This window comes from Erysipelatoclostridium sp. An173, assembly GCF_002160495.1.
Lineage (GTDB): Bacteria > Bacillota_I > Bacilli_A > Erysipelotrichales > Coprobacillaceae > Thomasclavelia > Thomasclavelia merdavium.
This window is the reverse complement of record NZ_NFKR01000016.1, coordinates 1-57671: the sequence shown is the minus strand read 5'-3', so window position 1 is coordinate 57671 and position 57671 is coordinate 1. Positions and strand designations below refer to the sequence as shown.

Below are 57671 nucleotides of genomic sequence, written 5' to 3'. Positions count from 1 at the left end.
GCCGGTAAAAGTGTTAAACTGTATTTAGTTCGTGGCAGTGATCATGGTGGGGCAGTTTTTTGGAAAGAAGAAGTAATTGATTTGTATGATGATTTTATAAAATCGTGTCTTTAAAACAGTAAGTAAAAACGATTCAATTAAATGAATCGTTTTTACTTGTTTGTTTCAATGTAATTTTCAACATTCTTTTCAACAATTGTAAATGGAGCACAACCACTAGTTAATAAAGCTTCGTGAAATTCAATATCATTAAATTTATTTCCTAGCTCTTCTTTAGCAGTAGTTTCTAAATTACTAAATTGAAGATAACCATAATAATAAGGAACAAAGATTGTCGGATTGTCTTTTAACTGATTGTATTGTAATTCTAGCGAATCATCATCATTAATGACAAAACCTAAATCTGCTAAGTTATCTTTAAATTCATCTAAATCCCAGCCCTCATAGTGAATACCAATATCACATAAAATCATTGCATAATAAGAATAAATGTTATTATATTTCATTAATTCTAAAATATCTGAATTAACTTGTTGAGATAAATATTTGTTACAATAATATTGCACATAAACAGCCCAGCCTTCTTGATATGATGGATTTGATGCTAAAACTTTACGATAATTATTATCAAGGTTTAAATAACTGTAATTAACCTGATACATATGACCAGGTAAACCTTCATGAGCAATAGTTTGAAAAGTATCAACAGCACTTATATCAATTTCATTATTATCAGAATTAACACGAATTTGATTTGCTGCTTTGCTATCTAATGCTGGTAAATTATAATAAGCAGCAACACTGTTATTAGCTAAAGAAGGATCAATTTGAGCTATTTGATAATCAATAGTTCCAATGTCTGGAAAATCTTCTTGTATTTCAGTTGCTAAATCTTGCATCATTTCTTCATAACTGTTGTAATTGGTTTTAATGGAACCAAAGTTATTTTGAACAACAGATGAGATACTTGGATTGGAAATTATTAAAGATTGCATTTCTTTTAAACAATCATCCATCGCATCTTCAAATTCTGATTGAATTTCTGTAACTGTTTTAGAACTTGCAGTAGCATTTTGTAATAATAACTGATAATATTCTTTACCATTTTCGATATTCGCTAGACCACCATCATTTATTTTATTTTTATCAAGTCCATTTACGGTATCAATGATATTTTGATAAGCTGTAATAAATGAATCATTAAAGGTAGTAGAAAGCTGTTGTTTATAAGTATTTTTTTGATTTTCATCAAGATTCAAAGCATCAATTTTTTCATTCAAGGCTTGTAAGATAGGACTATTATCTTTAGCATCAATTATCCCTTGGCAATATTCAACAACATCATTAACATTGATAGAAAGGGTATCTTTTTCTTCTTGAACCTTTAAATAATCTAATAGACTTTGAATATATCGATCAGTATCATCAACTAATGTAATTAAATCCTTAACATCCTGTTCATTTCTTACTGTCCAATCGGTTAACATTGTTGGAATTTGACAATAAGCACCAGTTGCAGTTTCAAAAGCTGGGGCGATATAATCATATTTATCATCATTTGACTCTAGTGCTAATTCTAATGTGTTTTGATAAATATCGTAAGTTTCCTGTTGTTTAGCAGTTAATAGATCTCGGTCAAATTCAGCAAATCTTTCAGCAGTTTCTTCGGTTGTTTTTTTAGCTTCTTCAAGTTCTTCTTCGCTATAACCAGAACCAAAGCCGATTTCAACATTATTTAAGTCAATTCCAAAATTTTCAGGATTTTCAATAAATGAATGTAATGATGTATAATCACTTTCCATTGTATCAATAAATTCCTGTTCAATAAATTGATCAAATTCGGTTTGCATTTTATCAGCATCACCAGAATTTTGATTGTTGCAGCCGCTAATAGAAATCGTCAAAATTAGGGCTAATAAAATAGTGGTCAATTGTTTTATTTTATTCATAAAAAACTCCTTCCAATACAATATATTATAGCCATTTTAGAGTTATTAAACAATTTGTTCGTTAAAAGAAAGTTAGCAATATTTATTCAAACAATATTAACTATGACCTATAGGTTTAAATTTATAGTCTAAATCTGCATATATTAATATTTTGTATGTTTTAGTATTAACTAATAGGTGATACTATGTGAACTTTTTAAGAATTCTCAACTAGTGTTTTACTAGGTAAAATATAGCTGTAAATAGAAGGGAGAATGATTATGAAAAAAGAACAAGTATTAAAATATTCGTTATTGTCAGCATCTTTATTAGTTGGTAGTGCACCAGCAATCAATGCTAATATTCCAGCTATGGCAAGAGCTTTTGATACAATTCCATTAGCAATGATTGAAATGTTGACAACTGTACCATCATTATTTTTAATGATTTCAGTATTAATTAGTAGTTTTATCGCGAAAAAGATTGGTTATAAACAAACAGCTTCATTAGGGTTGTTAATTGTCGCTGTTTCAGGGATACTGCCAGTATTTGTTTCTAATTTTTATTTAATTTTAATTAGTCGAGCAATGCTTGGATTTGGGATTGGTTTATTCAATTCTTTAACAGTAGCTTTAGTAAATAGTTTTTATCAAGGGAAAGATCGAGCTAAAATGTATGGATTACAAAGTACTTTTGAAGGTGCAGGTGGTATCTTTATAACATTTATTGCTGGTCAATTGTTGAAAATTGGTTGGCAGGCACCATTTTTAGCCTATGCTATAGCAATTCCGGTATGTATTGTTTTTATCAAGTTTATTCCTAAGGTAGCTACAGCAAATGATATTTCGGTTGATAAAAATGTAATTGTAAAAGAAAATGGGTTTAAAAAAGATAATATAATGTTAATTAGTTTTATCGCATTGTTATTTGTAGCAGCATCTTTATATATGACAATGGGTATTAAAGTATCAACATTAATTACAACGGCTGGATATGGAAATGCTAGTGATGCTAGTTTAGTAATTATATTATTATCACTAGGAGCAATTACAGCTGGAACATTATTTAGTAAGATAATTAAAATCTTTAAGCAGCTAACACCAATTATTGGTTTGTTGATTTTAGCATTAGCAATGTTTTTAATAGGAATTTCTAATTCAATGATAATTACATTTGCTGGTAGTTTTTTAACCGGATTTGGATTTAAAATTTTTATGCCATACTTAATCGATCGTATTAATAATTCACAAATAAAAAATACACCACTAGCAACTTCATTATTATTAGTAGGTTTTAATTTAGGTGCTTTTATTTCACCATATAGTAGTATTTTTATGCAAAATATCGCATTAAGTGATAGTCTTAATAGTTTATTTATGGTTTTAAGTGGAGGTTTTATTTGTTTAGCAGTTGTAATGTTAGTATTAAATAATATTTTTACTAATAAAGAAGTTAATTATGTTTCAATGGAGTTAGCTGATAATTAATATTTTAAATCTTAACTAGACAAAATTTTGTAGACAAGATAAAATTTAGATGACAAAATATGTCTAGAAAGGAAGTAAGATATAATGGCTAAAAAATTAGGTTTTGGATTAATGAGACTACCTTCTTTAGACCCTGATGATCCTTCAAAAATTGATCTTGAGGAAACTAAAAAAATGGTAGATACTTTTTTAGAAAGAGGATTTACGTATTTTGATACAGCTTGGATGTATTGTGGATTTAATAGTGAAAATGCAACTAAGGCAGCACTAGTAGATCGTCATCCTCGTGATAGCTTTACTTTAACAACTAAATTACATTCTAATTTTATTAAAACAAAAGAAGATCGTGATAAAGTCTTCAATGAACAATTAAAGAAAACTGGTGTAAGTTATTTTGATTATTATTTATTACATGATATCAATACTCATAGTATTGAAGTTTATAATAAATTAGATTGCTTTAATTGGATTATTGAAAAGAAAAAACAAGGTTTAGTTAAACATATTGGTTTTTCTTTCCATGATGGTCCTGAATTATTAGATCAAGTATTAACAGAACATCCAGAATTTGAATTAGTTCAATTACAAATCAATTATTTAGATTGGGATAGTGCTGGAGTCCAATCAAGAAAATGTTATGAAGTAGCAACTAAACATAATAAACCAGTTATTGTAATGGAACCTGTTAAAGGTGGGACATTAGCTCAAGTACCAGAAAAAGTGGAAACAATGTTTAAAGAATATCATCCTGATATGTCAGTTCCATCTTGGGCAATAAGATTTGCAGCTAGTTTAGATAATGTCATGATGGTTTTAAGTGGTATGTCAAACATGGAACAATTACTTGATAATACTAGCTATATGATGGATTTCAAACCATTAAATGAAGAAGAATATCAATTAATTGATAAAGCAGTTGATGCAATTAATGCCAATATTGCAATTCCTTGTACTGGTTGTGCTTATTGTGTAGATGGTTGTCCAATGAAGATTGCAATTCCTAAGTATTTTTCATTGTATAATGCTGATTTACAAGAAGTTGAAGAAAAAGGCTGGACACCACAAGGTGAATATTACGACAACTTAACTAAAACATTTGGTAAAGCTAGTGATTGTATTGCTTGTGGTCAATGTGAACAAGTATGTCCACAACATTTATCAATTATTGAGTATTTACAAGATGTAGCTAAACATTTTGAATAAAATTATGAGGTTAAAGGATATTTAATGATATACTTTAACCTTTTATATTTTAATGTAAAAAGTACTAAAATACTAAATGATACTCAATTATTGAGTATCATCATAGTTTTATAGAAGATTAAATACGATGTTTCCAATATTCAAATACTGAAATTTCTGGAGCATCTTTATCCCAAGGCATTTCATGTCTTTCAAAATACCCAATAACTTCTCCTTGTTTGTTTCTTACAGGAACAAAGAATTCACGTTCACCAGTTTTCTTATTATAAGTTTCAAACATTTCGTCTTCACCATTATCAGCTCTTTTTAAAAATTCTTCAATTTTATGCTTAGAATTTTCATTGTGACAGTTAAATAAACTATTACCGATGACAACACGATTACCATATCGTTGTTTTGCGGTCTTATTCATATACTGAACGATATGATTACGATCAACAAAAACAATTTCATAAGCATAAGCATCCAAAATACTCTCTAATATTTCTTTTGTAATGTCCATATTTATATTACCTCACTATTCATTTTATATTCTATCAAATTATTAGAAAATCGTAAATTATGAGACAGTATTATAATTAAAAAGTATTAGCAAAAAAGTAATTTTTTTGAAATAGAAATGATAGAAGTTTTACTAGAATGTTAGTAAATACAAAATAAACTTATTTTAAGCAAGTAAATATATACATATAATTAATTGTTTTTGTAGTAAAATTAAGATATCTAAATTACAATAATAGTAAGTGAATGTTAGTGGAGGGATTTCGATGAGTGTTATTGAAATAAATGGCTTAACGAAAGATTATGGTAATCAAAAAGGATTATTTGATGTTAGTTTTACAATCGAAAAGGGAGAAATATTAGGTTTTTTGGGTCCTAATGGCAGTGGAAAAACAACGTTAATTAGACATCTAATGGGTTTTATTAAACCAGATCAGGGAAGTGTATCAGTTATGAATCTAGATTGCTTTGCTCAAAGTCCAAAGATACAAGAAATGGTAGCTTATTTACCTGGTGAAATTGCGTTTATGGATGAGATGCGAGGAATTGATTTTATTAAATTTATTGCTGAAATGAAAAAAATCAAAGATTTAACACGGGCTAAAGAGTTGATAGATTTTTTAGAATTGGATCCAACTAATAAAATTAAACGGATGTCTAAAGGGATGAAGCAAAAAATAGGATTAGTGATAGCTTTTATGCAAGATTGTCCAATTTTAATATTAGATGAACCGACTAGTGGTTTAGATCCGTTAATGCAAAATAAATTTGTTGAATTAATAAAACGTGCTAAGGCTGAAGGGAAAACAGTTTTAATGTCATCGCACATATTTGAAGAAATTGAAAATACTTGTGATCGAGTAGTTATGATAAAAGATGGTAAGATTGTTGCCAGTAAAGAAATGGCGCTGTTAAAAAAAGATCGGCATAAATGTTATGAAATTAGTTTTAATAACTTAGAAGATGCGATTTCTTTTAATCAGCTTTTTCCAAATGGAAAGTTAAAAGACAAAACAGTTACTTTGATCATGCAAGGGCAAATCAATGATATTTTAAAAAGTTTAACACAGTATTCAATTGATGATATTAGTATTCGAGCGCAGTCTTTAGAAGAATTATTTTTACATTATTATGGTGGGGGTAATTAACAATGATACTACCTTTATTTAAAAAAGAAATAAAAGCTAATTATAAAATATTTATTATTTTTATTTTGATTATTAGTTTATATGCTGGAATAATTGTAGCTATGTATGATCCTGAATTAGGAAAAAGTTTGGAAATGATGGCTGAAAGTATGCCAGAGTTATTTGCGGCTTTTTCAATGACCAATGCTGGTTCGTCGTTGATAGAATTTGTTACTAACTATTTATTTGGATTTATTATGATTATTATTCCTTTTGTTTTTATGTTGATAATGATTAGTCGTTTAATTTGCAGATATATTGATAAAGGGTCTTTTGCTTATTTATTGGCAACCCCACGAAATCGAAGCCAAATAATATTGACACAGTTATTAACAGTGTTATTAGGGGTTTTATTATTAATTGTTTATGAAACGGTACTAGTAATTGTTTGTGGTAAAGTTATGTTTAATGAGTTAGTACCAATTAAGGAATTCTTAGTTTTAAATTGTGGTCTTTTTGGATTGCATTGTTTTTTTAGCACTTTAGTATATTTAACAGCTTGTAGTTTTAATGAAACCAAATGGTCAATGGGACTAGGTGGTGGATTAGGAATGATTTTTATTTTAATACAAATGTTATCTCAAGTTAGTGATAAGTTTGATTTTTTAAAGTATTTAACACCATTAACTTTATTTGATACTAATGGATTGATTGAATTGGATTTACAGGCAATCATGTTTGCTGGGGTGTTATATTTATTAGCATTTGTTTTTATTATTGTAGCAGTAAATATATTTAAAAAACGTGATCTATCTTTATAATTTTAGACAGGAGATAAAAAAATATTGCTCTATGAACAAATTGTTGAAATATTTATGTTTTTTCTAATATTTTATTGACCTTAGAGCTAGTCTAAAGCTTATATTGGATTTAGAAAGAGAGGTATTTACCATGTTAGTTAAAGAAGTTCAAGAGCAATTGCATATAAGTAGTCATACATTACGTTATTATGAAAAAATGGGTTTAATAAAACCTGAGCGTAATCAAAATGGTTATCGTAATTATGATGATAATGATATCCGGAAAATTAAAAAAATCATCTACTTAAGGGAGTTAGAAATACCAATTGAGGAAATAAAAGCTATCTTAAATAATGAAAAAGATTTTCAAAATGTCTTAGAAAGTCATTTGAAAAAATTAGATTACCAGATAAAATCATTAAAATATATTCAGGAAGTATGCAACGATTTAAAAGAAAAAGATCTTCCTTTATTAGATGTAATAACTAATGAAAATACATTAATTAATGAAAATATTAATCAAACAGAATTAAAAACAGATATAAAAAAAATATTTGATTATTTTAAACCAATTAAAACAGTAGTATTAGGATACCGGGTTGATCCAAATAATTTTTTCTCAGCTTTTCCTTTGGTTTTATTTGCTTCATTTTTAGCTAGTTTAGGAATTGCAGTTGGATTGCCTAAGGCAATTGATTACTTAAATCAACAATTGGTAGCTAGTAATTTAGATCCATTACCAAATTTTGAAACTACGGTCATGACGGTTGCAGTTATAATGATTATTTCTTTAATAATATTTTCAATCTTGATTACGTTTCATTGTGGTAAACAAAAATATATTGAATTAACAGATAATCAATTGTCAATTTGTTCTTTGCAAACTCAAAGTCGGTTATCGATTTTAAAAGGAATGATACTTAAAGATTCAAAGCGATATAATCGCAATTATCAATATAGTGATCTTGATTATGTAAAGATAAATTTGATTTTTTCAACGACATCAGCTGGTCGTACTGGAATTTGGCGAACATATATTTTACAATTTGTTTTTCATTTTCAGGATGATTTTGAATTTATAACTGATTCTGGTCAATATTTCGGTGAGGATTTGAAATTGGCATATCAAATATTAAAACAAAAAGATGTAAAAATTATTAGTGATGATATTGTTGTTGAAGCTTTGAAACAAGATGGTAAACTGTTTGATTTTTTTGAAGATCATTTTCATTTGAATTCTAAGAAGTGATATTGGTAAATCCAGTATCATTTTTTTTAATTTATAAATCATTGATTTAAATATTATCAAATGAAAAGTGATAGTTCATTACAAACTATCACTTAACTATTTTTATTATTTACCTAAGCTTTTTAATAATTTTTCATCATCTTCAATATTACCTGTAATTTGGAAAGACTCATCAGTATATTGCATCATTTCAATACGATTTCCATCAGGGTCATGGATCCACATTTGCCAAGTATGAGAATTTCCGATTTTAGGTTCGATATCAATGTCAATACCCGCTGCAATTAATTCATCACGTGCTTTGAAAATATCATCAACAGTTAATGAAAAATGACTATATCCTAAATGCTGGTTATATTCAGGATGCTCTTTTTGACCATCAGCTTTTGGAAATAATTCGATAAATTGCCCATTTGCAATTTCAATATAAATTAAACAGATATCTAATGGTCTTTCTTTAGCAACTTTAGCCCATGGATGTCCTTCTTTATCTTTATAAGCTTCATAACGGACAATCATCTTAGCTTTTAAACCAAGTTTATTTTCATAAAAATCGCGCATTGCATCCATTTGATCAGTAAAGAAAGAAACGTGCATTATATTATTAAATTTCATAATAATAGCCTCCTATTTAATACTTTTTCTTATTTTTTCAATTGTTTCAATTAAATATTTTGAATCATTTAATGAATGAATCTCATTTTCATTTTTATTATTTTTAACATCATCAATTAGTGCTTGGATTTCCATTGTCATATCATCACCAGTGATAGGATAATGGCGATTAATTGTTGAATCATTAGTTTTAATAGTATAATCAATTATTCGATTATAATTTGGAATATAGATTTCACCATTAGTTCCTTTAATTAAAGCATAACGCTCTTTATTATAATCAATAGAACCTTCACCAATACCAATAATCCCATTTTTAAAATAAAGATGTGTTTTAAATTCTAATTCAATTTCATTTTCAATTTTCATCTTTGTTTCAATTTTATCAATTGAACTATTAACAAGACCTAAAATAAAACCAATTACATAACTTCCAACATCATTTAAAGCCCCGCCTTGTTTAGGATCAAAGAGATAAGAATCCTTTCTGCCATTCATTGCATCAAAACAAAAATTAGCTTCAATTGATTTGATTTCACCGATTAGTGATAAATCCTTTTTTAATGCTTGAAAACCATCATTAAATTTAGTTTTAAAGGCTTCTAGACAGTATCCATTATTACAATATACAGCATCTTTGATTTGATCGATATCTTGACTGTTTAAAACAATTGGTTTTTCAGATAGGACAGCTTTATGATTATTTAAAGCCTTGATAATCCATTCTAAATGATAATAATGTGGTAAAGCAATATAGACAGCATCAATATTTTCATCACTTAATAACATATCATAGTCATGATAAACTTTAACTTCGGGATGTTTTATTAAATACTCATCATCATTATTAATACTAAAAGAGCCAATAGCATAAATCGAACCGTCACTGGTATTTTCAATACTTTTAACAAATTTTCTAGCAATATTACCAAAACCAATAATACCAAATCTCATATTTAATCCTCCAATTAATAATAAAACCTAATTTAATTATAGTTCTATTTGATAAAAAAACAAAGTTATGATTTGTTAAAACAGGATAAATGCAAGATATTTAGTTATCTTGCATTTATAAACTATTACTCACTTGCTAGCTGGGCTTGTTGTTTTTCGTAAATTTTAACAAATGGTAGATATACTAAAGCAGATAATATTATTCCTAGTAATTGACAAACTGGTCCCATAATATTACCGCCTGAACCTAAGAAAGTAATGATTAATGGTGGCATGGTCCATGGTAAATCAACATAGATTATTGGACAAATATGAAGCATAGTTAGAACATAACCAAAAATTACAGTCACTAATGGTGCGATAATAAATGGTATTACAAGGGTAGGATTAAGGACGATCGGAACACCAAACATACTAACTTCACCAATATTAAATAATTCAGGAACTAATGCTAATTTCGCGATAGATTGATTTTCAGGACGTTTACAAATAAGTAACATTGCAATTGTAAGACCTAACATACATCCAGTACCACCAGTAGCAAAAAATGCTCGGTGGAAAGTGTTATTAACAATATTTGTTGGTTCTAGTCCAGCTTGGACTGCTTCAAGATTTTGAACTCCTAATGTTGTAAGAATTGGATTAAAAACACCACCGATCATATTATCACCATGAAGACCAATAGCCCAAAAAACTAAACTAATGAACATTAGAGTTAAAACTCCAGGTAAAGAGCCACCAATATGTAATAATGGCTGTTGAACTATATTAAAGATTAAATCATTTAAATAAGCACCAGTCCATATATTAATAGCTAAACCAATTAAAGATATGATTAAAATTGTAATAAAAGCAGGAATTAAATATTCAAATGATTTTGCAATTTGAGGTGGTACTTGTTCTGGTAATTTGATTTTTAAACGATCAAATTTAAATAAGACAAAGAATAATTCAACAGTAATAATTCCAACAACCATTCCAGTAAATAATCCTTGACTTCCTAATGAAGTACTAAAAATCCCGCTGACTGATTCTACTAATTTGCCATCTTTAAAAATATCCATTGATGATTGAGTCACTGTCAATAATGCTACTACAGCTAATAAACCAATAAACATAATATTATCATTTTCTTTGGCACCAAGTTCAGCACCAATTAAAAAAGTAATAGAAATTGTGATACAACCTATTGTAGCAAAGTTAAGGGCGTTAAAAGCTGGATTTAAAAATGATAAATTCATAATGCCTGGAACTATAGCCCCTAAACCAGTTTGATCATTACAAATAACATTAGACCATAAAACGCCAACAGCGCCAATAATAATAAATGGCATAAAAGTTTGAAAAGCGTTTTTAATAGATGATAGGTATTTATTTTCCCCTGCAATAATACCAATTTTCATTAAAACATTTTGAAAAGTTTCCATTTTATTTTCCTCCATTTAATTTTTCAAAGAATAAGTGTAACCCCTTTCTTTGGTGGCTTCATTTTAACAAAATAATTGTTTTAATTGCTTTTTTGATAGGATTGTGGAATAAAAGTTCAAATTATTGTTGATAATCATAAATTTTTTTGAATTTTTGGTGCTTTTTTATTAGCAGACGAAATAGTGGAATAATATTAGGTGTTATACTGTGAGGTACTAAGGAAGTGTTAAAATGAGTATAATGAAGCAATTTGAACAAATTGAAAAATTCACAAAAACTGAATTAGAAATTATAAATTATATTAAAGATAATTCTAGTGCATTAGTTTATATGTCAATTGGAGAGTTGGCTAAAGAAACATATTCATCTAATGCAAGTATTATTAGAATATGTAAAAAACTAGGTTATAAAGGATTTCGTGACTTTAAGATGGATTATTTAAGAGAAATGGAGTCATTAAAATATGTAAATAATGACATTGATTTTTCTTTTCCTTTTAATAGTGATGAACCTACATGGCAGATAATTAATAGTTTATCTAGTATGTATAAAGAAAGTATTGATTTAATAAATGGAGAATTGGATATTGATGAATTAGAAAAAATTGTTAATTTGCTGGATAGAAGTAATCGGGTTTTTGTTTATGCAAGCGGTGATTCACGAATTTCAGCCATGGGTTTTACAGATAAGTTAATAAAAATTGGAAAGTTTTTTTATATTGTAACTGATAATAGGGAAGAGGCAGCTTTTTCAATGGGGGCAACTGAAAATGATGTTGCATTGTTTATTGCTTATTCTAAGCATTATCTTTATAAAGATTGTTTACGAATTTTATTACATAATCATTGTCCAATTATTACAATTACATCATTATCTACCGGTATTTTATATAAATATAGTAATTATCATATTTTAGTTTCTCAAAAAGAGAGTAATGAAAAAATTGCTACATTTTATTCACAGTTATCTTTTCAATATGTTTTAAGTATTATTTATTCGTTGTTATACAAAAAATATCAGAATCGATTATTAAAAAAATAGGGTATTATGATAAAATATTAAAGATAATAGAAATAGGAGTGTAATAATGGAAGATATTAAATTAATATTAGTAGATATTGATGGTACTTTATTAAATGACGATGGAATAATAACCCCAAAAACAAAAGAAGCTATTGCTAGAATAAAGGAAAAAAATATTATGTTTGGAATAGCGACTGGTAGAACTCCTTATGCTGTTAAACATTTGATCAAAGATTGGCAAATTGATAAATATGTAGATTTGATCATGGGATTTAATGGTGGTTGTTATTTGGATTTGAAAAATAATCGGACAAAATCGCATTATTTATTAGATGGAAAGCTTATACCAGAGATATTGAATGAGTTTAATAGATTTAATTTTAATGTGGGAATTTATGATAAAGAATCTTTACATGTTTTAGAAGATGAAAAAATTGCTAAAGCTATTGCAAAACGTAATAAATTGCCATTGATTATTGATGATTTGAGACAATACTATAATCGTCAGATTGAAAAAATATTATTTATGGCTGATACTGAAGAACTTGATAAAATAGATCAATATTATCAAACTTTAGTTGATCGAGATTATCGGCTTGTTCGTTCAACACCAATAATTATCGAATGCTTAAATCCACAATTATCTAAATCTTTGGGAATTAGAAAAATGTGTGAAGATATCAAAATTGATACAGCCAATATTATTGTATTTGGGGATGAATTAAATGATTATGAAATGATTAGAGATTATATTGGTGTAGCTATGGAAAACGCAAATCCAGCTATCAAAGAAATTGCAAATTATATTACTAAAAGTAATAATGAAGATGGAATTGCTGATTTTTTGATTAAATATAAAATTATTTAAATAAACAAGGAGTAATTTAATAATAAACTTCTTGTTTATTTTTTATAAATAACAAATTTTACTTTGATAAAGTTACTATGATAATTATAAATAGATTTGGATATATTAATTAGACTTTTTAATATTGTTAATTATTGGAAGTAGTAAAGATTATTTTTATAAGTTTTACTTATAAATGCGATTAGTAATTGAAATTGTTTATCTTATCAATAGATAATAAAATATTGGTGTAAAGAAAAGAGGTAAGGTAAATGAGTAAAAATTTGGTTGTGTATTTTTCCCATGATAAAGAAAATTATGTCGCTGGAAAGATTGTAAAATTAGATATTGGTAATACAAAAGTAGTTGCTAAAAAGATTCAATCAATAATAGGTGGTGATACTTTTGAAATATTACCATTACATGAATATCCTTTTGAATATCATCGTTGTACTGAAGTAGCAAAAAAGGAGTTAGAAAATAATGAGCGACCAAAAATATTAAATATTGTTTCTCATTTTGAAGATTATGATAATATTTTTATTGGTTATCCTAACTGGTGGTCAACAATGCCAATGTGTATGTGGACATTTTTAGAAAGCTATGACTTTAAGTCTAAACATATCTATCCTTTTTGCACGCATGAAGGAAGTGGCTTAGGGCAAAGTGTTGCTGATATTAAAAAACTATGTCCGCAAAGTATCATCCACGATGCTTTAGCAATCAGAGGAAGTCAAGTAGTTAATAGTGATGATGCAATAAAAAAATGGTTAGAGGAGGTTTTATAAATGGCGATTAGTAAAGAGGCAAAAGCATATCATGAAAAAATGTTTCCTGGATATGAGTCACAATTATTAAAAACAGATCCTGAATTTATAGAGTTGTTTGATAATTTTGCTTTTGATGAAGTAGTAAATAATGATGATTTAGATGATCATACGCGTTTAATTGCCATTTTAGCGACATTGCTTGGAAGTCAAGCTATTGATGAATTTAAAGCTATGTTAACAGCTGCTTATAACTTTGATGTAACACCAGTTGAAATGAAAGAAATTATTTATCAGGCGGTTGCTTATCTAGGAATAGGACGAGTTTTCCCATTCATCCATGCTGTTAATGATTTTTGTTTAGCTAATGGAGTTGATTTGCCATTAAAGTCTCAAGGGACAACTACAACAGCTAATCGTTTACAAAAAGGCATTGAAGCTCAAGTTGCTATTTTTGGTGAAAATATGCGAGATTTTCATTGTTCAGGATCAGAGGAATCAAAGCATATTAATCATTGGTTAACAGATAATTGTTTTGGCGATTATTATACAAGAAATGGTTTAGACTATCGACAAAGAGAAATGATTACTTTTTGTTTTTTGGCAGCACAAGGTGGCTGTGAACCTCAATTAGTATCACACGTCCAAGCTAATATTAAAGTGGGCAATGATAAAGAATTTTTGATCAAGGTTGTTTCACAGTGTTTACCATATATTGGTTATCCAAGAAGTTTAAATGCTCTAAACTGTATTAATAAAGCAGTAAAATAAAAGGAGGTAATGAAAATGAAAGATGTAATGATTGTAACTGGAGGTGGTCAAATTAGTATGGCTATTGCTCGAAGAATGGGTTATGGGATGAAAATTATTGTTGGTGATAAAAAAATTGAAAATGCCAATAACATTTGTCAAATCATGAATAATGCTGGATATGATTGTGTGCCTTTTGAAATGGATCTTTCTTCAAAGGAATCAATATTAGCGATGATTGAGGAAGCTAAAAAATATGGTGAAATTTCGATGTTAGTTAATGGAGCTGGGGTATCACCTAGCCAGGCTCCAATCGAAGCTATTTTGAAAGTTGATTTATATGGAACAGCTGTTTTATTAGAAGAGGTTGGTAAGATGATTAAAAAAGGTGGTGTTGGAGTAACTATTTCTAGTCAATCTGGACATCGAATGCCAGCTCTTAGCAGTAAAGAAGATGAATTACTAGCAACAACACCAGTTGAAAAATTATTAGATTTAGAAATGTTGCAAGAAGAAAACATTAAAGATACTTTACATGCTTATCAGCTTGCTAAAAGATGTAATGAAAAAAGAGTTATGGCTGAAGCTGTAAAATGGGGACAAAGAGGGGCTCGAATAAATTCTATTTCACCAGGTATTATTGTTACTCCGCTGGCAATAGATGAATTTAATGGACCGCGTGGTGACTTTTATAAAAATATGTTTGCTAATTGTCCAGCTGGTCGACCAGGGACTGCTGATGAAGTAGCTAATGTTGCTGAACTGTTGATGAGTAATAAAGGGGCTTTTATTACTGGTTCTGATTTCTTGATTGATGGTGGTGCTACTGCTTCATATTTTTATGGACCATTAAAGCCGGAATGAGATAATTGTAAAAATTTAGTAAAAATTTTGTAAAATACAATTTACCCAAATATTACTTGACGTTAACATGTTTTAAAGATAATTTTGTTAAAATACCCTTGTAGTATCAAGGGGGAAAAAAGATGACGAAGAAAAAATCAAGTAAAGTAATTAAAGTCACGATGGCAACCTTGGCGACAACTGTTGCAGTAGGTGGCAATAGTATTGTTTCATTACAAGCAATTAATAATGATAATAGTGACACAGCCATCTTAGATGAAAATAGTGTTACATCACCAATTATTATTAGTGAAATAGTTGCTGATAGCCACCAAAGTGATCTGACAACTACAAGTGGTAGTGATGCATTTGAGTATTTTGAATTATATAATACTAGTAATCAAAGTATTAATTTAGATGATTATCAAGTATTATACAATAATGGTAGTACTATTAGTGAGTGGGATTTACCGGCTAATACAATTTTACCAGCTAATGAAGCTTTGATTGTTTGGATTCAAAATGAAGAAAGTAAAGATTTGGATTTAGCATTGTTTAGAGAATATTATAATTTGTCAGCTGATGAAGGACAAATTGTTAAAACTGAAAATATTGTTAGTGGTTTTTCTAATAGTGGTCAAAGAGAACTACGAGTTACCGTAAAAAATACTAAACAAATTTTAAGTTCAGTTATTTATAATGATGAAGATGTTAAAGCACAAACAAAAAAAGGAATTAATTTTATTTACAATTCTGGTAGAATTCAAGAAAGTACTTATAGTTATGACTTAGATCCTACCCCAGGTAGTTTGATTGAACAACAAAAATTAGAAAGCAAGTATCAATTTGTAACAGTAAGTGATGGAATTGTTACCATTAATACTGCTCAAGAAATCAATGCTGGCGAAGCTTTGGTTGTAAAAGCTACGACTAATTTACCAGGAGTTATTTTAAAAGCAACTTTAAAGGTAAATGATAAAGAATATGATATGACATATGATAATGACGGTAATTATGTTTATAGTGTCCCTGCTAGTGAGATTAGTAATGAGGAGCTTTTAAATATTACTGCTACTTTTAATGATGGTATCAATGAAATTACTAGTGCAACGCAAACAGTCACTGTTAATAAAGGAGCAGTTGAATTTGCTTCACCGCTATTAATTAGTGAATTGTCACCAAACAGTGCTAATGTTTCTGGTAGTGATGCCTATGAGTATTTACAAATTTTTAATGTTAGCGATCAAAGTGTAGCTGTAAATAATTATCAGCTTGTTTATGTTAATGGTGATAAAGAAACACTCTGGCAATTAGATGATGATATTGTTTTAGATGCTAAAGAAGTATTAACTGTTTGGATTGTCAATGATGCTGTAGAACAAGCAGGCTTAACAGTTGCAGATTTTAATAATAATTATGGCACTAATTTTTTCACTGGTGATAATTTTACAACTATTCATAGTGATGGAATGAGTAATAGTGGTACGCGAGGATTTAAAATTATTACTAATACTAATCAAGAATTAACAGCTGTTAATTATAGTGCTAGTGATTCTAATAATGGTAAAATCGATACTGATGAAGCTATTTATTATAATTACACTTCTGATTCTGGAGTGCCAGTTTATGATAATGAAGTAACATTAGGAAAGTTAAATAGTCAACAATTAATTACTGGTAGTTATATAACACCAGCAATTGTCGAAAACCCTGAAGTTGAAATTGAAGCAGATAGTTTTGTAAGTGCAAATGCTAATTTTACTGTAAGGGTAGAAAATACTAATCTTACTAATATGATTATTGACGCTAAATTAAATCTATATCAAGATGAAAACGTAGTAGCTAGCTATGATTTATTATATACTGATGGAATTTTGAAGGTAGATGTACCAGCTCAAGATTTAACAGGTTATTCAAATTTAACATATGATGTTACTATTACTGATGGTCTTAATACGGTAACTTCTGCTAAGAACACGGTAGTAATTGAACAGCCTGGAATGATTGATCAAAGTAAGGTTGCTCCTTTGGTTATTAGTGAAATTATGCCAGATAGTTCTAATGTTGGTGGTAGTGATGGTTATGAATTTATTGAAATTTATAATAATTCAAATTTAGATATTAATTTAAAAGATTATAAATTATATTATAATTATCCTGATCAAGGTAGTGATGGTGATGTTATCTGGTATGAAACTAATGAAGATAAAATTATTAAATCACATGATACATTAGTTTTCTGGATTAAAAATGGTGCTAATAATGATTTGCAAATTAGTGATTTTAATAATAAATTTAATACTAATTTAGACAGTGATCATTTAATTTCAATTGAAAATGCTGGAATGGCTAATGGTTCAGCTCGTGGGTTGAAAATAACTTCTAACATTAAAGATGTTTTAGATTATGTTTTATATAATATGGATGGTGTTGATGATACTACAGCTGATAAATCAATTGTATATCAAAATAGATATGATGGTTCAACTTTTACTAGTGTAATAGTTGATAATAGTGCTGAGCCATCACCTGGAACAGTAACTGAAAAACCAATGTACGAAGCTGTTTTACCAGAAACTGTTTCTTTGCCGGTATATCAAGATCAAACACCAGCTACATTTAATGAAGATAATGATTTAACTTTTTCACTTGATGTTAAATCTAACGAAACAACAATTAAAAGTGTTTATTTGTATTTAAAAGATAATAATAGTGAAGATTATGAAGTTTATAATTTATTACGTAATTCTGGCGATAATTTTGCAAAAACATTACCAGCAGTAGATTTGTATAATAAATTATCATATACATATTATTTTGTTATTAGCGATGGTTATCGACAAATAACAACACCTGTTAACACAGTTAATAATGAAAATCCGGTATCTGCTGGTGATCAAATCAATATTAGCGAAGGTGCGATTATTAACCAGACTGAACAAATTATAGGTACTGGTAATAATTTAATAATTGATGATCAGGATGTAACTAATAAAGCAGTTAAATCAATTAATGGAAACGCAAGAATTGTGTTTGATACTACACAAACTGATGTTTTCTTTAAAAATGCAGTTGCTATTGGAAATGATGTGATTGGTGTTTTCAATGAAGGTACTTATAGTGATTGGCGAACATATGCTTATGATATAAATGCCAGCTACTTTGATAGTGAAACAAAAACAATAACGATTGCTTTCCATGCTGGTAATAAAGCTAATGCTTTAGAACATAATGTTGAAAATAATGATGACTTTACTTTAAAAAATATTAGATTAACATTACCAGATGGCACAACTTTAAGAGCTAGTCAATATAGCGCAGTTTATGGCTTAGGAGCAGTTGAACATACTGAAGATAACTGGAAACCAGATAGCCCGGTTGAAGTAAATGATATTACTCCTGAAAAAGAAATTAGTATGGGTGATGGTACAAGCAAAGTTGAAATTTTATATGCTACGTTTACATTAGATGAACAAAACTTTAACGCTTTACGTTATGATCTTGATACAACTAAATTAGAAGATGGTACTCATAGTGTAACAAGTGGTAGTAAGACAGTATCATTTGTTAGTGATAATACGGCCCCTGTTATTGAAACTAATATGGTTGAAGGTCAAATTTATCATAATGGAACTGTTGAAGCTAGTGCACAAGATGCTATTTGTGATACAAGTACTTTAATTGCTACCCTTGATGGACAAGGAATTGAATTGCCTTATGATTTTCGTTCATTAGAAATGACTCCTGGTAATCATCAATTAGTATTAACTGCTTCAGATATGATTGGAAATGTTACTAGCAAGGTAATAAACTTTGTAACTCCAGAAGAGAATGCAGCAATTAATGGGGAAATAACACCAGTAAGTGGGACAACTATTAATGGTGATCCAACATTTAAAGTTACTGTAAGTGATAGTACTGATGATTTGATGCAGGTTGCTTTCAAAAGGGGTGAACGTTACCTATTAGGTGATGCTAATATTACTTTGTCTAGTGGTGTTAGTCAGATTTCTGGTAATAATACTCAAGATTTCAGTGGTGATTCTGGTGATGGTTTCCCTTATCAACAGTTTGATGTTAAAGTAAGTGGTAATATTAGTGATGAGGCAACGGTTAAGATTGATTGGGAAGGTAAATCTAATAATCAAAAGACTTTTATGTATGCTTATAATTATGCAACTAATACTTTTGATAAATTAGATACGGTTATGGAAATTGATGGTGAAATCATGAAATTAACCGGTGAAGTAATATTGAAAGATCACTTATTTGATCAAACAATTAAAATTATGGTTCAAAATGGTGAAGGGTATACTCCTGATCAATATGGAGAAGATGTTACTGGTACAATGTCTAATCCAGCAGATACTCCAAGAGAAAACTATGATTTTACATTTGCAATTGAAAGTGATACTCAATATTATAATGAAGACTTTGATGGTAATCCGGTTCAAGATGTTGATGGAAACTATCAATATCAATTAGATATTCATAATTGGTTGATAGCTAATCGTGAACGAATGAATATTCAGTATTTATTCCATGATGGTGATATTATTGATGACGAAGATCAAGGACAAGAATGGATCAATGCTGATAATGCTTATAAAATGCTTGATGATGCTAATATACCTTATGGTGTTTTAGCTGGTAATCATGATGTTGGGCATCTAAGTGGCGATTATACTTCTTTCTCTAAATATTTTGGTGAAGATCGTTATAATCAAAATCCATGGTATGGTGAAAGTTATCAAGATAATCGCGGGCATTATGATTTAATTACTGTTGATGGTATTGATTTTATCATGATATATATGGGTTGGGGTATTGGTGATCAAGAAATTCAATGGATGAATGATGTTTTAGCAAGATATCCAGAAAGAAAAGCAATTTTGAATTTCCATGAATACCTATTAGCTAGTGGTGGTTTAGGTGAAGAACCACAACGAATTTATAATGAGGTCGTAGCTGTTAACCCTAATGTTTGTATGGTTCTATCTGGTCATTACCATAATGCTCAAACAGTAGTGTCACAATTTGATGATAATCACGATGGTGTTAATGATCGTAATGTTTATCAAATGTTATTTGATTATCAAGGTTTAGCTCAAGGTGGTATGGGTTATATGCGTTTGATGCATTTTGATAATACAAATGGCCAAATAATTATTAGAACATATTCACCTTCTTTAGATGATTATAATGCTAAAGATGAAAGTAATATTGGTGATGTAGCTAATATTAATGGTGAGGAAGAATTTGTAATTAATTACAGTGATTTAGGAATTACACCAGTTCAAAAACAAATTGAAACAACAAATTTAGATGTTAATATTTATAATGATGATACTTTTGGTATAGTTAATGATGTAAGAAGTAATCAAGAAATCAGCTATACATTAGAAAATGCTCCTCATGGATTATTTGGCTGGTATGTTGAAATTAGTGATGCTAATGGTGGTTTAACAAGATCAAATGTTAATTATGTTAATATTGATAAGCACAATATTAAACCAACAATAGTATTACCTGATGATGAATTTAATAAGATTGCTGTAGGAACAGATTTTGATCCATTGAAAGATGTTAAAGCATATGATAGTCAAGGTAATGATTTGACTAGTCAAATTGTTGTCTTAGGCAGTGTCGATGTTGATAAAGCTGGTAGATACGAGTTGACATATCAAGTAACTGATAGCTTTAATAATGTTACTATTGTAACTAGAGTAGTAGAAGTTGTTGAAAATGATGATGATCAAGATATCAATGTTCAACCAGGAGACGATAGTAATCCAAATGGAACTACAGGTACTAATGGAACTACTAGTGCATCTGTCAATACACCATTTACAGGTGATCTAGTAAATAGTAATTATTTAACATTAGCAATTGCTAGCTTGATGACTTTTATTCTAATGATTAAAAAATATTTAAAAGATTTAAAAAATAATCATTAATAATATTAATTTTCAAATTAAGTTAAAATGCCTAGAAAGATTATTTTCTAGGTATTTTATTATCATCATTAAGACTAGAAAAATAGTATGAATATTAAAAACAAGTTAATATCGTTATAAAATAGCTAAATGATAAGCCATTTTTTGTATTATTATTGTACTTCATTTATAATTGGAAATAAGACAATATATATTAAACCATATTATATAAAAGGAGTGATCGCTATGTATAATCATTTATTAGATACATTTATTAAAGTGGCTGATGTTGGTAGTTTTAATAAAGCAGCAGAAGAACTTTTTATTTCTCCTAATGCAATTATGAAACAGATTAATTTATTAGAAGATAATCTGGGTTTTGAACTTTTTAAGCGGACTCATCGAGGAATCAAATTAACAGCAGCGGGTAAATCATTATACAAAGATGCTAAATATATAATTGAATATAGCCGTTATGCAATAATTAGAGCTAAAGCCCAGATAAATCCGGCCAATGAATTACTTAGAATTGGAACTTCTTTAACAACACCAGTCCAGTTTTTAGTAGATTTATGGCCACAAATTTTAACATTTGCACCGTCATTAAAATTTGAGTTAGTTTCATTTGAAAATACGCCAGAAAACGCTAGAGAAATCATGCGTAATTTTGGTAGTAATATTGATTTTGTCGCTGGGATTTATAGTGAAAATTTATTAAAAGAAAGACAATGTCAGGCTTTAAAGTTATATGATGCACCAATTTATTGTGCCATGTCTAAAAATCACCCTTTAGCTAGTAAGGATGAATTAGAAATTACAGATTTATTTAATCAAAATGTAATGATGATTCGTCAAGGTTATTTAAAAGATTTTGATACAATTCGTAAAGACATTGTTACCAATTATCATGATATTAATATTGTTGATATTCCATTTTTTAACGTTGATGTTTTTAATAGATGTGAAAATGAAAAAATGTTTTTACTGACAATTAAAGAATGGGCTAATATTCACCCGTTATTAAAAATAGTACCTATAAAATGGGATTATAAAGTGCCTCTTGGTATTTTATATTCAAAAGAACCTAGTGCTAAAGTGCAATTGTTTTTAAAAGCAATCAAGGAAGTATATCATTTACAATATAAATAAAGACGGTCTTAGCCGTCTTTTTGTTGAGTAAGTAATTTTTGATAACTAATATCCATTCCAATTGCCCCTAGTGGCGCAGTAATTAAGATTGCTAGAACAGCAACAGAAAGAACAATTTGACCACAGGCTAGTCCCATTGCTAAAGGAACTGAACCGATAGCTGCTTGTACTGTAGCTTTCGGGATGTAGGCAATGATACAAAAGCAGCGTTCTTTGAAATTCAATTGTGTTTTTAAAAGACATAAACTAACCCCAATCGCTCTAAAGCATAAAGCAATGAAAATCATTAATATAGCGGCCACTCCAGCATCCATTGTATAACGAATATCAACAGCAGCACCTACTAAAACAAATAACAATACTTCAGCGCCGATCCATAACTTACCAAATTTTTCCGATAAACGATCAGAAACTGCATCAGGGCTTTTTATTTTAATTACACAAGCCATGCTTACTACTGCTAATAATCCTGAAATCGATATTATATCTTTTAACCAGGTTTCAATTGCCATTAAAATAAAAGAAATTCCTAAAATAACAAGTACTTTAGTACTATTACGAACATAATGGTTTAAATTATAAGCTTTTTCAAAAAATGTACTAATAATATAACCAGTAATCGCACCAAGAATAATTCCTAAAATTATTGAAATTGGAATATTAAAAAAATCAATTAAATTAGCTTTGCCACCTTGAGCCATTGAAGCAAAAGTAGTAAATAGCACAATTACAAAAATATCATCACAAGAAGCCCCTGCTAAAATTAATTGAGGAATACTTTTATTAGTGCCATATTTACTATCCATTAATTGGACCATTCGTGGAATTACTACCGCTGGTGATACGGCTCCTAATACTGCTCCCATAACAGCCGCTTCAATTCTTGTAATATTTAATATTGCTGGTGCAAATAATATAAATGCTAGAATTTCAAAACTGGCCGGTACAAAGGACATCATAATGGCTGGTCGCCCTACTTTTTTTAAATCGGTAAGATTTAAAGATAATCCAGCTTTAAGTAATATAATAATTAATGCCATTTGTCTTAAATCGCTAGAGATTGATAAGATTGAATCATCAAGTAGATTCAAAGCATACGGACCTAAAATTATCCCCGTTAATAACATACCAATTATTCGTGGTAGTTTTAATAATTGAAAGATTCCGGCTAATGATAAGCCAACTAAAAAAATTAGTGCAAGTGATGTTAACATTTTTTCCCTCCTTGAATTAAAAAAAGCTGATTTCCTCCACGACGAAAAAGTCGTAGAAGTCATCAGCTTTAATAAGCGGTTTAGGTTTATACCTCGGGAGAACCTCATTCCCAGATGATATTATAAAAAATTTATTAAAAAATGTAAAGAAAAATTAAAATTCATGATCATAAATTTGAGCATTGATTGAAAAAAGCTAATGAAGGAGGAGTCATTAGCTTAAAAAAATTAATCATCATAATCTTGTTCGTATTTTAAAATTTCACCATTACTAGCATTAACATCAATGTCATATTCATAATTACCATTCTTTACTTCAATTTCATAAACCATCATATTATCATCATGATCTAATTCACATTTTACAAGATAGCCACCACCAGTTTTATTTAAAGCAATATTTTGTGCTTCTTCATTACTGATGATATTAGTAGTAGTCTGGTTAGAAGTTCCATTATTAGTAGTATTATTATTGTTAGTTGTAGTATTACCATTATCAACAGGCGTTACAGTACCTTCATTAGTATTACTAACATAATCTTTATCTCTTTCTTTTTTCAAAATCGTACCATCATTTGCATCAACTTCAATTTCATATTTTTCATTATCAGTAACTACTGTAAAATCATAATAAGTAATACCGTCATCATAATCTTGTTTAGCTTTTAAAACTTTTTTTCCTTCTACTTCAGCTACAGCAATTTCTTGTGCCTCTTCTAAAGTTAAAGCATTTACTTTATTATTATTGCCACATCCTGCTAATACTATTGCTAATAACATTAATAAACTTAATTTTTTCATATCGATTACCTCTCTTTCTTTTCATCTATATAATACTGTAATTTTAGCTGGAATACCTTAAAGTTAGATAATAATTAAATAAGAATTTTCTCATAAAACTTAGTATATTTATAAGTAATATTAGCTTAATATTTATAAAAGTACTAAAATATTATATGAGGAGGGGTTGTATGGTTGAAGAGATTTTAAAGGAAATGATCATTTATGCTAATGGAAATAAAAAAGATATTGCGCATTTTTTAAAAGTTCATAGTTATGCTAGATTAATAGGTAAGTTAGAGCAGTTGGATGAAAAAACACAAAAGATTTTAGAGATTGCGGCAATTGTTCATGACATTGCGTGTCCTTTATGTCGAAAAAAGTATGGTAATAGCAATGGTAAATTTCAGGAAATTGAAGGGCCGGACTTAGTTTATGATTTTTTAAAACCTTTTTCATTAACTGATTTGGAAATTAATCGTATTGCCTATTTGGTAGGGCATCATCATACTTATGAAAATATTGATGGTTTGGATTATCAAATCTTATTGGAAGCTGATTTTTTAGTTAATGGTGATGAAATGAATGCGGATAATAAAACTATTGCTGCAATGAAAAATAAAGTATTTAAAACAGCTACTGGCATTAAATTACTAGAATATATTTATGAATAATAAAATAAGAGTTGACTTAGAGTTTGCTTGAATATATATAATGAACCAAAAGGAGGAACATAGAGTATGGAAAGACCGTATATAGTTTGTCATATGCTTCAATCGATTGATGGCAAGATTTCTGGTAATTTTTTTAATTTTGAATCAACGCTAAATCTAGCGCTGATTTATCAACAGATGGCCAAAGAGTATAATGGGGATGCTATTGTTTATGGTAGTGTGACATTAGTGGAAAGATATGGTGATAGTAAGACGCTGGATTTAACGTCATTTTCTAAAGAAATAGTTGAAAAAAAAGATTTTATCCATCATGGATTAGAAAAATCATGGGTAATTGCTATTGATCCTCATGGTGAGATTGGATGGAGCAGCGAGGTTTTAAAAGATAGTCGTTTGAAAAATAAGGGAGTAATAACTGTAGTAAGTGATAGTGTAAGTGCTGATTATTTAGCTTATTTGCAAAGTTTGAATGTTTCTTATTTAATTGGTGGCCAAGCTAATAATTTTAATTTAAAAGAGATTGTAAAAAAATTAAGAGATATTTTTGGTATTGAAAAAATTATATTGCAAGGTGGCGGAGTTGTTAATGGAACATTTTTAAGTGCTGATTTAATTGATGAAATTAGTTTAATTATTGCACCGATTGTTGGTGGCGATCAAAGCGCTACATTATTTGGTAATGGCGCATATTTAAAAGCAGAAATTTCACCAGTGAAATATAGTTTGACTAAAAGTGAAATTCTAACTGATTCGGGTATTTATTTAAATTATCATAAAAGAAAATAATTTGTTTTATGATTTCTTGATGATATGTAAATCATTGGGAAATCTTTTATTATTTATAATTTGCTAGTATAATAAAAAGTAACTTAAATCATTTAATATTTATTGAGGAGATAGAAATGAGCGAATTTACTCACGCCAAAAAGCGATTTGCAAAATATGTTGCTAATTATGACACTAATATCGGAGCAATTAAATTGAAAATTGTTCATAGTTATAAAGTTGTAAATAATATGCAGTACTTGTGTCAAAAATTAAATCTAAATCAAGAAGATAGTCAAATTGCGTTAATTATTGCTTTGCTTCATGATATCGGTCGTTTTGAGCAGTATCGTATTTATCAAAGTTTTGAAGATTATCGAACAATTGACCATGCCATGTTTTCTAGTAAATTATTATTTGAACAGGGTTTAATTAAAGAATTTGTGACAACAAGAAAATATGATCGTCTAATTAAAGTTGCTATTGAACAACATAATAAATATCAAGTAACTGGAAATTTTAATGAACGGGAATTATTGTTTATTTATTTGATTCGTGATAGTGATAAGTTAGATAATTTCAGGGTAAAAGAAACTGAAACTTTGGAAACGTTATTAAATGTTTCAAAAGAACAGCTGGAATTGGAAAAAATTAGTGATGTTGTCTATGAACAATATTTAAATTGTCAGTTGATTTATAGTCCTAGTCGACAAACAAATTTAGATAAATGGCTCTCTTATATTGCTTTTATCTTTGATTTGCATTTTGATGTTAGTAAAAAATATATTAAAGAGAATAATTATATTAATCGTTTATTTGATCGTATTACACCTGTTGATGAGTTAACAGCTAAAAAATATCAGGAATTAAAACAATTATCATTAAAGTATATTGAGGAATAACAAATGGATATTTTAAAAGAATTACAAAAGCATTTTGATTTAAGTGAAAATGAGATCGTTATTGCTACATATATGATTGAACACAGTGAAGAAATACCTAAGTTATCTTCACGTGAATTTGCTAAAAGAACTTATACTAGTGCTACTTCAATTATTCGTTTTATAAAAAAATTAGGCTATAGTAACTATAATGAATTTAAATATAATATTGGTAATGTTTTAAAAAATCTTAGTATTAATAATTATGCGATAAATTTAGGCGAAGATAATATTTCATTGATCAATAAAACAGCACAGTTAGAAATTAACGCTATTAATCAAATGAAAGAGATGCTTTCAATTACAACGTTAAATAAAATAATTGAATTATTAGAAACAACCAATTATTTAGATATAATTGCTAATGATACTAATGCAATGATTGCTAAGTATACTGCTCATTGTTTTAGTAATGTAGGTAAAATTGTGACGGTTTATCATGAAATTGATAAACAATTAAATTTTACTTTTAGTGTCTCTAATGATCATTTAGTAATTATTCTAAGTAAATTTTCCTTAAATACATATTTATTAGAAATGGCTTTAACTTTAAAGCGAAGAAGAATTACTAGTGTTGCGATTACTAGTAATCATAATAATAAATTATCTGATTATTGTAGTTATACGATCCATACTCCTTTTGATGAAAAGATGGATCGAATTGGAGAACTTGTTTATTTTACAGCGTGTAAATATATTTTTGATTTAATCTATAGTATATTAGTTGCTCGAAATTTTGATAAAAGTAAAAAAATGGAAAATCTTTATAATCAAATTTTTTTCAAGAAGTTATAGGAATGCTTGCATTCCTATTTTTTGTTACCGTGTAACTTAAATATTTGTTAATAGTGATTAAATAAAGTTACAGTGTTCCTATTGATAACGATAATATTGATAAAATCAACAAAAAATCATATATTTTATTTAGAAAAATAAGGAGGAAAAGAAAATGATCAGAATTTTATTAGCGTGTGCAGGTGGAATGTCTACAAGTTTATTAATGAATAAAATGAAAGCTGAGGCTGATAAACGAGGGATAGAGGTATCAATCGATGCAGGTCCTGAAAAAGGGATTGAAGATCGCATGGGTTCTTTTGATGTCTTGCTTTTAGGACCACAAGTTCGTTATGTTTTAAAAAATGTTGAACAGATTTGTACTGGAAAAGTTCCTTTTGATGTAGTAGATATGCGTGATTATGGAACTATGAATGGTGCTAATGTTTTAGACTAGGCATTAAAATTATATAATGATTTTTATGGAAAAGCAGACAAGTAACTCTGAGTTTTAGTTAATGATTTTGATTGTTTATCATTTAAATGAGCTTACAATGAAGCTGATAGACGATTATCAACAACTAGTTGCTTTTTTTATAAGGATATTTTTGATGGCTTTGTTTTCATTGCCATTACCAAGAAGATATTACTTTAATGACAAAAATGGAACTTAAGTGTAGAATAATTGAACTAGAACTAATAACTAATTATTTTGAAATATTATTGTATATAATCAATAAATTTGAATGTTAGATTGATTGTTATGTTAAGGATTGGAAGATTATTTTTTATAAGGTATCATAAAAAACACTAACAAATGGACTAAGAGTAATTGATATAATTGAAGTGGGAAAGGAATTTTGAAAAGAGTTTTTATTGATATCAAAAAGTAATTAAATCAAATGGTGAAGAGTTATAAAGGAGAAAATGAAAATGGCAAAAGTAAAAGTTATAGTTATTGATAAAAAATGTTATCCTGAATTACTGGAAAAATATTGTGCTGATCCTAATCGGGACCTTGTCCGATGTTTGAAGTTGGTCAAGAATTTATTATTGAAAAAGGTAATGGTAAAGATGATTTTTGGCATATGTTAGATGGTAAATTTTGTTCTGAGGCCTGGGATTGTGTAAGTCGTTATATTTATGCTGGATTACAGGGTGGTTCAATCATGGAAGGCTGGATGAAAGAAGAAAATGAGATGATTGCTTGTTGTAATGATGGTACACGACCAGTGATTTTTAAAATAGAACGAGTTGATGAATAAGATAAAAGATGGTAATAGAGATTTTTAGTATTAAAGTTAATAATAAATTTAATTTATTCCTATAAATATTTGCCATCTTGATTTTGGTATGATATTCTTGAATAAGAAAGCGGGGATATTGATGGCAAAATATGAGACAGTTGCAAATGATATAATTGCAAGAATTAAACAAAAAGAATTTGAAAATACTTTTAAATTACCAACGGAAGATGAAATGATTGAATATTATCAAGTATCTCGTAATACAATTCGTTCAGCTTTAAAGATGCTTACTAGTCAAGGAATCATTTATTCAAGACAGGGAAGTGGTTTTTATATTCGTCAAAGAAATAACGATAATAGTATACCAATTACTGGGACTAATGGTTTAACCCATGATTTTCCTAATAGTGCTTTTTCTAATCAAGTTATAGCGGTTGAATTATTATCGGCTGATGAACAGTTAGCTAAAAAAATGTTATGTGAAATTGGTGATTTGATTTATTTTTGTAAACGATTAAGAATTATTGATGATAAAAAATTTGCTTTAGAATTAAGCTACTATAATAAAAAAATAGTTCCATATTTAGGTAAAGAAATTGCTGAAAAATCAATTTATAGTTATTTACAAAACGATTTAAAACTAAAATTTGGTTTTGCCGATAAACATATTTGTGCTATAAAACTAGATGAGCAACAAGCCGATTTGTTGGATCTAAATCCTGGTGATCCCGGTTTAGTTATATCAGATACAGTATATTTAGATAATGGTTTATTATTTAATGTTTCACAAGTAATATATAATTATAAGTATGCAAACTTTTATGCTGCTTCAATACGTTAAGGTGTCAAGTCGCTTGACATCTTTTATTTTTTCTAATAAATAAAATTTATAGGTATAAATTTTATGAAAACGCTTTACAATTCTAAAAAATCCATTATAATGTTATATGTTGATACCAATAAATTTAAATAATACTAATGAATGGGAGGTTAAAATGAAAAAAATAGTAGGAAAAATATTAAAAGTAATTGTATTAATAGCGATGCTCTTTGGTAGTGGTCCGGTAAATGTTTTTGCTTTAGAAAGTGAACCAAGGGAACCTTTGATGTTTGAAAATTTTGAAGATGCAGATAGCAATATTCATGCAACAAATGATGCTAAGGTTGGGATTGTCGCTGGATCAGCTACTGGTAGCGGTAATAAGGTTGCCAGTCTTGAAGTAACCAGCAGTGATTGGCCTAGCTTAACTTATCGCAGTATGATCGTCAAGAAAGAACAACCAGTAGATGTATCTTCTTATAAGTATGTTACTCTATGGGTAAAAGATGCTGGAGCAAACAGTGTTCGTTTATCTTTAATTGATAGTCAAGGTCAAAGTATTGAAGGAGAATGGACTGGAAATGTAACAGCTGGAAAGTGGACTCAGGTATCAATCAGTCTTGATCTCTTTAGTGCTTTAGATTTAACACAAATTACTGGTATTTATGTTGGGGAATGGAATGTAGGGACATATTTAATTGATGATATTCAATTTAGTGATATTACGGCTAAAGATTTAGCAGTTAGTGCCAGCATGCCTTCAGGGACTTACAATGACACTTTTGAGGTAAGTTTAAGTGCTCAGGCCGGCCAGACAATTTATTATACAACTGATGGTAGCCAGCCTACTAATCAAAGTACATCATATCGAGAGGCAATTGAAGTCGATGATGATATGCTAATTAAAGCAATCGCATATCAAAATGGTAATATTAGTGATGTGTATGAATTTGATTATAAAATTGATCATAGTGATAATTCAAATTATACTCCGGTAGTTGTCCAAACTTTTGAAGACGGTATTAATGCAGTTGCTGCCAGCAATGCATCTTGTCAACTTGTAAGTGATGAAAAGCATAATGGTAAGCAAAGTTTAAAATATGTCAAAGAAGTAAGCAATGGAACCTCTAAGACAGATGGGAATGTTAAAATTGATTTTAACCATCCAGTTAATGTCACTGATTTAAAATACTTTATCTTTCATATTAAAGATACTCAAGGAAGCAATACTATGCAGTTATCTTTGATTGACGCTGATGGTAATGAATCGAGTTATGACTGGCGGTCACCATCAACTTCTAAAAATAATTGGAGTCAATATTATATTAAATTATCAGATATTAGTGGTATTGATAAGACAAAAGTAACTGGTGTTCGAATGGGACAATGGAATGCAGGAACTTATTATATTGATGATTTATATTTTGATAATTATTTATCAACTGGAGTTCCAGATATAGCTCCTAGTCAACCAAAAGCTAATATTGAATCTGGATATATTTTTAAGGATTCAATTGAGGTAAGTTTAACTAATGATATGAATGCATCAATGTATTATACATTAGATGGTAGTCAACCAACAGTTAATAGTACTAAATATGATGGTAAGATTACGTTAAATGATACTGCAACAATCAAAGCTGTAAGTTATGATAATGGTGAATATAGTGAAGTAGTAACATTAGATTACTATCAAGATAGTAATATCATTAATGATGTTGTTGCCAGCAAAGTTTCAGGAAAATATTCTAAAGAAATGAGTGTTGCTTTACAGGCTGATGGTTTAGATATTTACTATACCCTTGATGGTTCATCACCAACTTTATCAAGTGCTAAGTATACAGAAGCAATTACCGTTAAACAAACAACAGTAATTAAAGCTGTTTCTTATGATGGTAACCAGCTTGGAAATGTGATGACTTTTGAATACAAATTCCCAACAGCACCACAACAAGTATATCCAAGTACTGATCAATTGTTATTTAATAGTGCTTCTGCAGTGGAATTATTATCAGATCCTGATGCGACGATTTACTATACAACTGATGGAAGTGATCCAACTGTTGATTCTAATGTAGCCCAAGGATATATAACGATTGATAAAACGATGACAATTAAAGCAGTTGCCATTCGTGATGGTAAACAAAGTGACATTACAACGCTTGATTATGTAATCGCACCTAACAAAGTTGCCGCTGATAAAGCAGCGGGAACCTATGATAGTTCAGTAGTAGTAGAATTTAGAGTTCCGGATACTGATCAAGTAGAAATTTATTATACAACTGATGGAAGTAATCCAACGATTGAATCTACGCATTATACACAACCATTATTAGTTAGTGAAAACACAGTGTTTAAAGTCGCCGCTACTTATAAAAACAGTGATAGCTTAAGTGAAGTTGCTACCCATGAATATGTAATTAATCCAATTGAAGATGTTGTTAAACCGGAAATTACACCTGACAGTGGTAAATTTGGACAAAGACAATTAGTTTCGATGACAACAGCTACTGATGGTGGTGAAATTTATTATACGCTAGATGGAACCAATCCTGATGAAAATAGTTTCCAATTTACTGATGCTTTCTATGTAACTAAAGATACGGTAATTAAAGCAGTAACTATTAAAAACGGTAAAGTTAGTGATATTGCTGTTAGTGAAATCACTATTACCGATGAACAATCAGTATTTTTGAAAACGGATGGTAAAGTAATTAGAAATAATTATGGTGCTGGAGAAGTGGTGCAATTAAAAGGAACTAATATTGGTGGCTGGCTGGTAATGGAAAATTGGCAATGTCCAGTTAATTCTCCGGATCAAAAAACTACTTTGGCCGTTCTCAGCGAGCGTTTTGGTGAAGAAAAAGCCTGGGAATTAATTAATATTTATCAAGATAATTGGTTTACTGAAGATGATTTTGCAATCTTAAAAGAAGAAGGCGTAAATTGTTTAAGATTACCGATAACTTATTTTGAAATGTGTGATGAAGATGGTTCTTTAAAAGAAACAGCATTTGATCGTTTAGACTGGTTTATTGAAAATGCTGCTAAATATAATATTTATACTTTAATTGATATGCATGGAGCTTTTGGTTCTCAAAATGGTAAAGATCACTCAGGAGATACTTCTAATCCTGATGTTGGTAATTTCTTTGATAACGAAGAGAATATTACTAAAACTATCAAACTATGGGAAGCAATTGCTAAAAGATATAAAGATAACGCTTGGGTTGCTGGTTATGATTTATTAAATGAACCTGGTGGTGCTGTAGGTACCGAACAATTTGAAGTTTATGACCGTCTTTATAATGCGGTTAGAGCAATCGATCAAGATCATATTATTCAAATGCAGGCAATTTGGGAACCAACTCATTTACCAAATCCAGAATTGTATGGTTGGGAAAATGTAGTTTATCAATATCATTTCTATGGATGGGATGTTGAAAAGAATGCAGATGGACAGAAAGCATTTATTGAAAGTAAAGTAAAATATTTAGAAGATACTAATTATAATGTACCAGTTTTTGTTGGGGAATTTACATTCTTCTCAAATGAAGTAAGCTGGGATTATGGATTAGAAATCTTTAATGAACAAGGTTGGTCATATACTAGCTGGACTTATAAAGTATCTGGTGATAATAGTAGCTGGGGTATGTATACTATGCCAGATAATTCAAGTACAAAAGTTGATATTTATAATGATAGTTTTGAAACAATCAAAGCTAAATGGTCATCATTCAATTTTACTCGAAACGATAAATATGCCGATAAATTATCGAAATATATGAAAGAAACAACAGCTGATGAAACAGCACCAGTAATTGAAGGAAATGATGCTAAAGTTCAAATTGGCACAAATAATGATATTCAAACTATCATTAATTTATTTGTCAAAGATGATCATGATGGTGTTATAAAAAATGATGCACTTTCAATTACCAGTGATTTTAATGCTGATAAAGCTGGAGTATATAGTGTTAAGATTGTTGCTAGTGATCAAGCGGGTAATACTAGCGAAGCTAATTATACGATCGAAGTATTAGAAAACACCGAGATACCTGAAGATCCAAATCAACCAGTAGATTCAGGAGATAGTAATAATACTGATCAACCAATACAAATTCCTTCAAATAATCAAAATAATACTTCTGATACTGATCAGGGAGTTTCGTTGTCATCTAGTCAAGCAGCAAAAACGGGAGATGATTTAAATCTAGTACCAATGGTATTATTGTCAAGTTTGTCAATGCTAGGTATCTTCTGTTTAAAAAAGAAATATAAGTTTTAATCATAAAGGAGCTATGAATACTAATTAATCATAGCTCTTTTACATTGTAGAAAAAATTATATTGAATTATCTAATTTTTCTAGTTTAATTTGACAAATATTCTATCTATAAACTATAATTATTTCGTCAACAAGTAAGCAAAAAGTTTCTTTAGGTAATAAATATAAAATTATAAATTAATATCATACCTCAATTTCTACAATTCTTAAATTTTATCAATCAATTAAAATTATTATCTTAATATTTATCGTACTTATTGATATTTATAAATAAATGTCATTAAGGTTTTTTGTTGTAGAAAGATTTACCTAAAGCTGTAACTTACTTATAAAAGTATGAATAATGAAAGGAATATTTTAATGAAAACAAGTGACAGTATTTTTTTAGATGAAAGAACACCTAAAGAAAAACGTGAAGAAATTGAAAGTTCAGTTAGTAAAGGTGAAATTGTAACTGGGATTCTTGAAACACTACCTGATGGCTATGGTTTTATTAGAAACTCTAATTATTTAGCGAGTCGTGATGATGTATATGTTTCTCAAACTCAAATTCATCGTTTTAATTTAAAGACAGGGGATTTTATTACAGGTTATATTAGACAACCAAAAGCGACTGAAAAATATAAAGCTTTAATGTATACTACTTTAATAAATGGAGAAGATCCTAGCGCAGCTAGAAGTAGACAAAATTTTGAAAAACTGACACCTATTTTCCCTGATAAACGATTAAAATTGGATCAAACAAATAATAGTATATCAATGCGAATTATTGATTTATTATCTCCAATAGGTAAAGGGCAAAGAGGAATTATTGTTTCACCACCAAAAGCTGGTAAAACTACGTTGTTAAAAAATATTGCTTTATCAATTCATGAAAGCTATCCTGATATGCATTTATTGATTTTATTGATTGATGAACGACCAGAAGAAGTAACAGATATAAAAGAAGCAATTCAAGGTGAAAATGTTGAAGTCATCTATTCAACTTTTGATGAAATGTCTGAACGTCATAAAAAAGTGTCTGAAATGACAATTGAACGCGCTAAACGTTTAGTAGAACATGGTAAAGATGTAATGATTCTTTTAGATAGTATTACTCGTTTGGTTCGGGCTTATAATTTAACATGTACTCCATCAGGCCGTACTTTATCGGGTGGTCTAGATCCAGCTTCATTATATATGCCAAAACGCTTTTTTGGGGCTGCTAGAAATACTCGAGAAAGTGGTAGTTTAACAATCTTAGCAACAGCATTAGTAGATACGGGAAGTAAAATGGATGATGTTGTTTACGAAGAGTTCAAGGGTACTGGAAATATGGAAGTTGTTTTAAGTCGTCAATTGCAAGAAAGACGAATTTTCCCAGCTATTGATATTTTAAAATCGGGAACAAGACGAGATGATTTATTGTTAAGTTCTAAAGAACAAGAGGCAATGACAATAATTCGAAGAGGATTTAATGATTTAAGGGCCGAACAGGCTGCAGATTCTTTATTATATATGTTTGAAAAAACTAAGAATAATGATGAATTAGTTGAAATGATAATAAAGAAAAAGAAATTTTAAAATAAAGACAAGCACGTGATGTGCTTGTCTAATTATTATTGGTGTTGCTTAAAATCTGTTTCTAAATAAACTGATGATTCTTGAAAAATGTTCACAATTGAAATAACTTTCGCTTTTTACCCATGCAGGATAAGAATTATAATTTTTTGTTGCAGCATAATATTCATAATATAAGTTCATAAAATGGTCCCTCCTAGAAATGATAACAATGATTAAATGTTTTATTTTTAATACAATATTATTATATATCAATGTTTGTAGATTAGTAGGGACAAATCTAATGAAAATAAGAAGCAAAATTGTGCAATATGCACAAAGAGAAATAAAGGGGTGATACTATGGGATTTACAATTGAAGATGCACTGGTACAAACACAAGATATATATCATTTAGAGTTATTAGCTGGTAAAAATGGTTGCAGTAATGCAATTAGCTGGGTCCACATGATTGAAGATACTACAATTATTAAACAATTATGGGGAAAAGAATTAGCAGTTACTACCGGTATGGGGTTTCAAAGTCATGATGCTTTATTTGATTTTGTTAAATCATTAGTTAAATATCACATTGTTGGTTTGATTATTAATACTGGTAAATATATTTTTGAAGTTCCTCAAGATATAATCGATTATTGTAATGACCAGGATTTCCCTTTGTTAGTAATGCCTTGGGAAGTGTCGATGGCTGATTTGATTAAAGATTTAAGTATGCGCTGTTTACATTCAGAACGTGAAGATCAGCAGATTTCTATTATGTTTCAAAAACTATTTGTCGAACCCCATTTAGTTGAAGAGATTAGACAGTCATTAATGGGATCTTTTGATGTAGATGGACTATTCCAGGTTGTATTAATTGCAATTGAAAATTCAGATCAGTTTGATGCCATTGAACGAAGAAGAATTAGTTTTCAATTACAACTGTGTTTAGAAAAAATCGATAGTCCCTATACTTTTTTCTGGTTTGATAGTCATTTTGTATTGATTGTTAATAACTTAGAAGAAACGATATTAGAAAAGGTAATTGATAAAATGTATAAACGTTCTAAAAAAAGAATGTTAACTAACTCTTTATATGTAGGAATTGGTAGTCAGATGAGTGATTTGAGCCAGCTTATTTTAAGTTATAAAAGAGCATTGGCAGCAGTTAATATGGCTATGAAATTTGATTATCCAATTATTAATTTTGAAGAAATGGGTGTTTATCAGATTTTATTTTCAATCGAAGATAAACAAATTTTGATTAGTATGTATTATCGTTTATTACGGCCATTGATCAATTATGATCAAAAGCATCATAGCGAGTTAGAAAAAACACTGTATTATTATCTGGTTTATGATGGTTCAATGCAGGCAATGGCTAAAAACCTATACATGCATCGTAATACAATCAATTATCGTATGAATAAAATTAAGGAATTGCTTAATTGTGAATTTGAAAGTATTGATGAAAAAATGGAATATTTATTGGCGTTTTATATTAAAAAAATAATGAATGCTAAAAAAAATAGATCATCATAATTTTGATGGTCTATTTCATTAATAAATTAATCGCTTCATTAAGGCTATCAACTAAATAATCAGCGTGATCTTTAACTTGTTGATTAGAAGAATTAAATGTAAAAGCTTTATCAACATATTTTAACATTGGTAAATCATTAAAAGAATCACCAATACCACAAATTTCATTAAGATTCATTTTTTCTTTTATGATCTTTAAACCAGATCCTTTTGAACAACCTTTTTTAGCGATATCAACACAATCAATATTTTGATATGCATCAACATAGTTACCAAATTGTTCATTTATTTCATCAGTAATTTCTTTAGCTCGTTTTTCATCTAAAGCATCAATAGATAAACCATAAAGATGATGTCCCTTTAATTGTTCAACAGCATTAATACGAGTCGTATTCAAATTAAAACGACCATCTTTAGTATTATATAATTTTCCATCACCATGAACACAAACATAAACTTGATCAATATATTTGTTGTAGATTGCAAAAACAATATCTTCATCAATTAGTTCTTCGCTAATTACCTGGCGGTTTTTATCTAAAACTACAGCTCCACTACTAACAACATAAAAATCAATATCAATTGCATCAATTTTTACATCTCCAATTGGTCGACCAGTACAGACACCAAATAGATTACCATTATTTTGAAACTTTTTAATTGCCTCAATATCTTCCTTTTTTACTTGTCCTGGTACATCATTAAATAACAAAGTACCATCTAAATCACTAGCTAATATAATCATAAGTCACCTCTATAAAATATTCATCAAGATTATAACATATTTTATTTTAAAATAATTAAAAATAATTAAGAAGATATTTATGATAAAGAAATGTAAAGATTTGGTTAATCAATTAGTTTCTAAAAATGAAAAATCATTTTAATGTCCTTGACTAAGCGTATAATATTTATTCAAAGGGGGTTATAAAGATGATGTTTTCAAATCAGGCATTAAAAAAGCTGATCATACCACTAGTGATTGAACAATTATTAGTAATTCTAGTTGGCTTTTGTGATACGATCATGGTCTCTAGTGTTGGGGAAGCAGCTGTTTCTGCAGTTTCACTAGTTGATTCAATCAATGTTTTATTAATTAATATCTTTGCCGCTTTAGGTACTGGGGGTGCTGTAGTTGCGGCACAGTTTATTGGGCAAGGTTCACTTGAAAAAGCGCGTTTTTCAGCTAAACAGTTATTATTAATAACAGCAATTCTATCCTTGATCATTATGGGGGTAATATTGTTGTTTAATACTTCAATATTACATTTGGCTTTTGGTAATGTAGATAGTGGCGTTATGAATAATGCCGAAACTTTCTTTCTAGTTTCAGCACTATCATATCCATTTATTGCTTTATATAATTCTGGGGCCGCTTTATTTAGAGCAATTGGTAATTCTAAGATTTCAATGATTACTAGTGCAATCATGAATGTTATCAATATTATCTTTAATACAATTTTCATCTTTGGTTTAAAATTAGGAGTTTTAGGTTCTGGGTTAGCGACATTGATCGCTAGAATGGTCTGTTGTATTGTAATTTTGAAATGTCTTACAAATAAAGATAATAATCTTTATGTCGATGATTATCGTCATTGGAAGTTCGATTTAGTTTATATCAAGAAAATCTTAACTATTGGGATTCCATCTGGTTTAGAAAACGGGATGTTCCAATTTGGTAAAATATTAGTTCAAAGTTTAGTAGCAACATTTGGAACTTATGCAATTGCTGCTAATGCCGTTTCTAATAATTTAGCACAAATGCAAATTATTCCTGGAATGGCGATGTCATTAGCGATGGTTACTGTAGTAGGACAGTGTGTCGGTGCTAATGATTATAAACAGGCTAAGTATTATATCAAAAAATTATTGAAAATCACTTATTTAGCGACTATTTCTGCTGTAATTTTAGTATTATTAGCGACACCGACAATTTTAAAATTATATTCTTTGTCTGAACAAACGATCGATCTTGCTTATCAATGTATTTTTTTACATGGTTTCTTTGCTGCAACGATCTGGCCAGCTTCATTTACTTTCCCTAATGCTTTACGGGCTAGCAATGATGCTAAGTTTACAATGATTGTTTCAGCATCTTCAATGTGGATTTTTAGATTTTGTTTAAGCTATGTTTTAGGACAACATTTAGGATTAGGTTTAATTGGGGTCTGGTTAGCGATGTTTGTTGACTGGATAGTTCGCTGCGTCTTCTTTATCTGGCGTTATTTTAGTGGTAAGTGGATGAATAGGCAGTTAGTTTAATCATGAATCGAATAGTATTTTTAGATATTGATGGTGTATTACAGCCTTTTACTAATTTAAAAAGATTTGATTGTAATTTACAAGCAGTAAAAAAAGAGGTCGCTAAAAAGCTAAATGATAACAGTTATCTAGATGATGATGGCTATAATATTGCAGCGGTTTATTTAGATTGGCATCAAGAAGCAATTAGTAATTTAAAAAAGTTACTAGATGAAAGTAAAGCGAAGATTGTTATAACTTCAAATTGGCGTTATTTAGGTTTTGATTATTTGAAAAGATTATTTAAGATTCATGGATTAGATAAATATTTATTAGAAATGACAATGGATTATCAGCAGTTTGATGAAAAAATTGTTGCTAAATATAAAGAGATTGAAAAATATGGCATTTTTATTAGAAATAGAGTGCTGGAGATTAATGAGTATTTAAATAGTCATGAAGTGAGTAAATTTGTAATAATAGATGATATTGATCTTTCAAACTTTTTTCCTGATCATTTTGTTAGGACATTTGTTGATCAAAAAGATGATTTCTATTTTAGCCAAAGTAATTATTTTGAGGCTTTAAAAATTTTAAAAATAATTTCTTGACTTAAAGTTTACTTTAAGTTATATAGTATGGCTGTGTAGTAAAATAGCTAAAATGTAGCGCTTTTCCTTTCTTATAAAAATATCAATCTGTCATTTTGGTGCTTTACTATTAGATATAGATTTTCAAGGAAGTAATACTTCCTTCTTTTTTATATTAAAATGGGTAATTTTGTAAAATATTAAAATTTCTTGCTCTAAACTATGGTTTAACCAATATAGTAAAAATAGGAGGAAGAAAAATGAAAAAGCTAATAGGAATTCTTATTTTACTATTATTAGTAGGAGTAGTTATAAATATTAATAACGATAATCAAGATAATCAAAAAGAAGTCGTAGAAAAAACCGAAAATGAAGATTCTGCTTTTGATCGTCAGATATTAATTTTACAAGAAGATAATAATGATACAGCCAAGTTACTAGCAACAACTATTAATGAAAAAATGCTTAGTGATCATCATTTGATAAGTGAAATTAATAATCTTGATATAAATGATTATGATTTAATAATTATTACAATAGTAGTTTTAAATAATAATATTGACAATACAATCCAAGAGACTTTAAAATCATTTGATTTTAAAAATAAAGATGTATCATTGTTGTTTGTCGGAAGTGATGAAATTAGTTTATTAGAAAGTCAGGCTAGTACGTATATTAATAACGCAAATATCTTACCAGGACTAGGGTTAACTAGTGAAGATGTTAATAATTTAGAAATAATGAATCAGTTTATCGATGGCTGGTTGACTTCGATATATTAAAAAGTTCTTGCCTTAAAGGTAACTTCAACTTGTATAATCATTTTGTAGCCAGATAATGATACCAATTATTATACCCAATCAGCCCAAAATAGTTATTTGGCTACATCAAGGTAGGTAACACTACCTTTTTTATTTAATAATGATAAAGATTATAGTAAAATAAATGTGGTGATTATATGAAGAAAAAAGTAATTATAATAATTTTATTAGTTTTATTAATATTTACCCCAGTACCAGTTTTAGCACGAGCTGGAGGTGGCTCAAGTGGTGGCTCTGGAGGTAGTTCTGGCGGTGGAACAGGTAGATCATCCCATACAACAAGAGGTCGAAGTACCTATAACCAAAGTCCGATTGAACGATTAGCTAGTATGGCTGGTTTTAGTTTAGTAATGGTCTCAATAGCTGGGTTTACAGTTTACAAAAGAAGACAAAGAGCTATAATAATGCATCGTGAAGTTAGTGAGACTTTAGATATATTAGATGATCAAGATATTTTTTGGAATGAAAAGAGAATAAAACAACAGGTTGAAAAATGCTATTATGCAATTCAGGAAGCATGGTCAAATCAAAATCTAGAAGTTTTAAAGCAATATTTAAGTCCATCCTTATATGAAAGCTGGCAAATTAAACTTAATTGGCAACAATTTCAAGGTCAGAGAAATGTATTAAGCAATATTAAGTTATTAAAACATGATGTGGTCAATCTTTATGATAGTACTGATAATAATGAGGATTACTTTTGGGTTTATATAGAAGGTAAAATGAATGATAAGATGCTTGATCAGGAAAATCAGATTATTGAAAGTAATAATGATGTTTTTGTTGAGTATTGGAAATTTATTAGAAATGAGAATAATATTTATTTAGATCAGATTTTACAACAAGATGAATTTGAAAAATAGAAATGAATTAATAGCTTTTAAATATTAATGGCAAAAATCAAATTAAAATGGTAAAATTATTAAACTAAGAATCAAATATTTTGTTTAATAAAGGAGAAAAACATGCTAGTAACCGATAAAGAGTTAAAATCCATTGTTAGTGATACTCGTAATTTAAATATTGGCCGTAATTACTGGCAGAGTGGATATGTAAAAAAAATCAAAATAACTGCCGATCGAAACAATCATTATTTAATTAAAGGCGTTGTTGATAATGATAGTTATCAAAATGATTGTCAAATAACAGTTGATGAAAATAATAAAATTATTGATTATCAATGTGATTGTTTCTGGTGTGATGATATATCAGCTTGCGGTCATATTGCAGCGGTGCTATTTAAAGTTCAAGAATTGTCACCCGATTATTTTCCGTTTATTTTTGAAGAAAAGACCAATGATGAAAATGCATTTTTACAACAATTGATGTTATTTCAGGAAAAACAAAAACAAGCTAGAATCAACAGTGAGTTATCATTAACTAGAAATTTGATTAATAATTATAAAGAAGATAAAATTAATCAATTTAGTTTAATTAGTCAATCCAAAAAAGACATCGAAGTTCAAATTATTACTTCTGATTATTATGCTTTAAAATTTAGAGTTGGCAATGAAAAGAAATATGCAATCAAAAATATCACTAAGTTTATTGAGGCAATAGAAGATAATAAACTAGTCAAATATGGAAAACAATTAGAATTTGTTCATACCCTAAATGCATTTAGTGAAGATGCTTTAAAAATTATAGAGTTAATGAAATATTGTTTAAATAACCAAAAATATTATGAATTTTATCCCTACTTTGGTGGTTTTAAAAATGAAATAGAAATAGATTCTACTAATATTGATTATATTTACGAAACATTAAGTCAACTTAAAAACACTAATAAACAGTTAGATCTTTATGAAATTGATCGGTTAATTGCACTTAATATAATAGAACAAGATGATTATTATCAAATAGAGTTAGAAGATTTTAATGGTATTTGTGGTAAAAAAGATATTTATTTGATCGAAGATAATACTATTGAATTAATAAAATTAGATAATGATAGTAAAGCTTTACAGTTTATAAAAAACTGTTTAAATAAAGATGAATTGTTACTTTCTAAAAAAGATCTAAATGATTTTAATAAATATCTTTTTAATGATATTAAAAAATATTTTGATATAAATGGTGTGAACTTTAGTGATTCGAAAACTGAAGCTGAAGTATTAACACTATATGGTGATATTGATGAGTATGAACAAGTCAAATTTTATTTAGAATGTAAACAAAATGGACAAACATTTTATAGTTTTGACCATGATGGTTTTAATACATCAATGGACTTTGATTTGATTGAAAATTATTTAAAAGAAATGAGTGATGTTATTGATTATAATGAACATTGTGTTTATCTAAATTTAGATAATGAAAAAACTTATCAATTTTTAAACCAGGGATTACCTTTTTTAGCTAACTATTGTGAAATTATGGTTAGTGATGCTTTAAGAAAGATTGGTCAAAAATCACAGTTTTCAATTACTGTTGGGGTAAGTATTGAAAATGATTTACTAGCAATTGATATTGATAGTATCGATATTCCAAGTCAGGAACTAACTGATGTTTTAAATGCTTATCGGCGCAAGAAGAAATTTCATCGTTTAAAAAGTGGGAAATTGTTATATTTAGAATCAGATGAATTAGAAGAATTAGATAATTTAATGAATGACTATCATTTAAGTGCTAATATGATAGAAGATGGCCATTTAGATATGAATGTTTATCGTGCTTTTAGCATTGATAATAAAGCTGATAATAGTAATCATTTAGTTTTTAATCGTAGTGATGTTTTTAAAAATGTAATTGATAATTTTAAAAATACCAAAAAACAAACCTTTGCTTTATCTAATCATTATCAAAAAATCTTGCGTGATTACCAGAAATTTGGTTACCAGTGGTTAAGGTTGATTACAAGTTACGGTTTTGGGGGAGTTTTAGCTGATGATATGGGACTTGGTAAAACTTTACAGATTATCGCTTTATTAGATGAATGTCGTGATGTTAATAAAACAAGTTTAGTAGTTTGTCCTTCATCGTTATTGTTGAACTGGCATGATGAAATCTGTCGCTTTTCGCCTAACTTAAAGTGCAAGTGTGTTCATGGCAATTTAACGAAACGAAAGAAGGCAATTAGTGCTTTTGATGAAGCTGATGTTTTAATTACTACTTATGATTATATGCGCCGTGATTATAAATTATATGAAGATTATGAATTTGAATTTGTTATTTTAGATGAAGCCCAGTATATTAAAAATCCTAAAACTAAAAATGCTAGTGCAGTTAAATCGTTAAATTCTAAACATCGTTTCGCTTTAACCGGAACACCAATAGAAAATTCATTGGCAGAATTATGGTCGATTTTTGACTTTTTGATGCCGGATTATTTATTTAACTATCATTATTTTCAAGGTACTTATGAAACACCGATTGTAAAAAATCAAGATGAAGATAAACAGTTAGAATTAAAAAAATTAATTAGTCCATTTATTTTAAGAAGAAATAAACGAGATGTTTTAAAAGAATTACCAGATAAAATTGAAAAAACAATGTTACTGGAATTTAGTGAAGAAGAAAGTAAATTATATTTAGCTAATTTAATGCAGGTAAATAAAGAATTACAAGAAAAAATGCATTATGAAAAGGTTGATCGAATAGTCGTTCTAGCGATGTTGACCCGTTTGCGTCAAATATGCTGTGAACCACGGTTGTTGTACGATAATATTTTACATATTTCTTCTAAATTAGAGGGATGTCTAGAATTAATAAGAAATTTCCAGGGAAATAATCAAAAAGTGCTATTATTTTCATCTTTTACATCGATGCTGGATTTAATTAGTGACGAATTAGAAAAACAGCAGATTAGCTATTATAAATTAACAGGGGCAACATCTAAAGAAAAACGCCATCAGTTAGTTGAGCAATTTCAAAATGACGATACTACAGTCTTTTTAATATCATTAAAAGCAGGTGGTACCGGCTTAAATTTAACCGCAGCCGAAGCAGTTATTCACTTTGATCCATGGTGGAATATGTCAGCACAAAATCAGGCTACTGACCGAGCTTATCGTATTGGTCAAAAAAATGTTGTGACTGTTTATAAACTGGTCATGAAAAATAGTGTAGAAGAAAAGATTTTGGAATTACAAAACAAAAAGAAAAATTTAGCCGATACTTTTGTAGAAAATAATGAAGGTAATATCACAAGTATGTCGACTGAAGAAATAATTAATTTATTTTCAATTTAATTAGGACTGAAGGGAAAGAATATGAACAAAGTATTTAGTAGTATACTATTACTAACATTATTAATAAATACAGGTTGTAGTAGTGAAAATAAAATAAACAATAATTTTGATTATTACTGTTATCTAATAGAAAACCAGGATTTGCGTCTTGAAGATAATACTAAACAGGCAATTAGTGATGATGAAAAAGAAGAAGATCAGACTGATGTAGAAAATGATGATACTATTTGTCACAGTTACAATATTTATGATGATGATAAATTAGTAGGGACATTAAAAGATGTCGAGATGTATTGGGAAGGCGATGAAAATTATATTATTGTTTTAAATTTCCAATATGATTATACATCTATTACATTAGGGTATAATGAATATCCTGATTCAAATGTGATTGAACGTGATTTTGAGTTTTATCGATATGATATCACTACTAATGAATTATCAGAAAAAGACATTAGTGATGCTGTTGAAAAAATCAGTCCTAAAGTTCATGATTTATTATTGGAATTTGATCAAGATGTTTATGAAAATTTAGCGAAAGTTTATACATTTCCATCTAATTATGAGTATTCACATTATGGCAATGTTGATAATGAGTATATTTGGTTTTTAAGAGATGATGAAGATGGTCAGTATCTTTATTATGGCTATGACTTTGAAAATAAATTTGATAATTATTATAACCAGGAATCATAATGAAACCTGGTTTTTTATTGGTTGATTTTAGTATTTGATGAATAACGTTTCAATTCAATTGTTTTGTTCATAGTAATTGTTTTTTGATAATTATTTTGGTAATTAAATGCAAAATAACAGCTATATAAAATATCTAATATAGTATGAATGCTTTGGCGACTTGAAAATGAACTGATTTTACTATGAACATTTTCTCTAGTACATAAATATAAACTAACATCACTATATTTATTGATCGTATTATCGCCGATACTGGTTATTGTAATCGTTGCAATTTTACGTTTTTGCAGAATCTGACAAGCATTAACTATTGGAGCAGTTTCGCCAGTATAGGAAATAATGATTGCTAAAGCATCGCTAGGTAAAGTATGGGTTTGAAAAACTTGTTCAATTGGATCAAGACAAAATTCAACTGGCATGCCTAAACGTTTCATAGCATATGAAAACTCTTGAGCGGCAATATAAGACATACTAGTACCAAAAAGATAAATAGCAGAACAGTTTTTTATTAATGTCAGCGCTTGCTGTAAACTGTCATGGTCTAATAAAGTAAGGGTATCGTCGATTGTTTCTTTTTGTAAAGTACCAATTTTATTAGCGATTTTCATGATATTATCCTGGCTATTAAAAGGAGTATTGCATCGATTTGTTGAAAATGGCTATTTAAATATTGTAATTCTAAAATAAAATCTTCTTTAAATTGATTCCAGCCTGAATAACCTATTTTTTTAGCGAAAACAACTAATGCCGCAGGAGATACATAGATTTTAGCAGCAATTTGTTTAAGGGTTAGATTTTTTAATTGTTCTTTGTTTTCTAAAATAAAATTTTTGATTATTTCTTCATTAGAACTAAGTTTTATTACTTCCATTTTTTGAATAATTAACATGTTTATCACCTGATTTAATTATATCTTATGAACAATGTTTAATAAGTAAGAAATATTTTTGGATTATTTTTTAAATCTTGTTTAAATTTGTTGTTATCAAATAGAATGATATCTTGATTCTTTATATAATACCAATTGATATGGAGATGAGAAAATGATTAAGCGATTTATTGTTTTTGTTGTAGGAATGAATGTCTTAGCAATCGGTATTATTTTAAATACTAAATCTTTACTTGGTGTAGGATCGATTAATACGTTGCCTTATGCTTTAGCTAATATTTTATCAGTAAGTTTAGGGACAATGACAACAATGGTTTATCTTGTTTTTATTATAATTCAATTAATATTGCTAAAAAGATTTGATTTACAAGTAATTATCCAATTACCATTTTCTTTTATTTTTGGTTATTTAATAGATTTTTATGATCTTTTTTTTAGTTATGAACCAACTGCTTTTTATATGCAAATTGTTATTTTAATAATTGCGATAGTGTTAACAGCATTAGGCGCTTTTTTAATGGTACTTGGTGATATTGTGTTAAATCCGGCTGATGGTTTAGTACATACAATTGGCAAAGTGACAAATAAAGATTTTGGTTTTGTTAAAAATATCGCTGATTTAGTTTTTATTGTGTTAACAGTAGTTATTTGTTTGGTTACTAAAGGATATATTTTAGGAATTGGAATTGGAACCGTTGTTTCAGCGATTTTTATTGGTCGTTTTGTAGCACTTTATCAAAATATCTATAATCATTTGCAAGAAAGTAAGATATAATAAAATTATAATAAGGAGGCAGCTATTTATGAAAACTGGATTATATTATTTTTCGGCAACTGGTAATTGTCTTACAACAGCGAAAATATTAGCAGAAGAATTACCAAATGATTGTGATATTATATCTTTTGCTTCATTAAAAAATAAAGATCAAATTAATGTTGATTATCAACAGATTGGTTTTATTTTTCCAATTTATTATGGAGATATGCCGTATTTGGTTCGCCAAGTGATTGAAAAAATGAATTTTAATAATAATCCATATGTATTTTTAGTGGCGACATATCGAGGGCATCCTGGCGATATTGGCAAACGCTTAGATGATTTATTAAAAACAAGAAAGGCGGCTTTATCATTAAATGTTGGTGTTTCAATGCCTGGTAATAGTTATTTAAGTACTAAAGAAGAAATGGATGAAGCATTACATAATCAAAGAAAGAATATTCAAGGATTGATTAGTAAAATTGTTAATCAAGAAAAAGAAGATTTTTCAAAATTAGCTAGCGTTGAACCATCAGTAGTTGGTTTAAAAGCATATAATATGCGTGGTATAAAAGCTGATGATAAATGTATAGGTTGTGGTATTTGTACGCGTGTTTGTCCAATGGATAATATTAAAGTAGAAAACAACCATGCAATAATTGGTGATAATTGTATTACTTGTTTAGCTTGTTTTCACTGGTGTCCTAAAGAAGCAATTTATATGAGTAAAGAAAAAGATATTGAACGGCGCTTTAAGTATCATCATCCTGATGTTACTTTGCAAGATATTATTGCCCAAAAGAAAACCGATTAATTCAGTCACCTCATTTTAATTAATTTAAAAATGAGATTTTTTATAAAAGTAAGTATATTTAAATTATAGTTATTTTATCTTGAATCATTTAATGGTATCATAATCTTGTAATAAAATGTAAAAATAACTGATAGATTCAACGAAGTTTTATTATAAAAACAGTTATTGAAGGGAGATAATAATGAAACTTATACCATTATTTAAAAAGATAAAGTTAAATAAAGCTCAAGAAGATGAGTATAAGCTAACTATTGAAAATGAAATTAAGCAGAATTTATGGATTATAGTTGTTTTGATTTTACTTTTTCAAATATATAATATGTTTTATGTAGGCATTTATACTGATTTTACTTTTGCTTCAGTGGCTAGTAAAGTTTATATGGCAATGTATGCTGTAATGATGGCTGTTTGTATTTTGACTTTACTTATCATAGCTTTTAAAAAAAGAAAAGGTGGCAAGATAACTGGCCTTCAATATTTCTTTGTATTATTTTTAATACTATGGTCATTGATAATTACTGTTTATGATAACCGGGTTTCTAATAATATTAATGTTTATATTATTAGTTTATTAGGAATTGCTATTTTAACATACATTCCACCTAAGTTTTTTGTACCGTTGTATGTAATTGCTAATATTGCTTTGATTTATTCGATTTCATATTTTTATCCTGGTGATTATACGATTCATTATAGTTTATATCTTAATAGTGTATCATTAACGCTTATGGCACTATTTATTAGTTATTATCGTTATCAATCAACACGCCAGGCATTTTTAAATAATTATATTATTAGAGCTAAAAATAAAACTATTGTTGAAAATAGTGCTCGGTTAGATTTTGTTGCCCATCATGATTCTCTTACAAAATTATTAAATCGTCGTTATCTAACTAAATATTTAGAAACTATTTATCAAAAAAATAGTAATCTACCTCAGAAAACGGGAGTTTTGATAATTGATATTGATGATTTTAAAAAATATAATGATTACTTTGGTCATGTAAAGGGAGATCGTTGTTTAGAAAGAGTAGCGAATGCCTTAACACTTTGTTTAAGCGAAGGGGTATTGATTAGATATGGCGGTGAAGAGTTTGTCTATATTAATGAAAATATTACGCTAGAAAGATTGCAAGTAATTGGTGATGAATTATGTCAAGCAATCGAACAGCTAGATTTAACCGTACCACCAAATGTAGCTAGAAAATGTGTGACAGTAAGTGTTGGGGGAACAACTGGTATTATTAAAGATGAAGAGTCATGGTTAGAAGTATTAAATACTGCTGATGAAGCTTTATATATGGCTAAGAAAAAAGGAAAAAGTAAATGTATTTGTAAGTAAGCAGCATGTAAAGACATGCTGTTTTCTAATGAGGTAATTAATCCTAATTTATTTAATAAGTTAATATAAAAGATATATTAATGTTTTAAGATGATTAAACAACTGGAATTAAATATAGTATCGTATTATTTTTATAGTCAAAGAATGGAGGAATTTGATGAAAAGGACAAAACTAGATGATCGAATATTACCAGAATATACCCGCGGTGAAGAAATCTTTAATATGGTTACTCATATAGTCGGTGGTGCTTTTGGAATAGCGGTATTAGTTCTTTGTATCGTTTTTGCTGCTATTCATCATAATGGTTATGGAATTGCCTCAGGGATAATATATGGTGTTTCAATGATTTTATTATATACTATGAGCAGTATTTATCATGGTTTGCCAGCTAATCGAAAAAGTAAAAAAGTATTCCAGATTATGGATCACTGTACTATTTTTGTTTTGATTGCTGGAACATATACACCAGTATTACTATGTTCAATCAGACCAATCGATCCTTTTTGGGCTTGGGTCATTTTAGCAATAGAATGGGGCTGTACAATTATAGGTATTATTTTAAATGCGATAGATATAAAAAAATATTCAACTTTATCGATGGTTTTATATTTAGCGATGGGCTGGGGAATAGTTTTTAGATTTAATCTATTACCAGAAGCAGTTGGGATGAGTGGTATTTATTTATTAGTAGCCGGTGGTTTAGCGTATACAATTGGAACGATATTCTATGGTTTACAAAATAAACATCGTTATATGCATAGTATCTGGCATTTATGGATACTGCTTGGAAGTGCTTTACATTTTTTATGTATAATTTTATATGTTATTTAATTGAATATAAATTGAAACCGTCATCTTATTTATAGAGACTGACGGTTTTTCTTTTCTTTATGAGCTGTAATAATTGTATAACTATTAGCATTTATCGTTATGATACAATTATCGATACTTACATACCAGTTTTTCCCTTTTTGGATAATGATGGCGTTTGGCAATTTAATTTTAGATTTACACCATTCAACAACATCATCGCTGTCTAAAGATAGATTTCTTTTTATTCTAATTACACCTAAATCAGTTGTGTGTAATTTAGCTAAATTTGTTAATAGTTCATTAGTTACATTCATTTTTATTTATCCTTTTATAAAAATATTATTTTTTAATGATTATACCATGTCAAATTAATATTATCATTTCTTTTTTGTTATTAGCCTTGTAAATATTAATCATTGTCGTTAAGATTATATTTAGTGAGGTAGTTATGAAACGGGAAATTATTTCTTTACATATTGCGGTAATGTTATTTGGGTTAGCGGGGGTCATTGGTAAGTTTGTTAGTGTACCAGCTATTTTAGTCACCTTTGGAAGAGTGTTTTTTTCATCAATATTTTTATTAATTATTATATTAATAAAAAAGGACAATTGGAAATTAAAGAAACGTGATTATAGTTATGTTATTGTAGCAGGGATAATACTTGCAATTCATTGGTTTACTTTTTTGCAGGCAATCCAAATAGCAACGGTTGCGATTGGAACCATTACATTTGCAACTTTTCCAATATTTGTAACATTTTTAGAACCATTAATATATCATGAAAAATTAGAAATAAAAAATGTGACAATGGCAATTATTATGTTTGCAGGAGTATTAATTACTGTTCCAGAATTTTCATTGGCTAATCAAATGACGCTTGGAATCGTTGTAGGGATGATCAGTGCCTTTAGTTATGCTATTTTATGTTTATTTAATCGCTATTTATCACTAAATTATTCAGGAACAATAATATGTCTTTATGAACAAGGTGTAGCAACAATTATTTTATTTCCGACAATATTTTTTGTTACAACGACAATTAATTCATTAGACTTAGGAGCAATAATATTTTTAGGAATTGTTTGTACAGCAATAGCCCATAGTATCTATGTAAATAGTTTGAAAAAGATAAAAGTCCAAACAGCTAGTATTATTTCTAGTATGGAAAGTGTATATAGTATTATATTTGCGTTTTTATTATTAAATGAAATGATGGCTTTTAAAGAATTATTAGGTGGTTTGATTATTATTGGTGTAGCTATTTACTTGTCTTTTAATAATTAATAGGATGATTTGTTCATAAATGTTTAAATCAACAGGACTATAATATAAATGAGAAGGTGATATTATGTTTAGATTTAATTATGAATTTGAAAATCAGATTATTGATAAATGGAATAAAAAGGTGCGGTTATTAAGGATTATCGGTGGCATCATTGGTGTTTTGATGATTATTCTTGCTATCTTAGCAATTATTTTTCCGATTGAATCATTAAGTTTAGTAGGCAAGTTTATCGGGTTAGTTTTTTTAATACTAGCTATATATCGTTTTATAGATTATTTAGCAACACCATCTTTCGTAAGATATACCGGTAATTTAGTTATAGTTGTTTGTAATCTATTAATTGGATTATTGTTTTTAAGTTCACCGTTAGAACTGACAGTTAGTACTATTACATGTGTTTTAGCAATTGTGTTACTTATCTATGGTATTAATAAGTTAACTTTTTCGTATCGTTTAAGTTTATTTGGAATTGTTGATGTTAGCTGGGTAAGGGCTATTGGTATTATTAGTATTATTATGGCAGTAATTTTATTAATAGCGCCAATGGTTATGACGGTTATCATAAATTATATTCTTGCAGGTTTTTTATTAGCTGGTGGAGTTGGATTATTGATAGAAGTATTAGAAATGAATGATTTAAGATTATAGTAATATGATTTGTATAGAGATGAAAAGGGGTTCTTGTTTAAAGTGAGAACCCCAAGTTTTTATAAATACTATTTTGAAATTACTGGCTGTAAGTTCCGCCAGGTCCAGCGTTGATAACTGCTTCTGGAAAATTAGAATATTGCTTAAAGTTGTTTTGGAACATTTTTACTAATTTTTGAGCAGTCTGGTCATAAGCATCTTTATCGATCCAAGTAGATTTTGGATTCAATAATTCCTGAGGAACACCAGGACAGAATTTAGGAATATTTAAATTGAAGTAAGGATCTCTTTCATAGCTGACAAAATCTAGTTCGCCATCAATTGCGGCATTGATCATAGCACGAGTAAATTTAATCGGGATACGTTTACCAGTTCCATAAGATCCGCCAACCCATCCAGTATTAATCAAAAAGACATTGGCACCAGCTTTTTTAACTCGACGCTGGAATTGTTGTGCATAAAGCAAAGGGTCTAATGGTAAAAATGGTTCTCCAAAACAGGTAGAAAAAGTTGCTTCGGGTTCGGTAACCCCATCTTCAGTACCAGCTAGTTTGCTTGTATAGCCAGATACGAAATGATATGCTGCTGAGTTTTTATCTAATTTAGAAATCGGTGGTAAAACCCCGAAAGCATCAGCGGCTAAAAAGAAAATTGTTTTTGGAATTGGAGCTACCCCTTCAGGTGCAATATTAGCGATAAAATTTAGTGGATAACCAACACGGGTATTTTCAGTAATTGAATTATCATTAAAATCAATTATTCTAGTATCTTCAAATAAGCAGACATTTTCAGCAACAGCACCAAATCTTACTGCATCCCAGATTTCAGGTTCGTTTTCTTTAGATAAATTAATACATTTTGCATAGCAGCCGCCCTCAAAATTAAATACTGAAGTATGTGACCAGCCATGTTCATCATCACCAATTAATTTACGTTTAGGATCAGCGGATAAAGTTGTCTTTCCAGTTCCTGAAAGTCCGAAGAATAACGCAGTATCGCCTTCATCACCAATATTTGCAGAACAGTGCATAGTAAAGACATTTCGTTGCGGTAAAACATAATTCATGACACAAAAAATACTTTTTTTGATTTCACCGGAATAACCAGTTCCAGCGATTAAAACTATTTGTCTAGCGTAGTCAATCATTACAGCAACATCGCTATTTAAACCAACGCTTTTATCAATTTTGCAATCAGGTGCTGCTAAAATTAAATAATCTTCTTGAAAGTGCTGTAATTCACGAGGAGTAGGTTTAATTAAAAGATTAGAAATAAAAAGATTTTGACTAGCTTTTTCATTAATGATTCTAAAAGCATATGAATATTTTGGATTAGCACCAGCGTAACCATCAAAAATGTATAAGTCTTTATCTGATAAGTGATCGATAATTTGTTTATAAACTAAATCAAATTTTTCTGGTGAAACCGGACGGTTAACTTTACCCCAAGCAATTTTATCATGGATTGAAGGGTGGTCGACAATATATTTATCGTTTGGTGAACGACCCGTTCTTTCACCAGTTTCAATACATAAACAGCCAGCTCTACTAAGGCGTCCTTCTTTTTTTAATAGGGCTTTTTCGACTAAAGATCCAGCGGGAATGTTTCGATAAATTGTTCCAGTAGTTGAAAGCCCATATTTTTCAATTCCATATGTTTCCATAAATTTTTTTATGAAGTGACTTTTATTAAATTGTTTGTTACCTAATTTTTATATTTAAAAGTCCTTCACATCTCCTTTCTTAATATTTTTTATATGTTAGTGTATGATTTTCATACAAAACAAACGAAATTATTATTAGTAAATGAATAAATTATGATATATAGCTCTTTTTTTATTCTACCTTATTTTAAGTTGTAAATACAGAAGATAATGTTTTTTCTAGGGGGTTAATAGTTAAAAATAATAAATATGGTGCGCATTTTTTTAAATTGTGTTATAGTATGCTTGATTTTGAGGCTGGTTTGTTTTTTATGGAGGTTGATTGGAAATGAAAAAGACATTATATTTAATGCGTCATGGAGAAACATTATTTAATGTTCGAAAGAAAATTCAAGGCTGGTGTGATGCGCCTTTAACAGAATTAGGAATTAAACAAGCTAAAGTTGCGGGAAAATATTTTAAAGATCATAATATTACATTTGATCATGCTTATTCTTCAACTTCAGAGCGTGCTTGCGATACTTTAGAATTAGTAACAGATATGCCATATACACGTCTTAAGGGTTTAAAAGAGTGGAATTTTGGTGTTTTTGAAGGAGAAAGTGAAGATTTAAATCCACCTCTTCCATATGGAGATTTCTTTGTAACTTATGGTGGCGAAGGTGAATTAGAAATGCGTCAGCGAATGGCAGATACTTTATTAGAAGTTATGAAAAAAGAAGATCATCAGACAGTTCTAGCTGTTAGTCATGGGGCTTCATGTCGTGGGTTCATGCGTTACTGGTCAAAAAATAGTCAAGTTGATCAAACAACTAGAATTCGTAATTGTTGTATTTTGAAATTTGAATTTGAAAATGATGAGTTTTCTTTAGTTGAAATAATTAATCATGATTTTTAAGTAAACGAGATTAAATTCTCGTTTTTTTAATGTTATAATAGTTAATGTCAATCGATGTAGGAGGGGTATTATGGAAAAAGTAAGATTAGGAAGAACTAATATTGTTGTTAATCGTAATGGCTTTGGTGCTTTACCAATACAAAGAGTGGGCAAAGAAGAAGCCAAAGTGATTTTAAAAAAGGCCTATGCAAATGGAATTAATTTCTTTGATTCAGCTCGGGCTTATAGTGATAGTGAAGAAAAAATAGGATTATCTTTAAGTGATGTACGTAAAGATATTTATATTGCTACAAAAACAATGGCTACAACAGTAGAAGATTTTTGGCGCGATTTAAATACAAGTTTGGAATTATTGAAAACTGATTATATTGATATTTATCAATTCCATAATCCATCATTTTGTCCTAAACCAAATGATGGAACAGGATTGTATGAAGCAATGTTGGAAGCTAAAGAACAAGGAAAAATAAAACATATTGGAATAACTAATCATCGTCTACATGTTGCAAAAGAAGCCGTAGAATCTGGTTTGTATGATACGTTACAATTCCCATTTAGTTATTTAGCATCTGATAAAGAAGAAGAACTAGTAAGATTATGTAAGGAAAAAGATGTCGGTTTTATTTGCATGAAAGCTTTATCAGGTGGTTTAATTACTCGTTCTGATGTAGCTTATGCTTATCTAGCTCAATTTGATAATACTTTACCAATTTGGGGAATTCAAAAAGAAAAAGAACTAGATGAGTTTATTAGTTACAATGATAATCCACCAGTTTTAAATGATGAAATTAAAGCAATAATAGAACATGATCGTCAAGAATTAGCTGGTGAATTCTGTCGTGGCTGTGGTTATTGTATGCCTTGTCCAATGGGAATTGAAATAAATCAATGTGCTAGAATGTCTTTAATGCTTAGAAGATCTCCAAGTGCTAATTGGCTTTCACCACATTGGCAAGAGGAAATGAAAAAAATTGAGACATGTATAAATTGTGGTAAATGTAAAGCTCATTGTCCATATGATTTAAATACACCTGAATTATTAAAGAAAAACTATGAGGATTATAAGACTTTCTTAAAATAATCCTCTTTTTTTATACTATAATTGCATGAATAATATGTAAAATTACTAATCCTACAAAAATAATAGATAATGCCATATGGATTTTTTTCCATTTAGGCTTGTTTTGTTTAATTATATATGCAAATAAAATAATTAATAATAAAATCATCCAGGCAATTTTACCACTAAACATCGCTGGATTATTACCGGCTAATATCCCATGGATTAAAGCTAAAACAAGTAATAAAAAAGCATAAATCTGGTGGAATGAAGTGATTTTTAAAAGAACTTTATTACCCGCAAACTTATTTTTCCATAATGGTAAAATACATAGAATTAATAGAATACAACAAATTAAAACAATAATTTTATTTAACAACATAATACCTACAAAGTTAGAACAAACTAACAATTCGTATTATACTGAAGTTAGAAAAATAGTCAACAAATATTATATTTTTAGAATATTTATGATAATAGTTATTAACTACAATTTTATAGAATATTAATTTAGGATCAAAAGAGTTACTAAAAAGTTTTATAAATTTACTTAGATATGGTTATATAATATTAAAATATTATATACTTAATTTTAGGGTGGTGAATAGAGATGTTATTAATTGACAAAATAGCTAATGAGAAATTAACCAAAGTAGAACGAGATATTGCGAATTATTTATTGGAACACCGAGTTTCTTTAAGTAATTTGTCAACTCGAGATATTGCAAAAGAAGTATATTGTTCATCTTCAGCTGTAATTAGATTAGCTCATAAATTAGGATATCAAGGCTATAATCAGTTAAAAGAACAATTAATTAAGGAACAAAAATATTTGGATTCACATTTCGATAATATTGATGCTAATTTGCCTTTTAGTAAAGATGATAATATGATGAGTGTTGTTGGCAGTATTAAAGAAGTTATTAACGAAGCTACAAAAGATACAGTATCGTTAATTCATCATGATTCATTGCAACGTGCAATTAGGATAATTGATAAGGCCCAGCATATTTATGTTTTTGGCTTTGGGGCTTATGTACCACTAGCTACAGTTTTTCAACAAAAAATGTCGAGGATAAAAAAGCATGTTATTGTTCAAAATCATGTTGGTGAAGAAAAATATCAGGCGGATATGTTAGATGTTAATGATTGTGCTATTATTGTATCTTATTCAGGAGAAAATCATAGTTTAATTAGGGTGGCTTCGTTATTAAAAGAGAAAAATATTCCGATTATCATTATGACGAGTTTTGGAGAAAATACATTAAGTTGTTTTAGTGAATGTATTTTATATATTGCTACTAGAGAAAAGTTATTTTCTAAGATTGCTAATTTTACTTCTGAACATTCAGTATCTTTATTGTTTAATATTTTATATTCATGCTATTTTCGACTCAATTATGAAAATAATTTAGATTACAAAATAAAGCATTCAAAAAAAGTTGAAGTAGAACATTTTTCATCTAACCAAATTATAATGGAAGAAGATAAAAATTAGTATTTTATCTAAAAAATAGAGCACTGTTCTATTTTTTAGATAATTATTAAAATAAATTTTAGAGCGATGTTTTTAAAAGAACAGGTGCTCTATTTTTTTGTTTTAAAGCATGTTAAAACATAGATACAAGAGGAGGAAAGTGTGAAAAATAATTTGACCCAATCGCGAGTAAAAACACAAAAAAAGACGAACTTAAAAACAAGTTCGGTTTCATTTAGAAAAAACAGAATATTATTTAGGAATTTCTTGAATAGATGATACATCAAATCCCTGTG

The 57671-nt window shown here is 28.7% G+C and carries 52 protein-coding genes and 1 riboswitch (1 of these 53 running past the window's edge); of the genes, 38 read left to right on the top strand and 14 right to left on the bottom strand.

What is annotated here, in order from left to right; all coding sequences use genetic code 11:
• A protein-coding gene (locus B5F09_RS08370) for an alpha/beta hydrolase (RefSeq protein WP_087373548.1) crosses the window boundary here: on the top strand, positions 1–114 show its end. The gene continues 792 nt to the left of window position 1, outside the view; only the last 114 of its 906 coding nucleotides appear in the window; its start codon lies beyond the left edge, outside the window; the stop codon is at positions 112–114.
• A 38-nt stretch (positions 115–152) separates the two neighbouring features.
• Here B5F09_RS08370 and B5F09_RS08365 read toward each other — a convergent pair whose 3' ends face one another.
• Complete coding sequence (locus B5F09_RS08365; protein ID WP_087373545.1) at positions 153–1949, bottom strand: DUF885 domain-containing protein; 1797 nt, start codon at positions 1947–1949, stop codon at positions 153–155.
• Positions 1950–2209: 260 nt separating this feature from the next.
• Here B5F09_RS08365 and B5F09_RS08360 point away from each other — a divergent pair, with 260 nt between their 5' ends.
• A complete protein-coding gene (locus B5F09_RS08360; protein ID WP_087373542.1) occupies positions 2210–3415 on the top strand; it encodes an MFS transporter in 1206 nt (401 codons plus the stop codon).
• An 84-nt stretch (positions 3416–3499) separates the two neighbouring features.
• Positions 3500–4618, top strand: coding sequence for an aldo/keto reductase (locus B5F09_RS08355; protein ID WP_394335297.1), 1119 nt, complete (start codon positions 3500–3502; stop codon positions 4616–4618).
• Between the two features lie 118 nt (positions 4619–4736).
• Here the strand turns inward: B5F09_RS08355 and B5F09_RS08350 are convergent, their stop codons facing one another.
• Positions 4737–5120 (bottom strand): PAS domain-containing protein, encoded by a 384-nt coding sequence (locus tag B5F09_RS08350; RefSeq protein WP_087298818.1) that lies wholly within the window; start codon positions 5118–5120, stop codon positions 4737–4739.
• Positions 5121–5385: 265 nt separating this feature from the next.
• Between B5F09_RS08350 and B5F09_RS08345 the strand changes: the two genes are divergently transcribed.
• The 3 genes from B5F09_RS08345 to B5F09_RS08335 all read left to right on the top strand — a co-directional run bounded on the left by B5F09_RS08345 (position 5386) and on the right by B5F09_RS08335 (position 8295).
• On the top strand, positions 5386–6267 hold the full coding sequence (locus B5F09_RS08345; RefSeq protein WP_087373538.1) for an ABC transporter ATP-binding protein: 882 nt from the start codon (positions 5386–5388) through the stop codon (positions 6265–6267).
• A 2-nt stretch (positions 6268–6269) separates the two neighbouring features.
• Complete coding sequence (locus B5F09_RS08340; RefSeq protein ID WP_087373536.1) at positions 6270–7067, top strand: ABC transporter permease subunit; 798 nt, start codon at positions 6270–6272, stop codon at positions 7065–7067.
• Positions 7068–7197: 130 nt separating this feature from the next.
• Positions 7198–8295 (top strand): MerR family transcriptional regulator, encoded by a 1098-nt coding sequence (locus tag B5F09_RS08335; protein ID WP_087373533.1) that lies wholly within the window; start codon positions 7198–7200, stop codon positions 8293–8295.
• Between the two features lie 105 nt (positions 8296–8400).
• On the opposite strand, the gene B5F09_RS08330 is transcribed toward B5F09_RS08335, so the two are convergent.
• The 3 genes from B5F09_RS08330 to B5F09_RS08320 all read right to left on the bottom strand — a co-directional run bounded on the left by B5F09_RS08330 (position 8401) and on the right by B5F09_RS08320 (position 11291).
• Positions 8401–8910 (bottom strand): VOC family protein, encoded by a 510-nt coding sequence (locus B5F09_RS08330; RefSeq protein WP_087373530.1) that lies wholly within the window; start codon positions 8908–8910, stop codon positions 8401–8403.
• Between the two features lie 12 nt (positions 8911–8922).
• A complete protein-coding gene (locus tag B5F09_RS08325) occupies positions 8923–9864 on the bottom strand; it encodes a Gfo/Idh/MocA family protein (RefSeq protein ID WP_087373528.1) in 942 nt (313 codons plus the stop codon).
• Positions 9865–9989: 125 nt separating this feature from the next.
• The gene (locus B5F09_RS08320) at positions 9990–11291 is read right to left on the bottom strand and encodes a PTS sugar transporter subunit IIC (RefSeq protein WP_087373525.1); all 1302 of its coding nucleotides are present in this window, start codon (positions 11289–11291) and stop codon (positions 9990–9992) included.
• Between the two features lie 232 nt (positions 11292–11523).
• Here B5F09_RS08320 and B5F09_RS08315 point away from each other — a divergent pair, with 232 nt between their 5' ends.
• The 7 genes from B5F09_RS08315 to B5F09_RS08285 all read left to right on the top strand — a co-directional run bounded on the left by B5F09_RS08315 (position 11524) and on the right by B5F09_RS08285 (position 22607).
• A complete protein-coding gene (locus tag B5F09_RS08315) occupies positions 11524–12333 on the top strand; it encodes a MurR/RpiR family transcriptional regulator (RefSeq protein WP_087373523.1) in 810 nt (269 codons plus the stop codon).
• 46 nt (positions 12334–12379) lie between these two features.
• Entirely contained in the window at positions 12380–13183 is an 804-nt protein-coding gene (locus B5F09_RS08310) for a Cof-type HAD-IIB family hydrolase (protein WP_087373521.1), read from the top strand.
• Positions 13184–13434: 251 nt separating this feature from the next.
• Positions 13435–13950 (top strand): flavodoxin, encoded by a 516-nt coding sequence (locus B5F09_RS08305; protein WP_087373519.1) that lies wholly within the window; start codon positions 13435–13437, stop codon positions 13948–13950.
• Positions 13951–14700, top strand: coding sequence for a carboxymuconolactone decarboxylase family protein (locus B5F09_RS08300; protein WP_087373518.1), 750 nt, complete (start codon positions 13951–13953; stop codon positions 14698–14700).
• Between the two features lie 15 nt (positions 14701–14715).
• Positions 14716–15543: an SDR family oxidoreductase gene (locus B5F09_RS08295; protein WP_087373516.1), complete on the top strand. Its 828-nt coding sequence runs from the start codon at positions 14716–14718 to the stop codon at positions 15541–15543.
• 122 nt (positions 15544–15665) lie between these two features.
• On the top strand, positions 15666–21479 hold the full coding sequence (locus B5F09_RS08290; protein ID WP_087373514.1) for a lamin tail domain-containing protein: 5814 nt from the start codon (positions 15666–15668) through the stop codon (positions 21477–21479).
• Between the two features lie 225 nt (positions 21480–21704).
• On the top strand, positions 21705–22607 hold the full coding sequence (locus B5F09_RS08285) for a LysR family transcriptional regulator (protein WP_087373512.1): 903 nt from the start codon (positions 21705–21707) through the stop codon (positions 22605–22607).
• A gap of 8 nt (positions 22608–22615) precedes the next feature.
• Here B5F09_RS08285 and B5F09_RS08280 read toward each other — a convergent pair whose 3' ends face one another.
• The gene (locus B5F09_RS08280; RefSeq protein ID WP_087373510.1) at positions 22616–23821 is read right to left on the bottom strand and encodes a sodium:proton antiporter; all 1206 of its coding nucleotides are present in this window, start codon (positions 23819–23821) and stop codon (positions 22616–22618) included.
• A gap of 46 nt (positions 23822–23867) precedes the next feature.
• Positions 23868–23942: riboswitch (Fluoride riboswitch) on the bottom strand.
• 107 nt (positions 23943–24049) lie between these two features.
• Positions 24050–24622: a PepSY domain-containing protein gene (locus B5F09_RS08275; RefSeq protein ID WP_087373508.1), complete on the bottom strand. Its 573-nt coding sequence runs from the start codon at positions 24620–24622 to the stop codon at positions 24050–24052.
• A 170-nt stretch (positions 24623–24792) separates the two neighbouring features.
• On the opposite strand from B5F09_RS08275, the gene B5F09_RS08270 reads away from it, so the two are divergent.
• The 9 genes from B5F09_RS08270 to rho all read left to right on the top strand — a co-directional run bounded on the left by B5F09_RS08270 (position 24793) and on the right by rho (position 35672).
• On the top strand, positions 24793–25275 hold the full coding sequence (locus B5F09_RS08270; protein ID WP_087298852.1) for an HD domain-containing protein: 483 nt from the start codon (positions 24793–24795) through the stop codon (positions 25273–25275).
• Positions 25276–25341: 66 nt separating this feature from the next.
• The gene (locus B5F09_RS08265) at positions 25342–26061 is read left to right on the top strand and encodes a dihydrofolate reductase family protein (protein WP_087373506.1); all 720 of its coding nucleotides are present in this window, start codon (positions 25342–25344) and stop codon (positions 26059–26061) included.
• 116 nt (positions 26062–26177) lie between these two features.
• Positions 26178–26942, top strand: a complete 765-nt coding sequence (locus B5F09_RS08260) for an HD domain-containing protein (protein WP_087373504.1) — start codon at positions 26178–26180, stop codon at positions 26940–26942.
• A gap of 3 nt (positions 26943–26945) precedes the next feature.
• Positions 26946–27776, top strand: a complete 831-nt coding sequence (locus B5F09_RS08255) for a MurR/RpiR family transcriptional regulator (RefSeq protein ID WP_087373502.1) — start codon at positions 26946–26948, stop codon at positions 27774–27776.
• Between the two features lie 154 nt (positions 27777–27930).
• On the top strand, positions 27931–28212 hold the full coding sequence (locus tag B5F09_RS08250; protein ID WP_087298860.1) for a PTS sugar transporter subunit IIB: 282 nt from the start codon (positions 27931–27933) through the stop codon (positions 28210–28212).
• A 568-nt stretch (positions 28213–28780) separates the two neighbouring features.
• Positions 28781–29020 carry a TIGR04076 family protein gene (locus B5F09_RS08245; RefSeq protein WP_239404291.1) on the top strand — a complete coding sequence of 80 codons (240 nt, stop codon included), beginning with the start codon at positions 28781–28783 and terminating at the stop codon, positions 29018–29020.
• 121 nt (positions 29021–29141) lie between these two features.
• The gene (locus tag B5F09_RS08240; protein WP_087298862.1) at positions 29142–29843 is read left to right on the top strand and encodes a GntR family transcriptional regulator; all 702 of its coding nucleotides are present in this window, start codon (positions 29142–29144) and stop codon (positions 29841–29843) included.
• Between the two features lie 154 nt (positions 29844–29997).
• The gene (locus tag B5F09_RS08235) at positions 29998–34110 is read left to right on the top strand and encodes a chitobiase/beta-hexosaminidase C-terminal domain-containing protein (RefSeq protein WP_087373500.1); all 4113 of its coding nucleotides are present in this window, start codon (positions 29998–30000) and stop codon (positions 34108–34110) included.
• 335 nt (positions 34111–34445) lie between these two features.
• Positions 34446–35672: a transcription termination factor Rho gene (gene rho, locus B5F09_RS08230; RefSeq protein ID WP_087373498.1), complete on the top strand. Its 1227-nt coding sequence runs from the start codon at positions 34446–34448 to the stop codon at positions 35670–35672.
• A gap of 48 nt (positions 35673–35720) precedes the next feature.
• Here the strand turns inward: rho and B5F09_RS15310 are convergent, their stop codons facing one another.
• Entirely contained in the window at positions 35721–35852 is a 132-nt protein-coding gene (locus B5F09_RS15310) for a hypothetical protein (protein WP_255375753.1), read from the bottom strand.
• A gap of 158 nt (positions 35853–36010) precedes the next feature.
• On the opposite strand from B5F09_RS15310, the gene B5F09_RS08225 reads away from it, so the two are divergent.
• On the top strand, positions 36011–37189 hold the full coding sequence (locus B5F09_RS08225; protein ID WP_087373496.1) for a PucR family transcriptional regulator: 1179 nt from the start codon (positions 36011–36013) through the stop codon (positions 37187–37189).
• A gap of 10 nt (positions 37190–37199) precedes the next feature.
• Here the strand turns inward: B5F09_RS08225 and B5F09_RS08220 are convergent, their stop codons facing one another.
• On the bottom strand, positions 37200–37934 hold the full coding sequence (locus tag B5F09_RS08220) for an HAD-IIB family hydrolase (RefSeq protein WP_087373494.1): 735 nt from the start codon (positions 37932–37934) through the stop codon (positions 37200–37202).
• Positions 37935–38122: 188 nt separating this feature from the next.
• Between B5F09_RS08220 and B5F09_RS08215 the strand changes: the two genes are divergently transcribed.
• The 6 genes from B5F09_RS08215 to B5F09_RS08190 all read left to right on the top strand — a co-directional run bounded on the left by B5F09_RS08215 (position 38123) and on the right by B5F09_RS08190 (position 45727).
• Positions 38123–39451, top strand: a complete 1329-nt coding sequence (locus tag B5F09_RS08215; RefSeq protein ID WP_087373492.1) for an MATE family efflux transporter — start codon at positions 38123–38125, stop codon at positions 39449–39451.
• Positions 39452–39453: 2 nt separating this feature from the next.
• The gene (locus B5F09_RS08210; RefSeq protein WP_087373491.1) at positions 39454–40041 is read left to right on the top strand and encodes an HAD domain-containing protein; all 588 of its coding nucleotides are present in this window, start codon (positions 39454–39456) and stop codon (positions 40039–40041) included.
• A gap of 239 nt (positions 40042–40280) precedes the next feature.
• On the top strand, positions 40281–40802 hold the full coding sequence (locus B5F09_RS08205; protein ID WP_087373489.1) for a hypothetical protein: 522 nt from the start codon (positions 40281–40283) through the stop codon (positions 40800–40802).
• Positions 40803–40978: 176 nt separating this feature from the next.
• A complete protein-coding gene (locus B5F09_RS08200; RefSeq protein WP_087298878.1) occupies positions 40979–41704 on the top strand; it encodes a Tim44-like domain-containing protein in 726 nt (241 codons plus the stop codon).
• 102 nt (positions 41705–41806) lie between these two features.
• Positions 41807–45031 (top strand): DEAD/DEAH box helicase, encoded by a 3225-nt coding sequence (locus B5F09_RS08195; RefSeq protein WP_087373487.1) that lies wholly within the window; start codon positions 41807–41809, stop codon positions 45029–45031.
• 21 nt (positions 45032–45052) lie between these two features.
• A complete protein-coding gene (locus B5F09_RS08190) occupies positions 45053–45727 on the top strand; it encodes a hypothetical protein (protein WP_087373485.1) in 675 nt (224 codons plus the stop codon).
• Between the two features lie 14 nt (positions 45728–45741).
• Here the strand turns inward: B5F09_RS08190 and B5F09_RS08185 are convergent, their stop codons facing one another.
• Both B5F09_RS08185 and B5F09_RS08180 read right to left on the bottom strand, forming a co-directional pair.
• A complete protein-coding gene (locus tag B5F09_RS08185) occupies positions 45742–46335 on the bottom strand; it encodes a MurR/RpiR family transcriptional regulator (protein WP_087373483.1) in 594 nt (197 codons plus the stop codon).
• Positions 46332–46616 (bottom strand): MurR/RpiR family transcriptional regulator, encoded by a 285-nt coding sequence (locus tag B5F09_RS08180; RefSeq protein ID WP_087373481.1) that lies wholly within the window; start codon positions 46614–46616, stop codon positions 46332–46334. Before B5F09_RS08180 ends, B5F09_RS08185 begins: the two co-directional genes overlap by 4 nt.
• Positions 46617–46770: 154 nt before the next feature.
• Between B5F09_RS08180 and B5F09_RS08175 the strand changes: the two genes are divergently transcribed.
• From B5F09_RS08175 to B5F09_RS08160, 4 genes are all read left to right on the top strand, one after another.
• Positions 46771–47391: a YitT family protein gene (locus B5F09_RS08175; protein ID WP_087373479.1), complete on the top strand. Its 621-nt coding sequence runs from the start codon at positions 46771–46773 to the stop codon at positions 47389–47391.
• 28 nt (positions 47392–47419) lie between these two features.
• Positions 47420–48187: an EFR1 family ferrodoxin gene (locus tag B5F09_RS08170; RefSeq protein WP_087373477.1), complete on the top strand. Its 768-nt coding sequence runs from the start codon at positions 47420–47422 to the stop codon at positions 48185–48187.
• A 181-nt stretch (positions 48188–48368) separates the two neighbouring features.
• Positions 48369–49529 (top strand): GGDEF domain-containing protein, encoded by a 1161-nt coding sequence (locus B5F09_RS08165; protein WP_087373475.1) that lies wholly within the window; start codon positions 48369–48371, stop codon positions 49527–49529.
• Between the two features lie 157 nt (positions 49530–49686).
• On the top strand, positions 49687–50361 hold the full coding sequence (locus B5F09_RS08160) for a hemolysin III family protein (RefSeq protein WP_087300776.1): 675 nt from the start codon (positions 49687–49689) through the stop codon (positions 50359–50361).
• 29 nt (positions 50362–50390) lie between these two features.
• Here B5F09_RS08160 and B5F09_RS08155 read toward each other — a convergent pair whose 3' ends face one another.
• A complete protein-coding gene (locus B5F09_RS08155) occupies positions 50391–50657 on the bottom strand; it encodes a DUF3781 domain-containing protein (RefSeq protein ID WP_087300774.1) in 267 nt (88 codons plus the stop codon).
• A 134-nt stretch (positions 50658–50791) separates the two neighbouring features.
• Between B5F09_RS08155 and B5F09_RS08150 the strand changes: the two genes are divergently transcribed.
• Both B5F09_RS08150 and B5F09_RS08145 read left to right on the top strand, forming a co-directional pair.
• Complete coding sequence (locus B5F09_RS08150; protein ID WP_087300772.1) at positions 50792–51628, top strand: DMT family transporter; 837 nt, start codon at positions 50792–50794, stop codon at positions 51626–51628.
• Between the two features lie 64 nt (positions 51629–51692).
• On the top strand, positions 51693–52277 hold the full coding sequence (locus B5F09_RS08145; RefSeq protein WP_087373474.1) for a DUF308 domain-containing protein: 585 nt from the start codon (positions 51693–51695) through the stop codon (positions 52275–52277).
• A gap of 79 nt (positions 52278–52356) precedes the next feature.
• On the opposite strand, the gene pckA is transcribed toward B5F09_RS08145, so the two are convergent.
• Positions 52357–53940, bottom strand: a complete 1584-nt coding sequence (gene pckA, locus B5F09_RS08140; RefSeq protein ID WP_087300768.1) for a phosphoenolpyruvate carboxykinase (ATP) — start codon at positions 53938–53940, stop codon at positions 52357–52359.
• Positions 53941–54268: 328 nt separating this feature from the next.
• Between pckA and B5F09_RS08135 the strand changes: the two genes are divergently transcribed.
• Positions 54269–54838, top strand: a complete 570-nt coding sequence (locus tag B5F09_RS08135) for a histidine phosphatase family protein (RefSeq protein WP_087300767.1) — start codon at positions 54269–54271, stop codon at positions 54836–54838.
• A gap of 70 nt (positions 54839–54908) precedes the next feature.
• Positions 54909–55919, top strand: coding sequence for an aldo/keto reductase (locus B5F09_RS08130; protein ID WP_087373472.1), 1011 nt, complete (start codon positions 54909–54911; stop codon positions 55917–55919).
• 10 nt (positions 55920–55929) lie between these two features.
• On the opposite strand, the gene B5F09_RS08125 is transcribed toward B5F09_RS08130, so the two are convergent.
• The gene (locus B5F09_RS08125; protein ID WP_087373470.1) at positions 55930–56280 is read right to left on the bottom strand and encodes a hypothetical protein; all 351 of its coding nucleotides are present in this window, start codon (positions 56278–56280) and stop codon (positions 55930–55932) included.
• A 228-nt stretch (positions 56281–56508) separates the two neighbouring features.
• On the opposite strand from B5F09_RS08125, the gene B5F09_RS08120 reads away from it, so the two are divergent.
• A complete protein-coding gene (locus tag B5F09_RS08120) occupies positions 56509–57396 on the top strand; it encodes a MurR/RpiR family transcriptional regulator (protein ID WP_087373468.1) in 888 nt (295 codons plus the stop codon).
• Positions 57397–57671: the final 275 nt, after the last annotated feature.

What these genes read in the sequence shown, in the direction of transcription:
- B5F09_RS08265 (WP_087373506.1), top strand. Translation starts at nt 25,342, where the DNA reads ATGGAAAGACCGTATATAGTTTGTCATATGCTTCAATCGATTGATGGC.
- B5F09_RS08310 (WP_087373521.1), top strand. Translation starts at nt 12,380, where the DNA reads ATGGAAGATATTAAATTAATATTAGTAGATATTGATGGTACTTTATTA.
- pckA (WP_087300768.1), bottom strand. Translation starts at nt 53,940, where the DNA reads ATGGAAACATATGGAATTGAAAAATATGGGCTTTCAACTACTGGAACA.
- B5F09_RS08145 (WP_087373474.1), top strand. Translation starts at nt 51,693, where the DNA reads ATGTTTAGATTTAATTATGAATTTGAAAATCAGATTATTGATAAATGG.
- B5F09_RS08300 (WP_087373518.1), top strand. Translation starts at nt 13,951, where the DNA reads ATGGCGATTAGTAAAGAGGCAAAAGCATATCATGAAAAAATGTTTCCT.
- B5F09_RS08275 (WP_087373508.1), bottom strand. Translation starts at nt 24,622, where the DNA reads ATGAAAAAATTAAGTTTATTAATGTTATTAGCAATAGTATTAGCAGGA.
- B5F09_RS08345 (WP_087373538.1), top strand. Translation starts at nt 5,386, where the DNA reads ATGAGTGTTATTGAAATAAATGGCTTAACGAAAGATTATGGTAATCAA.
- B5F09_RS08255 (WP_087373502.1), top strand. Translation starts at nt 26,946, where the DNA reads ATGGATATTTTAAAAGAATTACAAAAGCATTTTGATTTAAGTGAAAAT.
- B5F09_RS08175 (WP_087373479.1), top strand. Translation starts at nt 46,771, where the DNA reads ATGATTAAGCGATTTATTGTTTTTGTTGTAGGAATGAATGTCTTAGCA.
- B5F09_RS08215 (WP_087373492.1), top strand. Translation starts at nt 38,123, where the DNA reads ATGATGTTTTCAAATCAGGCATTAAAAAAGCTGATCATACCACTAGTG.
- B5F09_RS08190 (WP_087373485.1), top strand. Translation starts at nt 45,053, where the DNA reads ATGAACAAAGTATTTAGTAGTATACTATTACTAACATTATTAATAAAT.
- B5F09_RS08280 (WP_087373510.1), bottom strand. Translation starts at nt 23,821, where the DNA reads ATGTTAACATCACTTGCACTAATTTTTTTAGTTGGCTTATCATTAGCC.
- B5F09_RS08185 (WP_087373483.1), bottom strand. Translation starts at nt 46,335, where the DNA reads ATGAAAATCGCTAATAAAATTGGTACTTTACAAAAAGAAACAATCGAC.
- B5F09_RS08130 (WP_087373472.1), top strand. Translation starts at nt 54,909, where the DNA reads ATGGAAAAAGTAAGATTAGGAAGAACTAATATTGTTGTTAATCGTAAT.
- B5F09_RS08295 (WP_087373516.1), top strand. Translation starts at nt 14,716, where the DNA reads ATGAAAGATGTAATGATTGTAACTGGAGGTGGTCAAATTAGTATGGCT.
- B5F09_RS08360 (WP_087373542.1), top strand. Translation starts at nt 2,210, where the DNA reads ATGAAAAAAGAACAAGTATTAAAATATTCGTTATTGTCAGCATCTTTA.
- B5F09_RS08330 (WP_087373530.1), bottom strand. Translation starts at nt 8,910, where the DNA reads ATGAAATTTAATAATATAATGCACGTTTCTTTCTTTACTGATCAAATG.
- B5F09_RS08340 (WP_087373536.1), top strand. Translation starts at nt 6,270, where the DNA reads ATGATACTACCTTTATTTAAAAAAGAAATAAAAGCTAATTATAAAATA.
- B5F09_RS08210 (WP_087373491.1), top strand. Translation starts at nt 39,454, where the DNA reads ATGAATCGAATAGTATTTTTAGATATTGATGGTGTATTACAGCCTTTT.
- B5F09_RS08305 (WP_087373519.1), top strand. Translation starts at nt 13,435, where the DNA reads ATGAGTAAAAATTTGGTTGTGTATTTTTCCCATGATAAAGAAAATTAT.
- B5F09_RS08120 (WP_087373468.1), top strand. Translation starts at nt 56,509, where the DNA reads ATGTTATTAATTGACAAAATAGCTAATGAGAAATTAACCAAAGTAGAA.
- B5F09_RS08155 (WP_087300774.1), bottom strand. Translation starts at nt 50,657, where the DNA reads ATGAATGTAACTAATGAACTATTAACAAATTTAGCTAAATTACACACA.
- B5F09_RS08165 (WP_087373475.1), top strand. Translation starts at nt 48,369, where the DNA reads ATGAAACTTATACCATTATTTAAAAAGATAAAGTTAAATAAAGCTCAA.
- B5F09_RS08205 (WP_087373489.1), top strand. Translation starts at nt 40,281, where the DNA reads ATGAAAAAGCTAATAGGAATTCTTATTTTACTATTATTAGTAGGAGTA.
- B5F09_RS08335 (WP_087373533.1), top strand. Translation starts at nt 7,198, where the DNA reads ATGTTAGTTAAAGAAGTTCAAGAGCAATTGCATATAAGTAGTCATACA.
- B5F09_RS08325 (WP_087373528.1), bottom strand. Translation starts at nt 9,864, where the DNA reads ATGAGATTTGGTATTATTGGTTTTGGTAATATTGCTAGAAAATTTGTT.
- B5F09_RS08160 (WP_087300776.1), top strand. Translation starts at nt 49,687, where the DNA reads ATGAAAAGGACAAAACTAGATGATCGAATATTACCAGAATATACCCGC.
- B5F09_RS08150 (WP_087300772.1), top strand. Translation starts at nt 50,792, where the DNA reads ATGAAACGGGAAATTATTTCTTTACATATTGCGGTAATGTTATTTGGG.
- B5F09_RS08355 (WP_394335297.1), top strand. Translation starts at nt 3,500, where the DNA reads ATGGCTAAAAAATTAGGTTTTGGATTAATGAGACTACCTTCTTTAGAC.
- B5F09_RS08270 (WP_087298852.1), top strand. Translation starts at nt 24,793, where the DNA reads ATGGTTGAAGAGATTTTAAAGGAAATGATCATTTATGCTAATGGAAAT.
- B5F09_RS08365 (WP_087373545.1), bottom strand. Translation starts at nt 1,949, where the DNA reads ATGAATAAAATAAAACAATTGACCACTATTTTATTAGCCCTAATTTTG.
- B5F09_RS08260 (WP_087373504.1), top strand. Translation starts at nt 26,178, where the DNA reads ATGAGCGAATTTACTCACGCCAAAAAGCGATTTGCAAAATATGTTGCT.
- B5F09_RS08350 (WP_087298818.1), bottom strand. Translation starts at nt 5,120, where the DNA reads ATGGACATTACAAAAGAAATATTAGAGAGTATTTTGGATGCTTATGCT.
- B5F09_RS15310 (WP_255375753.1), bottom strand. Translation starts at nt 35,852, where the DNA reads ATGAACTTATATTATGAATATTATGCTGCAACAAAAAATTATAATTCT.
- B5F09_RS08250 (WP_087298860.1), top strand. Translation starts at nt 27,931, where the DNA reads ATGATCAGAATTTTATTAGCGTGTGCAGGTGGAATGTCTACAAGTTTA.
- B5F09_RS08200 (WP_087298878.1), top strand. Translation starts at nt 40,979, where the DNA reads ATGAAGAAAAAAGTAATTATAATAATTTTATTAGTTTTATTAATATTT.
- B5F09_RS08220 (WP_087373494.1), bottom strand. Translation starts at nt 37,934, where the DNA reads ATGATTATATTAGCTAGTGATTTAGATGGTACTTTGTTATTTAATGAT.
- B5F09_RS08315 (WP_087373523.1), top strand. Translation starts at nt 11,524, where the DNA reads ATGAGTATAATGAAGCAATTTGAACAAATTGAAAAATTCACAAAAACT.
- B5F09_RS08285 (WP_087373512.1), top strand. Translation starts at nt 21,705, where the DNA reads ATGTATAATCATTTATTAGATACATTTATTAAAGTGGCTGATGTTGGT.
- B5F09_RS08225 (WP_087373496.1), top strand. Translation starts at nt 36,011, where the DNA reads ATGGGATTTACAATTGAAGATGCACTGGTACAAACACAAGATATATAT.
- B5F09_RS08125 (WP_087373470.1), bottom strand. Translation starts at nt 56,280, where the DNA reads ATGTTGTTAAATAAAATTATTGTTTTAATTTGTTGTATTCTATTAATT.
- B5F09_RS08235 (WP_087373500.1), top strand. Translation starts at nt 29,998, where the DNA reads ATGAAAAAAATAGTAGGAAAAATATTAAAAGTAATTGTATTAATAGCG.
- B5F09_RS08135 (WP_087300767.1), top strand. Translation starts at nt 54,269, where the DNA reads ATGAAAAAGACATTATATTTAATGCGTCATGGAGAAACATTATTTAAT.
- rho (WP_087373498.1), top strand. Translation starts at nt 34,446, where the DNA reads ATGAATAATGAAAGGAATATTTTAATGAAAACAAGTGACAGTATTTTT.
- B5F09_RS08240 (WP_087298862.1), top strand. Translation starts at nt 29,142, where the DNA reads ATGGCAAAATATGAGACAGTTGCAAATGATATAATTGCAAGAATTAAA.
- B5F09_RS08245 (WP_239404291.1), top strand. Translation starts at nt 28,781, where the DNA reads ATGTTTGAAGTTGGTCAAGAATTTATTATTGAAAAAGGTAATGGTAAA.
- B5F09_RS08290 (WP_087373514.1), top strand. Translation starts at nt 15,666, where the DNA reads ATGACGAAGAAAAAATCAAGTAAAGTAATTAAAGTCACGATGGCAACC.
- B5F09_RS08320 (WP_087373525.1), bottom strand. Translation starts at nt 11,291, where the DNA reads ATGGAAACTTTTCAAAATGTTTTAATGAAAATTGGTATTATTGCAGGG.
- B5F09_RS08170 (WP_087373477.1), top strand. Translation starts at nt 47,420, where the DNA reads ATGAAAACTGGATTATATTATTTTTCGGCAACTGGTAATTGTCTTACA.
- B5F09_RS08195 (WP_087373487.1), top strand. Translation starts at nt 41,807, where the DNA reads ATGCTAGTAACCGATAAAGAGTTAAAATCCATTGTTAGTGATACTCGT.
- B5F09_RS08180 (WP_087373481.1), bottom strand. Translation starts at nt 46,616, where the DNA reads ATGTTAATTATTCAAAAAATGGAAGTAATAAAACTTAGTTCTAATGAA.